The following is a 56,101-nucleotide window of genomic DNA, read 5'->3' as shown; positions in this document are numbered from 1 at the left end:
GTAGCCCGCGGCACGCAGCCAGCGATGCACCATGTCGAACACCACCATCACGCGTGCGTGGCCCACGTGGCAGTAGTCGTACACGGTCATGCCGCACACGTACATGCGGACCTTGCCCGGTTCGATAGGCACGAAAGGCTGCTTCTCACGCGCGAGCGTGTTGTAGATGTTCAGTTGCTGCATGGAGCGATGTGATTGGGTGACGATGCGGTGCGCGCCATGGCGCACGGGCCCCATATCTTACCGGAAGGTTGTCGGGCCGGCCTCAGGCGGGTCTCGGCATTGCGCCGGGTCCTGCACGCCGTGCCGCTTTGCTAGAATGCCGCGGAGTATAACGGACCGCCCTTACATGAGCCTGCTTCTGCCTTCCACCATCCTTGCAACGGCCCGCCGCCGCGCCGGCCTGTCCGCCCTCCGTGCCGCCGGCGGCACGCTGGCGATGGCGGCAGCCCTGGCGGCGGCCCCGGCCCTGGCGCAGAACGGGCCGGTATCCCTGCCCGCCCCGCTGGCGCCGCCCAGCGGCGTGGTGTCCACGGACCCCGGCATGGTCCCGGCGCAGAAGGCCGTCAACGACAAACGCTACGACGACGCCATCAAGGGCTTCGACAAGGTGCTGGCCACCAACCCGCGCAACGCCCAGGCCCGCTTCCAGCGCGCATGGGCCATGGCGCAGGCGGGCCATGACGACCAGGCCATCCAGGCCTTTGCCGAAATGGCACAGGACTTCCCCGAGCTGCCCGAACCGCACAACAACCTGGCCCTGCTCTACGCCAAACGCGGCGACCTGAAGCGTGCCGAGGCCGAACTGCTGCTGGCCATCGACGCCAAGCCCGACTACGCCATCGCCTACAGCAACCTGGGCGATGTCTACCGCCGCCTGGCCGAGAAGGCCTATGGCGACGCCGTACGGCGCAACCCGGCCGACGCGCGCGCCGCTGCGGGCCTGCGCCAACTGGGCGCGACCCCTGCGGCAGCCCCGGCGCCGGCTTCTTCGCCGGCCGCAGCCCCACGTTCGCGCAAGGCACCGGCCAGCGCGCCGGTGGCCCGCTAGACACCCGGGCAATGCCGGCGTCATCGGCGCCGGCACCTGCCCGAACCGCTCACTGCATCGCAAGACGGAGTTCCAGAGATGACCCTTTCCCGCCGCATCGTCCTGGCTGGCCTGGTGGCCGCCACCGCCGCACTGTCCCCGCTGGCCGTCCTGGCCCAGGGTGCCAGCCCGGCCGCCGCCCAGAAGACCGAGCGTGTGCAATTCGTCACCAGCGCCGGCAAGTTCACCGTCGAGGTGTATCCCGACGCGGCCCCGAAGACGGTCGCGAACTTCATGGAATATGTGAAGAGCGGCTTCTACAACGGCACCATCTTCCACCGCGTGATCAACGGCTTCATGGTGCAGGGCGGCGGCTTCGACCGCGACATGAAGGAAAAGCCCACGCGCGCACCGATTCCGCTGGAAGCGCAGAATGGCCTGAAGAACAAGGCCGGCACGGTGGCCATGGCGCGCACGTCGAATCCGAATTCCGCCACCGCGCAGTTCTTCGTCAATGTGGTGGATAATCCGAACCTCGACTACCCGCAGCCCGATGGCAACGGATATGCCGTATTCGGCAAGGTGGTGGAAGGCATGGACACGATCGACAAGATCAAGACCACCCCGACCACGGCTTACGGCGCCATGCGCAACGTGCCGGCCGCGCCGATCACGATCGAGTCCGCCACCGTCGTCACCAAGTAATACCGCGCGCATCGCGCGCGGCCATAACCGTCACCGAACAGAGGTAACCCATGAGCAAGGTACAACTCCAAACGACGCAAGGCGTCATCACGATCGAACTGGACGCCGAAAAGGCCCCCAAGACGGTGGAGAACTTCCTGTCGTACGTGCGCAAGGGCCACTATGACAACACGGTCTTCCATCGCGTGATCAAGAACTTCATGATCCAGGGCGGCGGCTTCGAGCCGGGCATGAAGCAGAAGGACACCGATGCCCCGATCGAGAACGAGGCCGGCAATGGCCTGAAGAACGACCGCTACACGGTTGCCATGGCCCGCACGAACGCGCCGCATTCGGCCACGGCCCAGTTCTTCATCAACGTGGTGGACAACGACTTCCTGAACTTCAGCTCGCCCACGCCGCAAGGCTTCGGCTATGCCGTGTTCGGCAAGGTCGTGGAAGGCACCGACGTCGTGGACGCCATCAAGGGCGTGCGCACGGGCACCTCGGGCTTCCACCAGGACGTGCCGATGGAGGACGTGGTGATCCAGAAGGCCACCATCGTCGAATAATCCGACGGCAACGTTCCTTTCGATGGCGGCATGCCGCTCGCGGTGAACACACCCCTCCGAAACGCATGACCGCATCCCACCGCACGCCGGCGGCCGCACCGATCGAGGTGCAGGCGCCGGCGTGGTTCATTTCCGACCTGCATCTGACACCCGGCATGCCGCGCACGCTGGCCGCCTTCCAGCGGGTGCTGGACCAGGCTGCCCGTCAGGCGGGCACGCTGTTCATCCTGGGTGATTTCTTCGAGTTCTGGGTGGGCGACGAGGAGACCGAGACACCGTTCGCGGGCGAGGTGGCGGCGGCCCTGCGCCGGCTGGCCCACGCCGGCGTGCCGGTCTACCTGATGCACGGTAATCGCGATTTCCTGATTGGCCGGCGCTTTGCCGACGCGGCAGGCGCCACGCTGCTGCCGGACCCTTCAGTTATCCATTGCGCCGGGCAACGCGTGGTGCTGAGCCACGGCGACATGCTCTGCACCGACGATCCGCGCTACATCCGCTTCCGCAACTGGACCCGCAAGGGCTGGGTGCAGCGGCTGTTTCTGGCCCTGCCGATGTCCACGCGGCTGAAGATCGCGCGCCGGCTGCGTGCCGACAGCGAGGCTGGCCGGGCTGGCCAGCCGGAAGGCGCCGCGCCGCCCGACTATGGCGATGCCGCCCCCGCTGCCGTCGATGCGCTGCTGGCTTCCAGCGGCGCCCCTACCCTGATCCACGGCCACACGCACCGGCCGGCCCGCCACGCCCACGCACGGGGCGACCGCTGGGTGCTGACCGACTGGGATCTCGATGGCCGCCACCCACGCGCGGCCGTGCTGCAGCTCGATACCGGCGGCTTCACGTTGCTGCCGCAGGTGGACTGACGATGCCGTCCGCCCCGCGATCCGTGCCGCGCCGCACGGCGTGCCAGTCCGTCGCCCAGACGCCTATTTCATCAGCTTGCGCAGTTCGCTCGCGTCGAAGCGGTCGTTCGGGGTGTTCTCGAGATGCTCGCCGAGCCGGTCTAGCGCGGCCAGCACGGCCTCGATGCGGTCATGTTGCTTGGCCGCGTTGTCGATCAGGCTCTTGAGCGCCAGCGATACCGGATCGTCGGCGTTCGGCGTGATGCCGTAGGCCGAGAATTCCTGCTTCGCGCCCTGCTGCTGCGGTGGCGCGTCGGGCATGATGATGCGGGCCGGAATGCCCACGGCGGTGGCGCCCGGCGGCACCGGCTTGAGCACCACGGCATTCGAGCCCACCCGGGCGCCATCGCCCACCACGAATCCGCCCAGCACCTTGGCCCCGGCACTGACCACCACGCCGGCACCCAGCGTCGGATGGCGCTTCTGGCCCTTGTAAAGCGACGTGCCGCCCAGCGTCACCCCCTGGTAGATCGTGCAGTCGTCGCCAATTTCGGCGGTTTCCCCGATCACCACGCCCATCCCGTGATCGATGAATACGCGGCGGCCCAGCCTGACCGCCGGATGGATCTCGATGCCGGTCAGCCAGCGCGACCAGTGCGAGATCCAGCGCCCGAGCCAGTGGAATCCACTGCCCCAGCACGCATGGGCCACGCGGTGAAAAATCACGGCGTGCAGCCCCGGATAGCAGGTCAGGACCTCCAGGCGGCTGCGTGCGGCGGGGTCGCGCCGCATGATGGCATCGATATCTTCCTTCAGGCGAGTGAACATCTTCGTCGTGTCGTGTTGCCGCGCCGATGCGCCGTTCGCACAACGTGCAAACGGTCGCCGGCGCGGTCAGGAGCCGGTCTTGTGCTTCTTGATTGCTTGGGGGACGGCCTGGGCGCGTGCGAGCAGGGAGTGTAAGAGATTTGTGCGCCTGCCGCCGGGCCCTGAGGCCATCAGGGCTTTTCGGGTCGCGACGGCTTCAACATCGCGCCGGCTGACCCACGCACGCGCGAACGCCGCTCCGGCCGAGGGCGGGGCCGATGGCGTTGCTGCGCATGTCGTATGCCGGGATGGAAATCACGGTTCAGCCTTCCTTGTTGCCGTCTGTCTGCGTGCCTTGCCGGCCGGCACCTTCGTCACCGTCGCGCGCCAGCAGCATGCGCTTGGCGATGCCGCGCAGGATGTTGACCTCTTCGCGCTCAAGCCCGGCGCGGGCGAACATTCGCCGCAGACGCGGCATCAGCTTGCGCGGGTTGTCCGGATCGAGAAATCCGATGGCGACCAGCCCCGCCTGGAGATGGCCGAACATCGATTCGACCTGTTCCGCCGTGGCGGGCTCACCAGCATAGCCGATATTCGGCGTGCCGTCCGACGCGTCGGCCTGCGCCGGCTCGGCTTCCAGCAGCGCCAGCCGCATTTCGTAGGCGATCAGCTGCACCGCCTGCGCCAGGTTCAGCGACGCGTACGCGGGGTTGGCGGGAATATGGGTCACGGCCGAACAGCGCAGTACCGCCTCGTTAGGCAATCCGTAACGCTCGTTGCCGAAGACGAAGGCAATGATGCCCCCGCCATCGGCCGCCAGCATCGCCTGGCCCCGTGCGGCGGCGGCGCGCGGCAACAGCCGCGGCGGGCCGAATTCGCGCTGTCGCGCGGTCATCGCCACCGTGAACGCCGTGCCAGCCAGCGCGCTTTCCACATCGTCGACGATGCGGGCGCCGGCCAGCACGTCATCGGCGCCGCTGGCCATCGCCACCGCATCCGGATGCGTCAGCACGCCGGGCTCGCGTGGCGACACCAGCACTAGGCTGCCGGGCTGCCCGCCAAAGCCCATGGTTTTCATCGCCCGCGCCACCGAGCCCACGTTGCCGGGGTGGCTGGTTTCCACCAGCACCACGCGCACGCGCGAGAAGATGCCTGATGCGCCACTTGCAGAGGTCGCTACGGGAATGGGTTCAGCCTGGGAATTCAATGCTTCAGTCATCTGGGATGCCCCTGCCGCGGCGTTTGCCGCCGTCGGCTCGTACAGCGGGCCGGGTTCCTATACAATGGCGCCTTCCAATTGCGGTGCGGCGCCCCACCAGGCGACGCCCCTTGTTCTTCTACAATCCGTTGTGCTGTTCGGCCACTGCCGGGCGGTTCGCGCGCCAACCGCCCATTGCCGGCGGATGCCGCTGCTGCGAATCATGTCCTGCGCGGCCCCTGGAGAGATTCATGCATCCGATGCTCAATATCGCCGTCAAGGCGGCCCGCAAGGCGGGATCCATCATCAACCGCGCGTCGATCGACGTCGATCTGGTCCGCGTTTCGCGCAAACAGCACAACGATTTCGTGACCGAAGTCGACCGCGCGGCCGAAGCCGCCGTCATCGAGATCATCCGCACCGCGTACCCCGAGCACGCCATTCTAGCGGAAGAGTCCGGCCAATCCTGGGCCGAGGGCGACGACCAGCACGAATTCACCTGGGTGATCGATCCGCTGGACGGCACCACCAACTTCATCCACGGCTTTCCGCAATACGCAGTGTCCATCGGCCTGCTGCACAAGGGCGTGCCGTCGCAGGCGGTGGTCTACGACCCCACGCGCGACGAACTGTTCACGGCCAGCAAGGGCGCCGGCGCATTCCTGAACAACCGCCGCATCCGCGTCACGCGCCGCGACAAGCTGGCCGATTGCCTGATCGGCACGGGCTTCCCGTTCCGTGACCTCGAAGGCATGGACGAATACCTTGAAATCTTCGCGCTGATGACGCGCAGCTGCGCGGGCCTGCGTCGCCCGGGCGCCGCCGCGCTGGACCTGGCCTATGTGGCATGCGGCCGCCTGGACGGTTTCTTCGAGCGCGGCCTGAAGCCGTGGGACATGGCCGCGGGCATGCTGCTGATCACCGAGGCCGGCGGCCTGGTGGGCAACTACAACGGCGAATCGCGCCAGATGGAACAAGGCGAGGTGCTGGCCGGCAACCCGAAGGCCTTCGCCCAGATGGTGCGCCTGCTGTCGCCGTTCTCGCTGGATAACGTCAAGCCGTCGCTGAAGCCGATCGGCGAATAAAAAGCCGGCGCAGCACGATAAAGCTGGCCCCTAGCCGGCGGAATCGAGCGAACACGCGGTTGGCAGGTGCTGCGCCGTCACGGCGCCGCTGCCGACCCGGACCGCGCAGTTCCACGTGCCGTCAGCCAACCGGCCCACCGTCAGCCGGGTGCCCCTGAGCGCCGGATGCACGTCACCATCGAGCGTGACGACAATGCTGCCCGATCCGTCCGCATTGAACGCGAACCGGTTGGGCGTGGCGGTCAGCTGCGATGGCACGTAGCCGAGCGACGCGACCGGGTCCGGAAAGGCGTTCTGGCCGTCGTGCAGGCGTTCTTCCACCGGAATCTTGTACGCCGAAGCCTCCCAGAAGGCGCGGCCGATTTCCGACTTCACCACAAAATCCTGATACGTCGGAATGGCGATCGCGGCAAGAATGCCCACGATCGCCACCACGATCATCAGTTCGATCAGCGCGAATCCACGGCGCAGCGATGGCCGCCAGGCCATGCACCCCACCGGGCCCCCTGCCGCGGCCCTCCCCGGCCATTCTCCCGTCGTTGCTTTTGTCATGTTGCGACCCGTCTTGTTGCCGGCCTCTGCGTGCCGGTACGCCTGATCCATCCACGAACCATGCCAGGCCGGTTTCGCTGGCGAAGTGACAGTTTTCGTCGGAAATGTCCGGTTAGCCGCAGTCGCGACTGACAAGTTTGCAGCGCGTTGGCGATGCGGGTGACAAATCTCGTCGTAGGCGACGCATTTTGAGAATCCGGCCCGAGACTTCCGCGCCGGGGCCGCATAGAGTCTCCTTCCATAAACAAATCGCTTGCGCCCCCTTCATCACCGTGTGTATATTTACACACGGATCGCCTGAAGGAGGCACTTTTGCATTCAATGGCCTTGATCCGCCTGCTGGAACGTGAGGGATGGCGCCTGGTGCGCTGCAAGGGTAGTCATCTCACCTACAAGCACCCGTCGCGCGCGCAGATCGTCACCGTGCCGCATCCGAAGAAGGACCTGCCGACCGGCACCGTCCGCAGCATCATGAGGACGGCGCGGCTGGTATGACTGGCGCACAACGCATGGAGAGCAACGACATGGAATTTCCGATTGCCATTCACAAGGACCCCGAAAGCATCTACGGGGTGACGGTGCCCGACGTGGCGGGCTGCTATTCGTCCGGTGACACGGTCGAGGACGCCATCCGCAATGCGCGCGAGGCCATCATCAGCCACTTCGAGGTGCTGCTGTCTCTGGGCGAGGCGGTCACCCTGACGGCCACGCCGATCGCCGAACTGGCCGAGCGGCCCGAATTCGCCGGCGCCATCTGGGCCCTGGCCGACATCGACCTGGCCATGCTCGACAACCGGCCAGAGCGCATCAACATCAGCCTGCCCCGCTTCGTGCTGCACAAGATCGACACCTTCGTCGGTGCCCGCCACGAGACACGCAGCGGCTTTCTGGCGCGCGCCGCGCTGGAAGCCATGGCCAGTGACGCATGAGCCTGCGCAAAGGCCCGGAATTCCCAAGCAAAAATGAGAATCGGGGACGAGGTTCCGAGAGGGGCTGGCGGTAAAATGCCGCTTTGCGCCGCGAGCCCGAACAGGCTGGTGATGCCGGGGGCGCCCCGCGCGTCCGCCCGACAGCCTGCCTGGCCACCCGCAGCAACCGATATACCGGCGGCCCCACCGTGGCGCCGCCCGAGAGGAATGCATGTCCGCTGAAGCCCTTTCCAACCTGTCCACGACTTCGCCCGACGACACGCCGCGCGATGACGACATCCGCGCCGCCGGCGACGCCGTCCTGTCGGCCGAAGCACTGGCCGCCGCCGAAGGCACCACGCCGCGCGGCGGCAAATCCGGCAAGTCGGACAAGGCTGAAAAGCACACGCCAATGATGCTGCAGTACCTGCGCATCAAGGCGGACCATCCGGACACGCTGCTCTTCTACCGGATGGGCGACTTCTATGAACTGTTCCACGATGACGCCGAGAAGGCTGCCCGCCTGCTCGACATCACGCTGACGTCGCGCGGGCAGTCCGGCGGTGTGCCGATCCGCATGGCGGGCATCCCGTTCCACTCGGTCGATCAATATCTGGCGCGCCTGGTCAAACTTGGCGAATCGGTGGCGATCTGCGAGCAGATTGGCGATCCGGCTACGAGCAAGGGGCCGGTCGAGCGCAAGGTGGTACGGATTGTCACGCCGGGCACGCTGACCGACGCGGCGCTGCTGCCCGACAAGACCGACAGCTATCTGATGGCCGTACACCAGCAGACCACGCGCCGCGGCGTCAGCAAGACAGGCCTGGCGTGGCTGAACCTTGCCAGCGGCGAACTGCGCCTGATGGAATGCGATGCCGCCCAGTTGCCGCGCGAACTCGAACGCATCCGCCCGGCCGAACTGCTGTATGCCGACGGCATGGATCTGCCCGTGCTCGAGTGTGCCCGCACCCGCCTGCCCGAATGGCACTTCGACCAGGACGCCGGCACGCGCCGGCTGCGCGAGCAGATTGGCGTGGCCAGCCTGGAGCCATTCGGCTGCACCGGACTGGGCGCCGCCCTGGGTGCGGCGGGCGCGCTGCTGAACTATGCCGCCACCACGCAGGGGCAATCGCTGCGCCACGTGCAGGGCGTCACCGTCGAGCGGGAATCCGAGTTCGTCGGGCTGGATACCGCGACACGGCGCAATCTGGAACTGACCGAAACGCTGCGTGGCGGCGAATCGCCGACGCTGTTCTCGCTGCTCGACACCTGCTCGACGACGATGGGCAGCCGCGCGCTGCGCCACTGGCTGCATCACCCGCTGCGCGACCCGGCGCTGCCGCGTGCACGTCAGCAGGCCATTGGCGTATTGATCGCGCAAGACCCGGAAACCGTGCGCGCCACGCTGCGCCGCCTGTGCGATGTCGAACGGGTCACGGCCAGGCTGGCGCTGCTGTCGGCGCGGCCGCGAGACCTGTCGTCGCTGCGCGACACGCTCGGCGCGCTGCCCAGCGTCCAGGCCAGCGTCAGCGCCGCGCACGAATCGCCGTTGCTGGCGCAGACGATCGACGAACTCGAAGTGCCGGCCGACTGCCTGTCGCTGCTGACACGCGCGGTGGCCGAGGAGCCATCGACAGTGATCCGCGATGGCGGCGTGATCGCGCGCGGCTACGATGCCGAGCTCGATGAACTGCGCGACATTTCCGAAAACTGCGGCCAGTTCCTGATCGAACTGGAAACGCGTGAACGCACACGCACCGGCATCTCGAACCTGCGCGTCGAGTACAACCGCGTGCATGGCTTCTATATCGAAGTGACGAACGGCCAGGCCGACAAGGTGCCGGACGACTATCGCCGCCGCCAGACGCTGAAGAACGCCGAACGCTACATCACGCCGGAACTCAAGGCCTTCGAGGACAAGGCCCTGTCCGCGCAGGACCGCGCCCTGGCACGCGAAAAGCAGCTTTATGAAGCACTGCTGCAGGCGCTGTTGCCGCACATCGGCAGCCTGCAACGCGTGGCGGGCGCCCTGGCGCGGCTCGACGTGCTGACCACGCTGGCCGAACGCGCCCGCACGCTGGACTGGACCCAGCCGGAGCGGGTCAGCGAAAACGTGGTCGATATTGCACAGGGCCGCCACCCGGTGGTGGAGGGGCAACTGGCAGCGGAATCGATCGCGTTCATCGCCAACGACTGCCAGCTCAACGAGGCGCGCAAGCTGCTGCTGATCACCGGCCCCAACATGGGCGGCAAGTCGACATTCATGCGCCAGACGGCCCTGATCGTGCTGCTGGCCTGCGTGGGCGCGTGGGTGCCGGCGCGGCAAGCCAGGATCGGCCCGATCGACCGCATCTTCACGCGGATCGGGGCAGCCGACGACCTCGCCGGCGGACGTTCCACCTTCATGGTGGAAATGACCGAGGCGGCCGGCATCCTTCATCACGCCACACCGTCCAGCCTGGTGCTGATGGACGAAATCGGCCGTGGCACGTCGACCTTCGACGGCCTGGCGCTGGCGTGGGCGATTGCGCGCCACCTGCTGTCGCACAACCGCAGCCACACGCTGTTCGCCACGCACTATTTCGAGCTGACGCAACTGCCGCAGGAATTTCCGCAGGCGGCGAACGTGCATCTGTCCGCCGTGGAGCACGGCGACGGCATCGTCTTCCTGCATGCCGTGCAGGACGGCCCGGCCAGCCAGAGCTACGGCCTGCAGGTCGCACAACTGGCGGGCGTGCCGCAGCCCGTGATTCGCGCCGCGCGCAAGCACCTGGCATGGCTGGAGCAGCAATCGGCCGACGCCACGCCGACGCCGCAGATGGACCTGTTCGCGGCACCGGCCACGCCTCCCGATGACGACGACACCGTGTCCGGTCTGGTCTCTGCATCGGTCGAGCAGGCGGTCGAACAGGCGGTCGCGCGGGAAGCGCTGGCGGCGCTGACCGCCATCGACCCGGACAACCTGTCGCCGCGCGACGCGCTGGAGGCGCTGTACCGGCTCAAGGCCATTGCGGAATCTGCCGCGCAGGCATGAGCGCCGCGCACGGCTCCGGACGCCTGGCCCTGGCAGCGGCCGTCCTGATTGGCTACGTCTGCCTGACGACACCGGGCGCTGCCCTGGCGGCGCGCACCGGTAAGGTATCGCCGCCACCGGCACCTGCCGTGCAGCCCACGCGGATGGCGCTGATCGCCGACGTGCCGCAATGGCCTGCGGCGGAAGCGGATCTGGCGGCACTGTTCACCCAGATGAACGCGCGACAGGTCGCGCTGATCGTGCATGCCGGCGGCATCAAAGGAGACACGGAATCCTGCGGAGACGCGGTGCTCGGCGCGCGACAGCGCGCGCTCGACGACTCTCCTGCGCCATTGCTCTATGTCCCCGGGGAAACTGACTGGGCAGAATGCCAGAAGCCGGTCAACGGCAGATTCGATGCTGTCGAGCGCCTGAACCGGCTACGCGAGCTGTTTTTTCCGATGGATACCACGCTCGGTCGCCGCACGATCCCCGTGGTGCGGCAGTCGGACCAGGCCATGTTCCGCAGCTTTCGCGAGAACGTGCGACTGGTGGAAGGCAACGTGATGGTGGTTGGACTGAACCTGCCCGGGGACAACAATCACTATCGCAGCGAAGGTGGCCGCAACGGCGAGTTCGAAGACCGCCGCGAGGCCAACCGGCAATGGCTGCACCGGGCATTCTCGGTGGCGACCCAGCGCGATCTGCCTGGCGTTCTGGTGGTGGTCCACGCCGACCCGATGTTCGGCAACGGCTGGGAGAAGCGCGGCAAGCCATCGCTGTTCGACGGATTCCTGCGACGTGGCACGCGCGATGGCTACCTTGAATTCAAGAAACAACTACGCGATTTGACCGTGAAGTTTCCGGGCCAGGTACTGCTTGTCCATGCCAGCGACAGTGGCTTCAGCGTCGACAAGCCGTTGCGCGACACAGCCGGCAAGGTCGTCGGAAACTTCACGCGCGTGGCGTTGCCCATCGGCAATCCGTCGCGCTGGGTCGAATTGACCGTCACACCCGGTACGCGATCGGTGTTCCAGGTGGAGGTGCAGGACCGGCCGAAGCCCAACTAGCGCCAACCAGACGACCTGCGGAATTGACCTGCATCATGCATCGGCCAGCGTCCGTGAATCCAAATGAAAAAAGCCGGCAGATGCCGGCTTTTCCCAATTCGCGATGACCTGTCGCGTATCGCTCGACTGGCAGGGATCCGTATCGAGTCAGTGCAGCGTGCGCGGGCTGTCCGCCTCGCCTCCGTCGTCCTCGTCTTCGTCGACGACTTCGATGCCCGAGGCGCCATGCGCATGGCCGTGTTCCACTTCCTCGGTGGTGGCTTCACGCACCTCGGACACTTTCAGCCAGAAGCGCAGCGCCATGCCGGCCAGCGGGTGGTTGCCGTCCAGCACAACCTTGTCTTCGGCAACGTCGGTCACCGTGTAGATGATCGAATCCTCGTCGTCACCGTCCTCGGGCACGCCCTCGAACTGCATGCCGACTTCCAGCGGCTCGGGAAAGCGGTCGCGCGGTTCGACCTTCACCAGTTCGGCATCGTAGTCGCCGAACGCGTCATCGGGTTCCAGCTGGAGCTGGGTCTCGAAACCGGCATCGTGGCCGTCCAGAGCTTCCTCGATCTTGGGGAACGTGCCATCATACCCGCCGTGCAAATAGACCATGGGCTCATCGGATTCCTCGATGAGATTGCCCTGCGCGTCCGACAGCTTGTACACAACGGACACCACCGTGTTCTTAGCGATTTTCAATTCTTGACTCCATGAGCGATTCCGCATTATACGCGCAGGCCCTGCCTGCGGGCCCCATTGATCCCGACGCACCGCTCACGCTGCTCGGGGGCATGACGCCCGCGGCATTCATGCGTGACATCTGGCACCGCAAACCGTTGCTGATTCGACAGGCCGTGCCCGGAATTGTGCCCCCTGTGTCGCGCGAATCGCTTTTTGAACTGGCCGATCGGGACGATGTGGAATCGCGCCTGGTGTCGTACTTTCGCAACCGCTGGAAGCTCGAACACGGCCCGTTCGCCGAAGACAACCTGCCGTCACGCAAGACCGGCAAGTGGACGCTGCTGGTGCAGGGCGTGAACCTCCACGCCCGGGCGGCCGCCGAACTGATGAGCCAGTTCCGCTTCGTGCCCGACGCCCGGCTCGACGACGTCATGATCAGCTACGCCACCGACGGCGGCGGCGTGGGTCCCCACTTCGATTCTTACGACGTCTTCCTGCTGCAAGTATCGGGCCGACGCCGCTGGCGCATTTCGTCACAGACGAAGCTCGATCTGATTCCTGACATGCCGCTGAAAATCCTCTCGGACTTCAGCGCCGAAGAGGAATGGGTGCTGGAACCTGGCGACATGCTCTATCTGCCGCCGCAGTACGCCCATGACGGCATTGCCGAAGGGGAATGCATGACGGCGTCGATCGGGTTCCGCGCCCCCGCCTACCGCGAACTGGCGGGCCACTTCCTGGCATGGCTGTCTGAAACGGTCGAGGGCAACGAAGCGCTGGACGGCCGCTACGCCGACGCTGGCGAGGCCGCCACGGCCACCCCGGCCCAGTTGCCCCCCGGCCTGGCCCGCGCTGTCGCCGACCGGCTGCAGGCGCTGAAATGGGACAAGGGCATGGTGTCCGAATTCCTCGGGTCGTACCTGTCGGAGCCCAAGCAGTCGGTGCAGTTCGAGGAGATCGCGGAGATCAGCCTGAAGCAATATGCGAAGCTGGCCAAGGCGCATGGCGTGGTCCTTGCTCCCGGCTCCATTGCGCTCTACGACCGCACGAACTTCTTCCTGAACGGCGAAGCGTATGAGCCGCCGCCGGCCTTGGCGAAATGGCTGCGGCGCCTGGCAGACATGCGCCAGCTGACGGCCGACGAAATGGCTGCGTGCGCGGCACTTCCCGATCTGATGGACACATTTCACGATTGGGCGATGGAAGGCTGGTTGCAGATCGCGCCGGCACGTGTGTAATTTTGCGTAACAGAATGAACCGGCATATTTCGCCTATACACAAGGCGGGAAAACGCGGATATAATCGCCCGCTGGCTAGTACTGTGGACCACTGCACTGTCGGCACCCGGGAGAGCCTCATATTTGCAGTACAAGAGCGATAATTACCGGTAATTATTCATCGCCTGTTTTCGTTTTATTAAAAGTTAAAGGACGAACAATGAAGAAGTCTCTCCTGATCGCATCCCTGCTGGCTGCTGTTGCTCTGGCCGCTTGCGGCAAGAAGGAAGAAGCCGCTGCACCCGCCGCTGACACCGCCGCTTCGGCTCCCGCCGCTGCTGCTCCGGCTGCTGACGCTTCGGCTCCCGCAGCTGCTGCTCCGGCTGCTGACGCTTCGGCCCCGGCTGCCGACGCTTCGGCTCCGGCTGCTGACGCTTCGGCTCCGGCTGCCAAGCAGTAATCGGATCTTTCCGAAAAACAAAAAGCCGACCTTCGGGTCGGCTTTTTGTTTTGGCGATTATCTGACGCCTCTCTATTAGCAGGATCGGCGCTCGCCGATTATGCCCGCACGGGCTGCCAGCCCAACCCCTCTTCCTGATCGGCGATCAGAATTTCATCAGGCAGTACGCCCAGCACCGTGGCCAGCGCGCCCGCGGCGAGTTCGCGGGTATTGTTCTGCTTGCTCAGGTGCGCCGCCACCACGCGCGACAAGCCTGCGTGGGTCACCTGCGACAGGATGGCGGCCGCGATATCGTTGGCCAGGTGGCCGAAGTCGCCCCCGATTCGCCGCTTCAGCGACCACGGATACACTGAGTTGGCCAGCATGTCGCGGTCATGGTTGCATTCCAGGACCAACGCATGGACGCCTGCGAGCCGGGCGGTGACGTAGGGCGTTTCCATGCCGGCATCGGTCAGCACACCAAGCCGGGCATCGCCATCGGTCAGCACGAACTGCAGCGGCTCGCGCGCATCGTGCGGCACGGTATAGGGATGGATCTGAAGGGCACCCACCGAAAACACGTGATCGGCGCAACATACCCGCACGTCGGCCTGGTCCGCGCCACGCATATGCGAAGTGGCCAGCCAGGTGCCGTGACTCGTATGGACAGGCAGCTTGTGGCGCGCGGCAAACGCGTAGGCAGAGCCTACATGGTCGCCGTGCTCGTGGGTGACCAGCACCGCGTGGAGTTGCGTGGGGGATACACCCAGGCGCTCAAGACGACGCGCCGTTTCCTTGATGCCGAAGCCACAGTCGAGCAGCACACGCGTCACGGACGCGCCCTCGCCGGCCTCGATCAGCAGCGAATTGCCTTCGCTGCCACTTCCCAAAAAAGCAAAGCGCATCATGGATGCGCTCGCCTGGGGAGATGCCCGACGGCGGGCGCCGTCGGGATCGATGGACGACAGACGACCATCAGTGCAGCTGTTCGTCCAGCAGCGACAGGATACGCTTGCTGATCTCGGTGTTTTCCGGCTGGCCGGCATCGTTCTGCACCGTGACCGTCGTGCCCGTGCCATTGCCCTTCAGCGACACGCGATACTTCTTCGCGGTCTTGCCGTCGTTGGGCTTGGTGAACAGCTTGGAGAAGAAGCCGCGATCGTCCACTGCCTGCTTCGGATCCACGTAGCGCACGTAGTACAGGCCTTGCGCGCGGTCGCGATCTTCCACCGTGAAGTTCACGCGATCCAGCGACAGGCCGACCGAGCGCCATGCGCGATCGAACGGCTCCGGCAGTTGCAGTGCCGGCGCGCCATTGACCTGCGCCAGGAACGACTTGGTTTCGGCTGCGCTGGCCGTCGCCGCACCGGTTGCCGCGGCGGCACCGATACCCGTGGCATCGCCCGACGGTGCGGGGGCTGCGGCGGCCGCAGCATTGCCCACCGGCGTCGGGTTCTTGGCCATCTGGTTGGCCTGCTCCTTCTGCACGCCCAGGCGCTGCGCCAGACGCGACAGGAATTCGGCTTCCAGTTCCGGATCGGCCGGACGCGGCGTCCAGACCGTGGTCGACTTGTCGACGCCGGTCAGCTGTTCCTGCGCGCCACGGTGGCTGATGAACACTTCGAGCTGGCCGTTCTGGGCGCGCTCCACACGCGTACGGAACTTGTCGCGCTCGGACGTCGAGTACAGGCCGTCGAACACCTTGCCGATCGTGTTGCGGATGATGTCCTGCGGAATCTTGGCGCGGTTCTCGGCCCAGTCCGTCTCCATGATGCCGGTCTGCGGCGAGTCCTGCGTCAGCAGGAAGCCGTTTTCCTGCCAGAAGCCGCGCAGCGACTCCCACAGCTGGTCGGCACGCATGCCATTGCTGATGACGAGCCAGCGCTGGTTGCCGTCACGCTCCATGCGGATGCCCTGCGAGGACGGCAGCACGTTGGTCGCCGGTTCGGCTTCGCGCGTCTTGGTGGCCTGCTGGTAGTTCGACAGCGTCGACGTACCGGCGGCGTCGGGCACGGTATAGCGGCGGTCGCCTTCGAGCTTGGTCAGGTCCGGCGGAATGTCCAGCGACGCGGTCTTCTTGCCCTGGGACTTGTAGTCGATCTTGTCGGGCTGCATGGCTTCATTGATGCTGCTGCAGCCGGCAATCAGCGTCAGCGCCAGCACGGGCGCAACCACGGCGACACGGCGGATCTGCGTCGCGCCGCGACGGTTAAGCTTCTGTTTCATTGACACGTAATCCTGGTTTCAAGAATCGGCGAATAGCCGAACGTTCAGCCGGCGAATCTCAGCCCAGCAGGCCGGCCGCTGCCAGCGCGCGGCGCACGGTTTCGTGCTGGCCTTCCGCCAGCGGGGTCAACGGCAGGCGGATGCCGCCTGCCATCTTGCCCATCTGCTGGAGCGCCCACTTGACGGGAATCGGATTGGCCTCGACGAACATCGCACGGTTGAGGTCGATCAGTTCCATGTGCAGACGGCGGGCCGTCACCACATCGCCCTTCAGGGCCGCGACGCACATCTCGTGCATCTTGCGCGGCGCCACGTTGGCGGTGACCGAGATATTGCCCTTGCCACCGAGCAGGATCAGCGCCACCGCGGTGGGATCGTCGCCGCTGTAGATGGCGAAGGTATCGGGGGCGTCCTTGATCAGCTGCGCGGCACGGTCGATATTGCCGGTGGCTTCCTTCACGCCAACGATGCCCGGCACCTGCGCCAGGCGTAGGATCGTCTCGTTGTTCATGTCCGCCACGGTACGGCCGGGCACATTGTAGAGCAGCACCGGCAGGTCAACGGCTTCCGCGATGGTGCGGAAATGGCGGTACATGCCTTCCTGCGTCGGCTTGTTGTAGTACGGCACGACCTGCAGCGACGCATCGGCACCCACCTTCTTCGCGAAGGCGGTCAGTTCGATGGCTTCCTTCGTGGAATTGCCGCCGGTCCCGGCGATGATGGGCACACGGCCAGCCGACTGCTGGACTGCCACGCGGATCAGTTCGCAATGCTCCTCGACGTTGACCGTCGGCGACTCGCCCGTGGTGCCCACGATCACGATGCCATCGGTGCCTTCCGCCGCATGCCAGTCGATGAGGGCGCGCAGGGCCGGGTAATCCAGGCTGCCATCCTCATGCATCGGGGTGACGATGGCCACGATGCTGCCGGTAATCTGTGTCATATCTCAGGGAATTCGGGAAATTCGAACAAACGGGATTGTACCGGAACCGTCAGGGCCTCCGGACCCCCTATCAGTGAGGGAAAACGTTAGCGGGCGTAACGTGTGGCGCGCCGGTCTCGCCAACAGCCTGTGCTGGGCCCCCGGCGCCTCACGGCGGCGGCCGCCCGGTTACGCCACAGGTAACGGATAACGCGGCGGCGGCGCCTCCGGCGCCCTGCCGGACGCCTCGTGGACGGCACAAATCCGCTGCACGAAGGCCTCGCGCGGCGCCGCCAGCGTGCCGTCCTCGTAACCCGTCACGCGCAACACGCCGCGGGTCACTTCCAGCAGTTCGCCGGGCCGCAGCAGGAAATCGGGCCGCGACGGCTTGCCGACCGTCTCGTTGCCGGCCGCGAAAGTCTCGTAGATCAGCACGCCGCCCGGCGCCAGCGCGTCCAGCAGATGCGGCCAGAGCGGCCGGTGCAGATAGTTGGTGACCACCACGGCATCGAACCGCCCGGCGTCCGCCAGGGGCCACGCGCCCTGCTCCAGATCGGCCACCCGCCCCTCGATGCCGGCCGGCAGCCCGGCGACGGCCTCGGCATCGCGGTCCACGGCCAGCACCGCAAACCCCTGCCTTGCCAGCCACGCGGCGTGCCGCCCACTGCCGCAGGCCAGGTCAAGGACGCGGCCGCCGGGCCGGATCAGGTGGGCCCATCGGGTCAGCCAGGTGGAAGGCGCGGCAAGCTGGGAGTGCATGGAGCGGAACGGAAAAAGGAGGGAACCGGCAAGCCGGCACGAGAAGGCACCCGGCGCGCGCTACTGCAGCACCATCAGCACCGGGCGCAGCATCAGTTCGACGATCGACAGCAGCACCGTCATCACCGGCTGCATCCAGATCCGCGTGATGACGCCGGCGGCCACCAGCGCCAGCACGATGAAGATGCCGTAGGGCTCGACACGGCCCACCGCCTCGGCCATGCGGCGCGGCAGAAAGGCCGTCAGCACGCGGCCGCCATCGAGCGGCGGGATGGGGAACAGGTTGAACGCGGCCACCACGGTGTTGACCAGCACGCCGGCGCGGGCCATCTGGCTCCAGAACGGCTCCTGGATCTGCGCCAGCGCCAGGCCAACGGCGATCAGCGCCCACAGGAACGCCTGGACGATATTGCTGCCGGGCCCGGCCAGCGCCACCCACATGCCATGCCAGCGCGGGTTGCGCAGGTGGCTGAACACCACCGGCACGGGCTTGGCAAACCCGAACACGAACTGTCCGGCGGTCAGGAAATACAGCAGCAGCGGCACGGCCACGGTGCCGATCGGATCGATATGGCGGATCGGGTTCAGGCTGACGCGCCCGAGCAGCCAGGCGGTGTCGTCGCCGAAATACCTGGCCACGAAGCCATGCGCGGCCTCATGCAGCGTGATGGCGAACAGCACGGGCAGCGCATATACGGCAAAGGTCTGGACGATCGAGGAATCCATGCGAACTATTCTATTGGGCCGCCGGCGCCCAAGGCTGTCCGGCATGTCCGTGGATGTACGGTATGTATCAGAAACGACAGGTCAAATGACAAGGCGGGCAGGATCAGGCGGCGGCCGTCAGTCCGAATCGCTCCACATCGCCCCGCCCGGCACGAACCAGTTCCGGTTCGCCGCTGGTCAGGTCGATCACCGTGGTCGGCTGGGCCGGCGCCGGGCCGCCACAAATCACCAGGTCGATCTGTTTTTCCAGCCGCGCACGGATTTCGGCCGGTTCGTTCATCGGCGCCTCGTCGCCGGGCAGCTGGAGCGTGGCCGAAATCAGCGGCTGCCCGAGCTCGGCCACCAGCGCCAGCGGAATCAGGTGATCGGGCACGCGCACGCCGATGGTCTTGCGCGCCGGGTGCGACAGCCGCCTGGGCACTTCCTTGGTCGCCTCCAGGATGAACACGTACGGACCCGGCGTGGCGCCCTTGATCCAGCGGTACTGGCGGTTATCGACCCGGGCGAAGTTGCCGAGTTCCGACAGGTCGCTGCACATCAGCGTCAGATGGTGCTTTTCGTCGATGCCGCGCAGCCGGCGCAGGCGTTCCACGGCAGACTTGTCGTCGAGCTGGCAGGCCAGCGCGTAGCTGGAATCGGTGGGCAGCGCGATCAGACCGCCCTTCTGCACGATCTGCGCGGCCTGCTTCACCAGCCGCGCCTGCGGGTTGTCGGGATGGATCTCGAAGTACTGGGACATGAGGGGCGCGGCTTTCGGGGGAAGGGGCGGTTTACCAGTCGTACCAGACCGGTGTGACGTCCGACGGCAGCGGCGGCAGCGTGCCGATTTCCACCCGGCCCTCGCCGGGGCCGTGGAAATCCGATCCGCGCGACGCCAGCAGGCCATAGTGGCGCGCCACATCGGCGTAACGGCGGAACTGGTCGGGCGTATGGCTGCCGGTCACTACCTCCACCGCGCGGCCGCCCAGTTGCGTGAATTCGTCGAACAGCGCGTCGTGTTGCAAATCGGTGTAGTTGTAGCGACCCGGGTGCGCCATCACCGCAATGCCGCCGGCGCCGCGAATCCAGCCCACGGCGTCTTTCAAAGACGACCAGCGGTGCGGCACGAAGCCCGGGCGGCCTTCCGACAGGTATTCGCTGAACACATCACCGATGGTCTTGCAGCGGCCCTCATCCACCAGCCAGCGCGCAAAGTGCGTGCGCGAAATGAGGTCGGGATTGCCGACGTGGCGCAGCGCGCCTTCGTAGGCGCCGGGGATGCCGATTTTTGCCAGTGCCTCGCCGATGTCCTGCGCACGGCGCGCACGGCCGTCGCGGGTGCGGGCCAGGCCATCGATCAGGTCCGCGTTGAACGGATCGATCTGCAGGCCGACGATGTGCACGGTCTGCCCGGCCCAGGTGACCGAAATCTCCACGCCAGGCACATAGCGCATGCCCAGCGATTCGGCGGCGGCACGGGCTTCGGCCTGGCCGCCCACCTCGTCGTGGTCGGTCAGCGCCCAGAACGCCACGCCGCCGGCGTGCGCACGTGCGGCCACCTGGGACGGTGACAACATCCCGTCGGACACGGTGGAATGGCAGTGCAGGTCGGCGTTGATGGCATGGGCGTTTTGCATGGGCATATTCTACTCCCGGCAGGCTTTTTTAGCCCTGCCGTCAAAGGTGGTGTGCCCGGATTGCCGTGGCACGCAAGGTATGATGGGGCCTGTCCACACCGCATTTTTCCGCTTCCCGCCATGTCCTCCACGCCCGCCGCCACGCCCCCGGAAACCATCCAGACCGACGTGCTGATCGTCGGCGCCGGCCCCGTGGGCCTGTTCGCGGCGTTCCAGGCCGGCGTGCTCGGGCTCAAGTGCGAGCTGATCGACGTGCTGGACCGCGCCGGCGGCCAATGCACCGAGCTCTATCCAGAAAAGCCGATCTATGACATTCCCGCCGTGCCGGGCTGCCTGGCGCAGGAACTGGTGGACCGCCTGCTCGAACAGTGCGCGCCGTTCGCGTTTCCGATGCACTTCAGCCAGCGTGCGCAGTCGGTCAGCGACACCCACGGCGCCGATGGCCATCCGCGCCTGCTGATCACGACCGATGGCGGCAAGCGATTCGACGTGGCGGCGGTGCTGATCTGCGCGGGTGCCGGGGCGTTCGCCCCGCAGCGCGTGTCGCTGCCCGAGGCCGCCGCGCTGGAAGACCGGCATGTGCACTACGCCGTGCGCGACGTGTCGCGCTTCGCCGGCAAGCGCGTGATCGTGGCCGGCGGCGGCGATTCCGCGCTGGACTGGGCGCTGGCGCTGCGCAAGGTGGCGGCACGCGTCACGCTGCTGCACCGGCGCGAAGGCTTTCGTGCCGCCGATCACACGGTGGGCGCGATGCGCGCCGCCGTTGACGCGGGCGAGATGGATTTTGTGGTCGGCATGCTCGGCAGCCTGCAAACCGACGACGCCGGCGCCCTCACCCACGCCGGCATCAAGACCCGCGATGGCGACCGCACCATCGAGGCCGACGAACTCGTCGCGCTGTACGGGCTGGTGTCCGAACCGGGGCCGATCGCCCAGTGGGATCTGGACATGCACGCCGGCCGCATCCACATCGAGAACACCACCACGTACGAAACCTCGCGCCGCGGCATCTTTGCGGCCGGAGACATCGCCGTTTATCCAAACAAGCAGAAGCTGATCCTGTCGGGCTTCCACGAAGCCGCGCTGGCGCTGCGCAAGGCGTATCACTACGCCATCCCCGACAAGGCGCTGGTGCATATGCACACCAGCAACAACCCGGCGCTGAAGGAAAAGCTGACGCACGCTTGATCCAGCGCGAGTGGCTGGGTGTTTGCTCCCCTGTCCCACGAGTGGGAGAGGGAAGCAAACCAGGGGTAAATTCCCCAACACTTACCCCAAGAAGTCCTCGATCAACCCCGCCACCACCTTCGGCTGGTCGTGGTGCAGCATGTGCCCGGCGTCATCGACCAGCACTTCCCTGAAATCCGGAAAGGCGCGGAACCGCTCCTTGAACTCGTCGATACTCTGCTTGTGGGCGATGTGCTTGAGCGTTGCCGAATCGCGCGCTTCCACGTGCAGCACCGGCGCGGCCACCTTTTCCCAGATCGCCATGATCTCGTCGATGCGGTACAGCGTCGGGTTGGTCATCTTGTGCGCGCCGTCGCCCAGGATCTCCCAGCGGCCCGCTGCATTGCGGCGTGACCAGTGCGCAGCCAGGAAGGCGGCGCGGTCGTCGGGCAGGCGCGGATTGGTCTTCTGCAGCCGTGCAGCCACGGCGGCCTCGCTGTCGTAGGTCTTCAGTTCGGGCGGCGTGCGCAGTTCGTCGAGCCAGCGCGCCAGGCGGGCTGGCGCCTGGTCTGGCCGCGTGCGCGTCAGGCCGAAACCTTCCAGGTCCACCACGCGGCGCACGCGTTCGGGCCGGACGCCGGCGTAGATGCACACCACGTTGGCACCCATGCTGTGACCCACCAGGTCTACCTGCCCCTCGGGCTGGTAATGGTCGAGCAGCGCCTCCAGGTCTGCCACGTAATCGGGGAACCAGTACGAGCGCGTGCCAGGGTACTGCGTCGGGTAATCGGATTCGCCAAAGCCGCGCCAGTCCATGGCGATCACATGCCAGTCGCGCTGGAACGCATCGACCAGGAACTGGAACGACGCTGCCACATCCATCCAGCCATGCAGCATGAACAGCTTGCGCGCGCCGGGTTGTCCCCAGTGGCGGACGTGCGTGCGCAGGCCGCGCAGCGTGATAAATTCGGAACGCGAAGTTTCCGTGATGGTCATGGTGTCTGCCCTGTTGCCCGGGTCTTCCGATGCGCGCGCAGCCCATGGCCACGCGGCGGCCCGGATAAAAATAGAACGATCGTTCGCTTGCCGGATTATAGCCAAACGGCTATCTGAAGCGAGCGGGAACATTGGAGACAATTGCATGACCGCCTTGCCGGCCACGCGCCGTGACGACTATCACGCGCTGCACGAATCGTTCCACTGGGACGTCCCCGCGTTCTTCAACCTGGCCGAAGTCTGCTGCGGCCGCTGGGCGCGCGACCCGGCCACGGCCAGCCGCGTCGCCGTGCATACCGAACACGAGGACGGCCGGCGCGCGTCATACACGTATGCGCATATCCAGGCCGAGGCCAACCGGCTGTCGCGGGCGCTGCGCGCGCTTGGCGTGCAGCGCGGCGACCGCGTGGCCATCGTGATGCCCCAGCGCATCGAGACGGTCATCGCCGGCATGGCCGTATATCAGCTTGGCGCGATTGCCATGCCGCTGTCGATGCTGTTCGGTCCCGAAGCCCTTTCCTACCGGATCGACCACAGCGAAACGCGCGTGGCCATTGCCGACGAAACCTCGATCGACAACCTGCTGGCCGCCCGCCCCGACTGCCCCACGCTGAAGACCATCATCGGCGCCGGCCAGGCCACCGGCCGCGGCGACCTGGACTGGGACGTCCTGCTGGCCGCCCAACTGCCCGATTTCACGGCCGAACAGACCAAGGCCGACGAAGCCGCGGTGCTGATCTACACCAGCGGCACCACGGGGCCGCCCAAGGGCGCGCTGATTCCGCACCGCGCGCTGATCGGCAACCTGACCGGCTTTGTCTGCTCGCAGAACTGGTATCCGCAGGATGACGACGTGTTCTGGAGCCCCGCCGACTGGGCCTGGACCGGCGGACTGTGGGATGCGCTGATGCCGGCGCTGTATTTCGGCCGTCCGATCGTCGGCTACCAGGGGCGTTTTACGGCCGACCGCGCCTTCGAACTGCTGGAACGCTACGGCGTGACCAACACCTTCCTGTTCCCGACCGCGCTCAAGCAGATGATGAAGGCCTGCCCGACGCCATCGGAAAAATACGATCTGAAGCTGCGCGCCATCATGAGCGCCGGCGAGGCCGTGGGCGAGACGGTATTCACATGGTGCCGCGACGCGCTGGGCGTGATCGTCAACGAGATGTTCGGCCAGACCGAGATCAACTACATCGTCGGCAACTGCACGGCGCAATACGACAACAATCGCCTGGGCTGGCCGGCCCGGCCGGGGTCGATGGGCCGCCCCTATCCGGGCCACCGCGTGGCCGTGATCGACGATGAAGGCCGCCCGTGCGCGCCGGGCGAGGATGGCGAGGTGGCCGTCTGCGCCACCGATGTCCACGGCCATCCCGACCCCGTATTCTTCCTGGGCTACTGGAAGAACGAGGCCGCCACGGATGGCAAGTACTCGGAATCGGACGGGCTGCGGTGGTGCCGCACCGGCGACCTGGCGCGCATGGATGCCGAGGGCTATCTCTGGTATCAGGGCCGCGCCGACGACGTATTCAAGTCATCGGGCTATCGGATCGGGCCGAGCGAGATCGAGAACTGCCTGCTCAAGCATCCGGCGGTGTCGAACTGCGCCGTGGTGCCGTCGCCAGACCCCGAGCGCGGGGCCATCGTCAAGGCGTTCATCGTGCTGACGCCCGCCGTGGCACGCTCGTTCGACAACGATGCGGCGCTGGTGGCCGAGCTGCAGCAGCATGTGCGCGGCCAGCTGGCGCCCTATGAATACCCGAAGGCCATCGAATTCATCGACCAGTTGCCGATGACGACGACGGGCAAGATCCAGCGCCGCGTGCTGCGGCTGATGGAGCAGGAACGCGCGCAGCAGCAGGCCGGGAATCGGGCGAACTAGCCGGCCGAGGCCTCCAGCCACGCCAGTTCATCCTCGTCGAACCCCGCCTCGCGCCGGGCGTCGAGGTTGAACGGCCCGCGCAGCTTCGGCGCCTTGTACTGCTCGGCCAGCTGCGCATAGGTGGCCACTGGCTCCAGCCCGCGCTGGGTACAGAGCCAGCGATACCAGTGGTTTCCGATGGCCACGTGGCCCACCTCGTCGCGCAGGATGATGTCGATGATCGCCGCGGCGGCTGCGTCGCCGGCATCGGCCAGTTTGGCCCGCACCGGCGGCGAGGCATCGAGCCCGCGCGCCTCCAGCGTGCGCGGCACCAGCGCCATGCGGGCCAGCACGTCGCCCGCCGTCTTGTCGGTCATCTCCCACAGGCTGTTGTGCGCCGGGAAATCGCCATAGGTGGCACCCAGCGTCTGCAGGTGATCGGCCAGCAATGTGAAGTGATAGGCCTCTTCGTCGGCCACGCGCAGCCAGTCCCGGTAATAATCGGCCGGCATGCCGGAAAAACGCCAGACGGCGTCGAGTGCCAGGTTGATCGCGTTGAATTCGATATGGCACAGCGCGTGGATCATGTTGGCGCGGCCGGCCGTGGTGTGGATCGACCGGCGCCGCTCCACCCGCATCGGCGGCACCAGTTCGGGCCGCGCCGGGCGGCCAGGCACCGCGCCTGGCGCCGCCACAAGGCTTTCATCGGGGTCCACGACGGTATCCCCACCGGCCAGCAGCGCGGCATACAGGGCGCGGGCCGCCGCGGCCTTGGCCCGGGCATCGGTCATGCATAGCACGTCCAGTGCGCGCTGGCGCGCAGAGGCCGGCAGGGCGGCGGCTGCGGGCAAGGGCTCGACAAGTGGCGTGGACGCGATGTCGGCGGGTGCGATCACTGGCATAGGCGTAAAATTCGGGAAGCCGCCATTGTAGAGCCCCTGCCCGCCCGAAGCTTGTCCCCGGGCCGGCCCTTTCGGCGGGCTCTTTTAATCGGCGCGGCCATCCCCAATTACGCACATTCAGCAGGAGACCCCATGGCGCTTTACCAGCTCGGCGATACCGCCCCGAAAATCCACGAAGACGCCTATGTGGCGGCGGAAGCCACCATCATCGGCAACGTGACGCTCAAGGCGCGTGCCAGCGCCTGGCCGGGTGTGGTGATTCGCGGCGACAACGAGCCGATCGTGGTGGGCGAAGACACCAACATCCAGGAAGGCTCGGTGCTGCACACCGATCCGGGCCGTCCGCTGACGCTGGGCGACAAGGTGTCGGTGGGCCATCAGGCCATGCTGCATGGCTGCACCGTGGGTGAAGGCTCGCTGATCGGCATCCAGGCCGTGGTGCTCAATGGCGCCGTGATTGGCAAGGAATGCCTGGTCGGCGCTGGTGCCGTGATCACCGAGAACAAGGTGTTCCCGGACCGCTCGCTGATTCTGGGCGCGCCCGCCAAGGTGGTGCGCGAACTGACCGACGCCGACGTGGCCAACCTCTATCGCAACGCCGAGACGTATGCGAAGCGGCAGGCCGTATACAAGACCGAACTCAAGCGCATCGGCTGACCGCCCCGGACGCAGCCGATACGCCGACTTAACCGCTAGACAGAACCGTGACCGCCTCCTCGAATCCCGATACGCTTCAGAAATTCCTGTTCGATGCCGCGCCCGTGCGTGGCGAACTGGTACGCATCGAATCCACCTGGCAAGAGGTGCTGAACCGCCATGCCTATCCGGAGCCGGTGCGGCGCGTGCTGGGCGAGATGATCGCGGCCGCGGCGCTGCTGTCCGCCAATCTGAAGTTCAATGGCGCGCTGGTCATGCAGGTACACGGCGACGGGCCGGTGCGCATGCTGGTGGTGGAATGCCTGTCCGACCTGTCGCTGCGTGCCACGGCCAAGATTGCCGAGGGCGCCGAGATTGCCGACGACGCCACGCTCAAGCAGCTCGTGAACGTGCATGGCAAGGGCCGCTTCGCCATCACGCTGGACCCCCAGGACAAGCTGCCGGGCCAGCAGGCCTACCAGGGCATCGTGCCGCTGGCCGACGAACATGGCCCGCTGGCGACCATGACCGAGGTGCTCGAACACTACATGCAGGCGTCCGAACAGCTCGATACGCGCCTGTGGCTGGCGTCCAACGACCAGGTGGCGGCTGGCATGCTGCTGCAGAAGCTGCCGTCGTATGGCGGCACGGCCGGCGCGCAGATCGGCGAGACCGGCAGCGCGCTGACCGACGAAGTACAGGGCCAGGATCTGGACACCTGGGATCGTGCCTGCCAGTTGGGCGCCACGCTGAAGGAAGACGAACTGCTGGCCGAAACGCCGGATACCCTGCTGCGCCGCCTGTTCTGGGAAGAACTGCAGAATGCGGGCCTGCGCGTGTTCGAGCCAATGACACCGCACTTCCAGTGCTCGTGTTCGCGCGAAAAAGTGGCGGGCATGCTGCAGACGCTGGGCCGGGAGGAAATCGAAGGGATCATCGCCGAGCGCGGCGAGGTGGAGATCCACTGCGATTTCTGCGGCCAGCGCTATGCGTTCGATCCCGTGGACGCCGCCCAGCTGTTCACCGCGCCGGTGGCCACGGGCGCCGGCGAGGGTGCCAAGCAACAGCATTGAGTTGCCGCTCGCCCCTTTCAGGTAGATCGGGGCGGGAACCCCGGAAGCGCCCGGGAAACCGGGAAACCGGGGAAAACCATCGAGTCCGCCTACCGTGCGGAACCTCACACACGGGTGGTCGGGTCCAATGGCATGCTTGTTCGTCAGCCGTTCGAACGGAGTCCGATATGACAGCGACCATTCGTTCCAGATCGACCCCTGCCCTGGCCTGCCAGGTGGCCAGCGTACTGGCCCTTGCCGGATTGATCGCCGGCTGTGCGGCGCCGGTGCCGCGCAGCCCCGACGGCGTGCCGGCCACGGCACGATTGCCGGACCATGCCATTCCCCCGGCCCCGCTTAGCGACGCCGAGCGCCAGAGGCTGGGGGTGCTGAACCAGCAGATCCTTCAGGAGCAGGCCACGGTAATGGCCAACCAGCAGTCGGCGGCCGCATGGAGCCGCGCGTCGTACTACCCGAATACGAGCGTCAACATGTTCTACAACGGTTGGGGTGGCGGCGGCGGTGGCTGGGGCGCCGGCGTAGGCTTCGGCTTTCCGGGCTACGGCTACGGCGGTTATCCATACGGCGGCTGGTGGTGATGCGGCGTCCGGAAACGATACCGGCCGCATTGCGCGGCCGGCTGTGATACTGGATGACACCTGCTGGACGACGCCCGCTGGGGCTGATGCCTAGTGACCGCCGCGTCCGGCGACGGAATTGGCAGGCGGTGGCAGTGGCGGCGTGGCGCTGACCTTCGGGGCCGGGGCCACGAACTGGACGAACACCTCGTCGTCCTTGACCATGCCGAGTTCATAGCGGGCGCGTTCTTCGATGGCGCCCGTGCCATCCTGCAGGTCCTTCACTTCGCCTTCCAGCTTGGCGTTGCGCAGTTTCAGCGCCTGGTTGTGCGTGACCTGCTCGCCCACCTGGCGATTCAGATCCCATACGCGCAGCCAGCCGCCCTTGCCCAGCCAGAGCGGGTACTGAATGGCCAGCAACAGCACGAACAACAGCAGGGAAATCAGGCGCATCGGAGCAAAAGGCGCAATGGAATAATGGCGTGGTCGGAGGTTTCCGATGGGCACCAATGATCCATCATGCGGCCGCAGATTGCAAAACAAAAGACGCTACAAAGCGCAACAACAGTGCGTGCGGCACCGGATATCGGCACAATCGCCACACCAGATCGCAAAAAACGCCGCCCCGGCGAACCCGGGAGCGGCGTTTTTCGTTGGCTCGCCGGTGGCACGCACCGACGGCAGGCTCGGGGGATCAGCGCAGGTTGTAGAACGCGCTCTTGCCCGGGTACGTGGCGATATCGCCCAGATCTTCCTCGATGCGGATCAGCTGGTTGTACTTGGCGATACGGTCCGAACGCGACAGCGAGCCGGTCTTGATCTGGCCAGCGTTGGTGCCCACGGCGATGTCGGCAATCGTGCTGTCCTCGGTCTCGCCCGAACGGTGCGAGATCACGGCGGTGTAGCCGGCGCGCTTGGCCATTTCGATGGCGGCGAACGTCTCGGTCAGCGTACCGATCTGGTTGATCTTGATCAGGATCGAGTTGCCGATGCCCTTCTCGATGCCTTCCTTCAGGATCTTGGTGTTGGTCACGAACAGGTCATCACCCACCAGTTGCACGCGCTTGCCGAGCTTTTCGGTCAGCGTCTTCCAGCCTTCCCAGTCGCCTTCTGCCATGCCGTCCTCGATCGACACGATCGGGAACTTGTCGCACAGGTTGGCCAGGTAGTCGGCGAATTGCGTCGACGACAGCTTCAGGCCTTCGCCTTCCAGCGCGTAGACGTCTTCGGCCTCGTGGTAGAACTCGCTGGCGGCGCAGTCCAGCGCCAGCAGCACGTCTTCACCCATCTTGTAGCCGGCCTTTTCCACCGCCTGCACGATGGTGTTCAGGCATTCCTCGTTCGACGAGAAGTTCGGTGCGAATCCGCCTTCGTCGCCCACGGCCGTCGACATGCCCTTGTCGGCCAGGATCTTCTTCAGCGCGTGGAACACTTCGGCGCCGCAACGCAGGGCTTCACGGAAGCTGGTCTGCGACACGGGCATGATCATGAATTCCTGGATGTCCAGGCTGTTGTTGGCGTGCGCGCCACCGTTGACGATGTTCATCATCGGCACCGGCATCTGCATCGCGCCCGAACCGCCGAAGTAGCGGTACAGCGGCAGGCCAGCCTCTTCGGCGGCGGCCTTGGCCACGGCCATCGACACGGCCAGCATGGCGTTGGCGCCCAGGCGGCCCTTGTTCTCGGTGCCGTCCAGTTCGATCAGCGTGCGGTCCAGGAACGCCTGCTCGGAAGCGTCCAGGCCCATGATGGCTTCGGAGATCTCGGTGTTGATGTGCTCGACGGCCTTCAGCACGCCCTTGCCCAGGTAGCGCGACTTGTCGCCGTCGCGCAGTTCGATGGCTTCGCGCGAGCCGGTCGATGCACCCGACGGCACGGCGGCACGGCCCATCACGCCGGATTCCAGCAGCACGTCGCACTCGACAGTGGGATTGCCGCGCGAGTCCAGCACCTCGCGACCGATGATATCTACGATTGCACTCATATTTCCTCTCAGGACTGTTGAATCTTCGTGAATCTTCTACGTGCCAGATGACGGGTGGAAGTCTTAGACGCCTTCCACGACGATCATGTTCATCTTTGCCGCATGCTCGCGGGATTGGCGGGCTGCCAGGTATTCCTCGCTGGCGTAGAAGGCCTTGGCGGCCTCGTAGCTCGGGAATTTCAGCACCACCACGCGCGTCGGCGCCCATTGCCCCTCGAGCGGCTCGGTCTTGCCGCCCCGCACCAGCACCTGCGCGCCGTGCGCCTGCATGGCCCGCGTGGAAAGCACCTTGTACTGCTCGTACTGCTGGGGATCCGTCACGTCGACGTACGCGATGATAAGGCCGGCGGCCATACGCTATCTCCGAATCTTTTGTATTGTCTTTCGATACCAGTGCGTCCGGGGCGATTCACGCGCGCACCCGATCTGACGCATCGGAAGCGACACCGCCCGCGACAGGCGCGGGCGGCGGGTACTGCTGGCTGGATCAGGCGCAGGCCGGCCAGCCGAAGTTGTCTTCCAGGAAGCCGGCGCGCTTGACCAGGGTATCCAGGTCCTTCAGCACGGCCAGCAGTTCCTTCATGCGCGACAGCGGCACCGCGTTGGGGCCGTCGGACATGGCCTTGCTCGGGTCCGGATGGGTTTCCATGAACAGGCCCGCCACGCCGGTGGCCACCGCGGCACGCGACAGCACCGGCACGAACTCGCGCTGGCCGCCCGAGCTGGTGCCCTGGCCGCCCGGCAACTGCACCGAGTGGGTGGCGTCGAACACCACCGGGGCACCGGTCTCGCGCATGATCGCCAGCGAGCGCATGTCCGACACCAGGTTGTTGTAGCCGAAGGAAACGCCACGCTCGCAGGCCATGAACACGTCATCGGGCAGACCGGCCTCGCGGGCCGCGTCACGCGCCTTGTCGATCACGTTTTTCATGTCGTGCGGCGCCAGGAACTGGCCCTTCTTGATGTTCACCGGGCGTCCGCTCTGGGCGCACGCACGGATGAAATCGGTCTGGCGGCACAGGAAGGCCGGCGTCTGCAGCACGTCCACCACGGCGGCGACGGGCTTGATCTCGTCGATCTCGTGGATGTCCGTCAGCACGGGCACGCCGATTTCGCGCTTCACCGTGGCCAGGATATCCAGGCCCTTCTCCATGCCCAGACCACGGAACGACTTGCCCGACGACCGGTTGGCCTTGTCGAACGACGACTTGTAGATGAACGGGATGCCCAGTTCGCCGGTGATCTGCTTGAGCTCGCCGGCGGTGTCCAGCGCCATCTGTTCGGACTCGATGACACACGGGCCGGCGATCAGGAAGAACGGCTTGTCGAGGCCGACGTCGAATCCACACAGTTTCATGGCTTGTCTCCTTCGTCGCGGCGCGTCAGGCGCCCTTGCGCTGCTGCGAGGCCAGCGCGGCTTCCACGTAGGCCTTGAACAGCGGATGGCCGTCACGCGGGGTCGACGTGAATTCCGGGTGGAACTGCACGCCCACGAACCACGGGTGCATCGACTCGGGCAGCTCCATCATTTCCGGCAGGTTTTCGGTCGGGGTACGGGCCGAAATCACCATGCCGGCCTTTTCAAGCTGGGGCACGTAGTGATTGTTGACCTCGTAGCGATGGCGGTGACGCTCGTTGACTTCGGCGCCGTAGATCTGCGCGGCCTTGGTACCAGCCTGGATGGGCACCCGCTGCGCGCCCAGGCGCATCGTGCCGCCCAGGTCGGATTCGGCCGAACGCTGTTCCACCTTGCCCTCGCGGTCCACCCATTCGGTGATCAGTGCCACCACCGGGTGCTCGGTCTCGAGATTGAATTCGGTCGAATTGGCGTCCTTCATGCCTGCCACGTCACGGGCGAATTCGATCACGGCCAGCTGCATGCCCAGGCAGATGCCCAGGTAAGGCACCTTGTTCTCGCGGGCATACTGGATCGCGCGGATCTTGCCTTCGGTGCCGCGCTTGCCGAAACCGCCCGGCACCAGGATGGCGTCCAGCGGCTGCAGCACTTCGAGGTGACCCGATTCCAGTTCCTCGGAATCGATGTACTCGATATTGACGCGCGTGGCGGTATGCATGCCGGCGTGGCGCAGGGCCTCGATCAGCGACTTGTACGACTCGGTCAGGTCGACATACTTGCCGACCATGCCGATCTTGATCTCGTGCTGCGGGTTTTCCTGCGCGTTCACCAGCTTCTGCCACATCGACAGGTCGGCCGGCTTCGGGTCCAGGCGCAGTTCCTCGCAGATCAGGCGGTCCAGGCCCTGTTCGTTGAGCATCTGCGGGATCTTGTAGATGCTGTCGGCATCCCACACCGAAATCACGGCGTCCTGCGGGATATTGGCGAACAGCGAGATCTTGGCGCGCTCGTCGTCCGGAATCGGACGGTCGGCACGGCACAGCAGCGCCGTCGGCGAAATGCCGATTTCGCGCAGCTTCTGCACCGAGTGCTGGGTCGGCTTGGTCTTCAGCTCGCCGGCGCTGGCGATGAACGGCACCAGCGTCAGGTGAACGAAGGCGCAGTGGTTGCGGCCCATGCGCAGGCTCATCTGGCGGGCGGCTTCCAGGAACGGCAGCGATTCGATATCGCCCACCGTACCACCGATTTCCACCAGGGCCACATCGGCCTTGCCGTCATGCGACGCGGCCGCGCCGCGCTCCACGAACGCCTGGATTTCGTTGGTGATATGCGGAATCACCTGCACGGTCTTGCCCAGATACTCGCCGCGGCGCTCCTTGCGGATCACCGACTCATAGATCTGGCCAGTCGTGAAGTTGTTCGACTTGCGCATCTTGGCCGACACGAAGCGCTCGTAGTGACCCAGATCGAGGTCAGTTTCGGCGCCATCCTCGGTCACGAACACCTCGCCATGCTGGAAAGGGCTCATCGTGCCGGGGTCGACATTGATGTAGGGATCGAGCTTGAGGAGGGTGACTTTGAGGCCGCGCGACTCGAGAATGGCCGCGAGCGAAGCAGCAGCGATGCCCTTGCCGAGAGAAGAGACGACGCCACCGGTGACGAAGACGAATTTGGTCATAAACCGAGCTTGCCGGGGAAATCGGGATTATACATGAGACCCCGTCCGCCGCCGACCCGGATTTTGTGACAGGGCAGTGTCCGCGATGCGCTGCCCCGCCGCTGCGGCGCATGCGCCGCTCGGTGCCCTGCCCGTCCTCAGTGGCCGCTGTCGCGCATCTGCCCGATCAGCTCTTGAACGGTGGCGGCGGTTTCCAGTGGCCGCTCCATCGGATAGAGATGCCCGCCTTCCATGAAGCGCAGGCGGTCGCCCACGAGCTTGCGCGTGGCGCCCAGTCCCGCCTGCCTGACCTCGCGCGATTTCGTGCCGGCAATGAAGCCCACCGGCACCGGCGCGCCATGGGCCACGCGCCGGCCCAGGCTGGTGGGCAGCGTGCGATAGATGCGGTATTCCACGTCGCGGTCGAAACGCAGGCGGCGTTCCGCGGCCCGGCCGGTCGGCTCGGTGCCATGCTCCGCGTAGTCGCGCAGCACGTCCGGGTCCCAGACCTGGAAATTGCGCTTGGCCTGGAAGTGGGTCCAGACCGATTCGGTATCGGGCCAGTGCGTGCGGCGGTTCTTGGTCACGGCCGCCGGGCCAGGCTTTTCGTCCAGACCCAGGACCTGCGACGCCCGCAGCAGCGACGCCCGCCAGCCGGCGATGATCGGCGAATCGAGCATCACCACGCCGCGCACGCGCTGCGGTGCGCGCAACGCGGCCATCAGCGACAGGAAACCGCCCAGCGAATGCCCGACCAGCCAGACCTTGCGGGTATCGGCGCCCTCGCGACGCGCGCGTTCGATCTCACGTAGCAATTCGTCCACCAGATTGGGCCATTCGCGCGTGACCGGGTACTTCGGATCGTGGCCGTAGCGTTCGACGGCGCGGATCTCGAAGGCATCTTCCAGCGCCCCGAACAGCTTGCGGTACGTGGACACGGGAAATCCGTTGGCGTGGGAGAACAGCAGGATGTCGCGCATGAGACAAGTGCAATGGGAATGTGGCAGTCGCCGCAGAGTGTACTGCGGCGCCCCGCCGTTCGACGCCCGCGCCGGCGCGAATGGGGTAGACGTTTCCCTCTACCGTTCCCGGCGTGCGCGCACGGGCTGGCCCCAGCGGTCTGCCTCGTCGCGCGCCAGCGGAAATTCGGCCGGCTCGGCGGCATCCCACTCGGGATTGGCGATCTCGCCGAACACCTGACGCAGGCGCTGGCCCCAGGTGTCGCGGATCATGCGGAAGTACGCGTTCTTCTCGTCGATGTTGACAAAGCGCGTCACGCGCAGCGAATCGGCCTCGTACACCAGCAGGTCCAGCGGCAGGCCCACCGAGATATTCGACTTGAGCGTCGAATCCATCGAAATCAGCGCGCACTTGGCGGCCTCGCCCAGCGGCAGCGACGGCGACACCACGCGGTCGACGATCGGCTTGCCATACTTGGCCTCGCCAATCTGGAAGTAGCAGTTCTCGGGCGACGCCTCGACGAAATTGCCCGCCGCATAGATATGGAACAGCCGCGTGCGCTCGCCGCGGATCTGGCCGCCGAAGATCATGCTGACGTTGAAGTCGATGCCGGCCTCGCGCAGCGCGTGGGCATCGCGCTTGTGCACGGCGCGCACGGCGTCGCCGACGATCGTCGCGGCCTCGAACATGTCGCGGGCCGTCCACAGCGAACGCTTTTCGTCGCGCGCCTCGGCCAGCAGTTGCCGCACCGACTGGCTGATCGCCAGGTTGCCGGCCGTCATCAGCACCAGCACGCGGTCGCCCGGCTCTTCGAAGACGGTCATCTTGCGCGAGGTGGAAATGGCATCCACCCCGGCATTGGTTCGGGAATCGGACAGGAATACCAGACCGGCATCCAGCCGCATCGCTACGCAGTACGTCATGAACAGGTGTCTTGTTGGGGCGCCGTACCTCTGATGAGGCGGCAAACCTGCATTTTAGCTGCTCGGCAAAACGCTACGCCGTTTGAATGCCGGCGTAGCCCGGGTCAGGCCGCGGGCGTGATGGCGATATCGACGTCGAGCGTTTCGCCGGCGCCACCTTCCAGGATGCCCCGGATTGGTGCAGCGGAGGCGTAGTCGCGCCCCACCGCGAGCCGTACATGGCGGGCATCTGTCACGCAACGGTGCGTCACGTCGATACTGCACCACAGGCCCCGGCCGGCATCGAGGCAGACATCGGCCCAGGCATGGCTGGCCAGCGCCGTGGCGGCCGGATCGTAGAAGTAGCCACTGACATACCGCGCCGGAATGCCAAGCGCACGGCAAGCGGCCACCATCACCTGCGCCTGGTCCTGGCAGACGCCGCTCCCCAGCGCGAAGGCCTGGGCGGCCGACGTACCGACATCCGTGGTATTGGCCTGGTAGCGCACGCGATCGGCAATGCTGCCCGCCAGGGCCAGCAGCGCCGGCACATCGTGGCCGGCCGCCACATAGGGCGCGGCAAATGCCTGAAGGCTGGCCGGCGCCTGTGTAAGCGGCGTAGTCGCCACAAAATACAACGGCGACACGCGCGCCTCGCCCGCGTCCGGCTGATCGACAAAGGCGTGGTGTCCGCCGTGTTCACCCCCCACCCCGCCCTGCACTTCCACCTCGCCGGTGGCGGTGATGGCGATCGTGCGGGCCGGGCCGGCCATGGTGAAGTTGTGGACGATATTGCCGAAACCGTCGCGCGCCTCGGTCAGGTTGCCAGGCGCCGAAAGCTGCCAGCCCTGCACCGATTGCAGCGGCCCCGAGCGCGGTGCAAGGCGCAGTTCGTGCACGCTGCGACGCACCGGTTCGGTGTATTGGTAGAGGGTCTTGTGGTGGATCCTGTATTTCACGATGCGTATCGCGCGCCCGGCACGGCACCCGCCGGTGCTTCACAGGCCCGGCGCGTGATGCACCGGGCACAGGCATGACGATTCAGGCGGCCAGCAGCGGCACGAGGAAGTCCCGGCTGATGCCATTGCCGAGATCGCCGATGCGCTCCAGGAAGCTGGTCAGGTAGGCGTGCAGGCCGACGGCGAAGATGTCGTCGATGCGCGCGTATTTGAGGTCGGCGTGGAGTTTACCAGCCTGGCGCTCGGTCTCCGACGATTGCTGGTTGGCCACCAGCGCCAGGATCGACACCACCTCGTCCATGCTCGACACCAGCGAGCGCGGCATGTCCGGCCGCAGGATCAGCAGTTCGGCCACGCGCTGCGGCGTGATCACGGCCCGGTAGATCTTGCGGTAGACCTCGAAGCCCGACACCGACCGCAGCACGGCCGCCCAGTGGTAGAAGTCGTTCTGCTCGCGGTTCGGATCGCTGTCGTCGCGGCCCGATGCCTGGAACTTGACGTCCAGGATCCGCGCCGTGTTGTCGGCGCGCTCCAGGAACGTGCCCAGCCGCATGAAGTGGAACGCATCGTCCTTGAGCATGGTGCCGAACTGCACGCCGCGCGCCAGGTGCGAGCGGAACTTGACCCATTCGAAGAAACGCGACGGATCGTCGCGCAACTCGCCCTCGGTGATCATGCGCTGCACGTCCAGCCACGTGGTGTTGATGGTTTCCCAGACCTCGGTGGTCAGCGACCCCCGCACCGCCCGCGCGTTCTCGCGCGCCGCGCGCAGGCAGCTCATGATCGACGAAGGGTTGGTCATGTCGCGCACCATGAAGTCGATCACGTCGTCACGGTGCAGCAGGCCGTACTTGTGGTCGTAGGCCTGGGTCAGCTCGGAGATGTCGAGCATCGCCCACCAGCCCTGCTCGGCCACTTCGGCCGATTGCGGCAGCAGCGAGGTCTGGTAGTTGACGTCGAGCATGCGCGCGGTGTTTTCCGCGCGCTCGGTGTAGCGGGCCATCCAGAACAGGTGGTCGGCGGTACGGCTCAGCATGATGGGGTCTCCCGGCGATCAGTCTTGTTCGGCTTCAGCGTTCCAGCACCCAGGTATCCTTGGTGCCCCCGCCCTGCGAGGAATTCACCACCAGCGACCCCTCGCGCAGCGCCACGCGCGTCAGCCCGCCCGGCACCATGCGCACTTCCTTGCCCGACAGCACGAACGGCCGCAGGTCGATATGGCGCGGCGCGATGCCCGATTCCACATAGGTCGGGCAGGTGGACAGCGCCAGCGTCGGCTGGGCGATGTACTGCTCGGGCCGCGCCTTGACCACCTCGCGGAACTGGTCGATCTCGGCCTTCGTCGCGGCCGGGCCCACCAGCATGCCGTACCCCCCGGCACCGTGGGTTTCCTTCACGACCAGCTCGGCCATGTGGTCGAGCACGTATTGCAGGTCATCGGGCCGGCGGCACATGTAGGTGGGCACGTTCGACAGGATGGCCTCTTCGCCCAGGTAGAAGCGGATCATGTCCGGCACATACGGATAGATCGACTTGTCGTCGGCCACGCCGGTGCCGATGGCATTCGAGATCGTCACGTTGCCGGCGCGATAGACCGACAGCAGCCCCGCCGCACCCAGCGCCGAATCGGGCCGGAACACCAGCGGATCGAGGAAGTCGTCGTCCACGCGGCGGTAGATCACGTCGATCCGTTGCGGCCCCTGGGTGGTGCGCATGTAGAGGTGATCGTCCTCGACGAACAGGTCGCTGCCCTCCACCAGTTCCACGCCCATCTGCTGGGCCAGGAACGCGTGCTCGAAATACGCGGAGTTGTACATGCCCGGCGTGAGCACGACCACGGTAGGGTCGGCGATATTCTGCGGCGACACGCTGCGCAGCATGTCCAGCAGCAGGTCGGGATAGTGGGCCACCGGCGCCACGCGGTTGCGGGCGAACAGGTCGGGGAACAACCGCATCATCATCTTGCGGTTTTCCAGCATGTACGACACGCCCGACGGCACGCGCAGGTTGTCTTCCAGCACGTAGAACTCGCCCTGCCCCGCGCGCACCACGTCGATGCCGGCCACATGGGCATAGATGTCGCGCGGCACGTCGATGCCGAGCATCTCGGGCCGGTACTGGGCGTTGTTATAGATCTGGTCGGGTGGAATCACGCCGGCACGGATGATGTCCTGGCCGTGGTAGATGTCATGGATGAAGCGGTTCAGCGCCGCCACCCGCTGGCGCAGGCCGCGTTCCAGCGTCGCCCATTCGCTGGCCGGGAACACGCGCGGGATCACGTCGAACGGAATGGTCCGCTCGGTGCCGCTGTTGGACTCGTCCTTGTCGCCATAGACGGCGAAGGTAATGCCCACGCGCCGGAAGATCAGATCCGCCTCCGCGCGCTTGTTGTCCATGGTGGACACGGACTGCCGGCCGAGCCAGTCCGCAAAACTTCGGTAGTGAGTCCGGACCGCCCCTGGCGGCAATACCTGTCCGGCCTCGACGGCCGTTACCGTGCCGTCCTCTCGCCCTTCCAGCATCTCGTCGAAAAACCGCGCCGCCATGATGGCCGCTCCTTCGTGGAAATGGGCGCCTGCCGCGGTCCGTGCCGCCTGACTGCTCTTCGGCCCTGCTGCACGGCAATACCGCCGGCCACCCGTTTATCGATGCCTCGTCGAGTCGACGCTTCCAGCATATCCGCACCGGTAAATCCCGCAAGGGGTTGCATGCCCAAGACATGCGCCGGTACGCAAAACGGTTTAGCAAGATGCTTGCCAGCCACGCCTGGCCGGCCTTGGTGCAGGGATCAGTGCGCGGTCTTTGCCTGCCCGGCGCAAGAGACCGATTCCGGCGGGCATTTGGCCAGGATGTCCTCCACCAGGACTTCGGGCGCCCGGCGGATATCAAGCACCAGCGCGTCCCGAGGCTCTTCCAGGGTGTCGAACTGGCTTTGCAGCAGTGCCGGGTTGAAGAAATGGTCGGCGCGGGCCGACAGGCGGCCGCCGATCGTCGAGGCGTCGCCTTTCATGAACACGAAGGTCACGCCGCCGTCGGGCGGGGTCAGGCGGTCGCGGTACGTCTGGCGCAGCGCCGAGCAGGTAAAGACATGGGTGCGGCCTTCGGCGCGGGCGGCATCGATGGCCGCGCGCATGGCAGCCAGCCAGGGCCAGCGGTCTTCGTCGGTGAGCGGCACGCCGGCGTGCATCTTGGCCTTGTTGGCCTCGCTGTGAAAGGTGTCGGCATCATGGAAGCCACAGTGCAGCCGCTCTGCAAGCAGCTGGCCCACGGTGGTCTTGCCGCTGCCGGAAACGCCCATCAGGATATAGATCATGTCTGCTCCATCGAACATGGTGTCGGGTGGTATTGCCACCCTTGTCGGTAGCCGCCGGGCACGCGTCGGCGTGGCCCGGCAGTGCCCCGGGCGCCAGCGCCGCGGGGATAACGGAATGTCTGAAAGATTGGCTGTTGCGGGTCGGTGCCTGGCCGGACGTCCGCCTATTGTGCGACGGCGGACGCGGTTTTGACAGCCGCACCGGCCGTGGCCGACGACGGGGCATCGGCCTCGGACAGGTCGAGCGCGCTGCCACCCTCCTCGGCAATGCGCGCATGGCGCCGGAACAGCCCGAACAGGCCACGGCCCATGCTGAAATTCGCGAAATCGTCGGCCGGCGCCGGCACCGGCGTGCGCGCGGCAAATTCGGCCTGCACGCGGGCGTCGCCCACCAGTTCGAGCGTACCGGCCACGGCGTCGACACGAATGACGTCGCCGTCACGTACCCGCGCCAGCGGGCCGCCCGCAAGTGCCTCAGGGCCGACATGGATCACGGCCGGCACCTTGCCCGAGGCCCCCGACATGCGGCCATCGGTGACCAGCGCCACCTTGTGGCCGGCGTCCTGCAGCGCGCCCAGCGCCGGGGTCAGCCGGTGCAGTTCGGGCATGCCGTTGGCATTCGGGCCCTGGAAGCGCACCACCGCGACCACATCGCGATTGAGTTCGTCGGCCTCGAACGCCGCCTGCAGTGCCTCCTGCGAATCGAACACGCGCGCCGGGGCCTGCACGATGCGATGCGCGTCGGCCACGGCCGAGACCTTGATCACGCCACGCCCGAGGTTGCCCGCCATCAGCCGCAGGCCGCCTTCGGCCGAGAACGGCGCCGATGCCGGGGCCAGCACGGCGGTATCGCCGCTGGTGGCCGGCCCGTCGCGCCAGCGCAGCGCGCCCTCGGTCATGACCGGCTCTTCGGTGTAGCGTGCCAGGCCACGGCCCACCACGGTATTCACATCTTCGTGCAGCAGCCCGGCTTCCAGCAGTTGGCCGATCACGTAGGCCACGCCGCCCGCCGCGTGGAAGTGGTTCACATCGGCCGAGCCGTTCGGATAGACGCGCGCCAGCAGCGGCGTGACGGCCGACAGGCGGTCGAAGTCGTTCCAGTCGATCACGATGCCGGCTGCGCGCGCCATGGCCACCAGGTGGATCGTGTGGTTGGTCGAACCGCCCGTGGCCAGCAGGCCAACCATGGCGTTGACCACGGCCCGCTCGTCGACGATCTGCGCCAGTGGCGTATATTCGCGGCCCCGCGCGATCAGCGCCAGCGCGCGCTGGGCCGCCGCCGTGGTCAGCGCATCGCGCAGGCCGCTGTCCGGATGCACGAACGCCGCGCCCGGCATGTGCAGGCCCATGATTTCCATCAGGAACTGGTTGCTGTTGGCCGTGCCGTAGAACGTGCAGGTGCCGGCGCCATGGTAGGCCGCACATTCGGCTTCGAGCAGCGCGTCGCGCCCGACCTGTCCGGTGGCATAGAGCTGGCGCACGCGCGCCTTTTCCTTGTTCGACAGCCCGGAGGCCATCGGGCCGGCCGGCACGAACACCACCGGCAAATGGCCGAACTGCAGCGCGCCCATCAGCAGGCCAGGCACGATCTTGTCGCAGACGCCCAGCATCAGCGCGGCGTCGAACGTATTGTGCGACAGCGCCACGGCGGTGCTCATGGCGATGGCATCGCGAGAGAACAGCGACAACTCCATGCCTGCATTGCCCTGCGTGATGCCGTCGCACATCGCCGGCACGCCGCCCGCCACCTGCGCCACGGCGCCCACGGCCCGCGCGGCTTCGCGAATGACGGCCGGATAGCGTTCGTAGGGCTGGTGCGCCGACAGCATGTCGTTGTAAGCGGTGACAATACCCAGGTTCGGCGCATGTTCGACGCGCAGCTTGAGCTTGTCGTCGGCCGGCAGTGCCGCGTAACCATGGGCCAGGTTGGCGCACGACATGCCGCGCAGCGGCCCCAGGTCTCGCTGGGCGCGCTCGCAACGCGCCAGGTAGGCGGCGCGGCTGGCGCGGCTGCGTTCGACGATGCGGTCGGTGACGGCCGAAACTTCGGCGCGGACGTGGCCCTTGGCGGCTTGGGTCATGGCGGAATGGATCCTCGTGGGGCGATCCGGACAACCGCGCGACAGGTCTGACATGTCGCCGCAGGCCACCGGATCTGTAGATTTTCTACATTATAGCCACGGCCGACACCTCGCCGGAAGCCTTGCCACCGCGTGGAAATGGCGTTACGCGCGCAAATCCGGGTAAATCCTAGGATGAAAACCGGGCGCCAGGGGCTGCGAATCCGACAGTCGAATGTGTAGAATCTCTACATACCAAAAGACGCGACCACCCAAGGCCCGCCGTCACGACTCCCACGCACCGTTTCCCGCACGACCTTCACCATGCGCGACAGAATCCTTGCCGTCTACGACACGCTACGCCCGTCCGAACGCCGGCTGGCCGACTATGTGGCCCGCCACGGCGCCAGCGTCATCCGGCTGACCATGCCGGAACTGGCTGAACGTGCCGGCGTTTCGCAGCCGACCATCGCGCGCTTTTGCGCCGCGCTCGGCTACGACGGCTTCAAGGAGTTCAAGCTCCAGTTCGCCCAGAACGTGGGCGGCGGCACGCCGTTCGTGCATCAGGACGTGGAGGCCAACGACCGGCCCGCCGACATCGCCGGCAAGGTGTTCGACCGCACCATCGCCACGCTGATGTCCGTGCGCAATGCACTGTCCGCCGACCAGATCGAGCACGCCATCCGCCTGCTGGCCAGCGCGCGGCGCATCGAGTTCTACGGCTGCGGCAATTCGGGCATCGTCGCGCTCGACATCCAGCACAAGTTCTTCCGCCTGGGCATCCCCACCACGGCCTATTCCGATTCGCACGTGTTCAGCATGTCCGCCGCGCTGCTGCGGCCGGGCGACGTGGCCGTACTGGTGTCGAACAGCGGCCGCACCTGGGACATGCTGGCCGCCGCCACGCTGGCGCGCGGCAGCGGCGCCGGCGTCCTGGCGCTGACCCACAGCGGGTCTCCGCTGGCCAAGCTGGCCGACGTCTGCGTGTTCTCCGACGTCGAAGAGGACAGCGAGGTCTACACGCCGATGACGTCGCGCATCTGCCATCTGGTGCTGGGCGATGTGCTGGCCGCCGGCGTGGCACTGGAGCGCGCGGAGTCGGTGGCGGGCGGACTGCAGCGCGCCAAGGCCCATCTTCGCGAGCGTCGCATTGCCGGCGCGGAGCCGGCCGCAGCCAAGCCCGGTGCAAGCGCCAGCGGAAGTGCGAGCGCGAGCCCGAAGACCAGCACGCAGCCTCGCCGCGCTTCCACGGCCAGATCCGCCAAGGCGCCGGCGCGGGCCAACTGACACGCATCAACGCGGCGCGGGCGGCCCATCGCGCCAGTAGCGGCGATATCGCTGCCGATACGGCACGACCTCAAGCGCGTCGCCCGACGTCAAGATTGATACGGCACCAGTCTCGTCCGTGCGATAGCGGGCGACACCGGCCCGCTCGTAGCGCCGCCAGACATCTTCGCGCGGATGGCGGTAGCGGTTCGCAAACCCAAGCTGGAAAATCGCCAATTCCGGCTGGACGGCGCGCAGGAACGCCACATGCGATGACGTGCCACTGCCGTGATGCGGCACCAGCAGCACGTCGGCACGCAAATGGTCCGGCGGCAGGCGCTCGACCAACGCCAGTTCCTCTCGCACACCGATGTCGCCGGTCAGCAGCACGCTGCGCCGCGCCGTGGCCACACGCAGCACACAACTGCGCGCATTGCTCTGGAGCCTGCCGGCGGCCAGTTCCTCCGCCGTTGGATGGACGATGTCGAACCGCACCCCGTCCCATTGCCAGCCGTCGCCGCTCGCGCAAGGCTGCCAGTCGGCACCTTCGGCTCCCGCCATCAGCCGATGCCCGGGCGGTGCCGCCGTCAGGCGAGATCGGACAGGCACCGCCTGCATGACATCGCGCACGCCCCCGGCATGGTCGGCATCTTCGTGGCTGACCATCAGCGCGTCCAGCCGGCGCACCCCCGATGCGCGCAGGAACGGCACGACGACCTGTCCTCCGGCACTGGTGCCCGACACGTAGGCGGGCCCGGCGTCATACAGCAGCGCATGTCGGCGCGTTTCCACCAGCACCGCCGTGCCCTGCCCGACATCGAGCGCCGTTACGCGCATCTCGCCTTCGGCCACGGCTACGCGCCCGGCCATCAGCATCGGCACCATCAGGCCCGCGCCAACCCAGCGTGGAACCGGCCGCGCGATCTGCGGGCAGCCCTTGCGAGACCGCAGCATTTGCGGCCACACGGGCCGTCGCGGCACCAGCAACAGCCAGACCCCGCCGACGGCCAGCGCCGTGCGCCACCAGCCCGGATGCGCGGCCTCCCAGACCGCCCATGCCGGCGCGGCCAGCCACCCCAGACCGCTCACCAGCCACGCCAGCGCAGTGTGCGCCACGGCCAGCAACGGCGCGGCGAACGCGCCCGGCAGCACGGCCCCGGCCAGCGCCAGCGGCGTCACGAGCAGGCTTACCACCGGAATCGCCACCGCATTGGCCACACAGGACACCAGAGACACCTGACCAAACAGCAACAGCGTCAGCGGCACGAGCCCGATGGTCACGGCCCACTGCGTACGCGCGGCATTGACGATGCCGGCCCGCAGCCGGGCCATGCGTCCGCCGGCGCCCTTCTCCGCCGGCGTGGGCCGGCTGTCTTCCGGACCGTCGCGCGCATGGAGAAAAATCACCGCCACCGCACCGAAGGACAGCCAGAATCCCGGTGACATGACCGCCCAGGGGTCAATCGCCACCGCCATGCCGGCGGCCCATGCCAGCACCACCGACAGTGGCGTCGCCCGGCCGCTCCACAACGCCAGGGCAGCCACGACGAGCATCGCCACGGTGCGCAACGCCGGAATCTGCATGCCGGCAATCAGGCCGTAGCCGAGCGCGGCCAGCACGGTCACGGCCAGCGCCGCCTGCTGCGCCGGCCACACCAGCGGCAACGGACGGCGCAGCCGCCGCCCCAGCCCGAACGAATGCCGCCACAGCATGCGCGCCAGGGCGCCCGCCGCGCCAGCAATCATGGTGATATGCAGGCCCGAGATACTGACCAGATGCGAAATGCCGGTGCGCCGGAAGATGTCCCAGTCCGCCTGCGCAATGCCGCGCTGGTCGCCAATCACCAGCGCGATCAGCACGGCACCGTAGCGGGCGTCGGGCGGCAAGGCGGCACGCAGGCGATCGCGCAGGCCGGCGCGCCACATCGCGACGCGCACGGGCCACGGCACCGGCCCATCAGCGCCCAGCGCGGCGGCGCCGCGCACGTAGCCCGTGGCATGCACGCCTTCCCCCAGCAACCAGTACGCATAATCGAAGCCGTGCGGATTCGCCAGCCCGCGCGGACGGCGCAGGCGTACGGTCAGGCGGTACCGTCGGCCCGGCCGTAGCGCATCGATCGGCGGCGATGCGTCGCGCGCAGCGGCGTCGCCGGACGCCTCGTCGCGCCACGTCAGCAGCAGCCGCGCCGGCAGCGACTGCCGCGCCGGGCCGTCCGGCCAGTGCTCGACGCGGAACAGGAAACGTGTGCCATGCGGTACGGCATCGGGCAGCCCCGCAACGATGCCTTCCACCACCAGGTCCTTGCCCGCCATCTCCGATGGCAGCCAGCGTGCGATGCGCACGTCCGCGCGCCATGCGGACCAGCCCACGCCGATCAGCAGCGCCAGCGCGGCGCCCAGTGCCAGACGCCCCTGCGGCGCCCATCGGCCACGCCAGCGTGCCAAGGCCCATGCCGCACCGGCCAGTCCCATGGCAACCCCACCACCGGCCAGCCATTCGGCGCGGCCCGGCAGCATGCCCTGCTGTTGCAGCAGCCAGCCCCCCAACACAAACGCCAGCAACAGCAAGCGCATGAAGCCCCCGGATCGATGTCACGAAGGGGGCTTTGTACCGTGCAAAGGCAGGGGAAAACGTGTCCGAATGATGCGCCGGTGTGTCAAAACGTTAAATCTGCATCGCACCGGGCGGTGTGGCGCCAGAAATGGCGAAACAGCGATGACTATCGCGGCGCCATGAGGTCCGCGAACGCGCCCAGGCGGGGCAATGCGGCGACCGCATTGCGCCACATGATGTGCGCCAGCTCGCGCTCCGGCATGCCGCGTAATTCGGCCATGACGCGTGCCACGCCGGCCACCTCGCCGGGCGTGTTGCGTGCCTTGTGCTGTTCGCCGAACTGGTCGTCGGACAGCCATGCCGGGGCGATATCGGGCGCATCGGTTTCCAGCACGATGGCCTCGATGGGCAGCTCCGTGGCCAGGCGCCGGATCTGCCTGGCGCGCGAGAACGTCACGTTGCCGCCGAATCCAAGTTTCATGCCGTGCTCGACATAGCGGCGCGCCTGCTCGTGGCTGCCGTTGAAGGCATGCGCGATGCCCTGCCGCACGCCCGCGCGGCGCAGGCCGGCATAGACCTGATCCTGCGACTTGCGCACGTGCAGCAGCACCGGCAGGTCGAATTCGCGGGCGATCTTCAGCTGTTCGGTGTAAAGCCAGGTCTGGTGCTGGGCGTCCAGACCCGGCACGAAGAAATCGAGCCCGATCTCGCCGATGGCGACCAGGCGTGGATCATCGATCGATGCCGCCACCTGTTGGCGCAGCGCGTCGAGGTCGGCCTGCCCGGCGCCCGGCGTGCACAGCGGATGGATGCCCAGCGCGTAGACGCAGCGCGATCCCTCGCCGGCCAGCGCACGCACGGCGTCGAAGTTCGACACCGACACGGCCGGCAGCACGATGCCCGAGATGCCGGCCGCCAGCGCCGCTTCGATCACGTGCTCGCGGTCGGCGTCGAACTCGCGGGCGTCCAGATGACAATGGGTGTCGATCCACATAAGGCGGCGCGGGTCAGCGTTCCTGGTGCAGGTGCCCGTCGCGCAGCCTGAACACGCGGTCGCAACGGCCGGCCAGGTCCATGTCGTGCGTCACGATCACGAAGCTCGTGCCCAGCGTGCGCGACAGGTCGAGCATCAGGTCATAGACGCCCCCGGCGGTGTGATCGTCCAGGTTGCCGGTGGGCTCGTCGGCCAGCACGCAGGCCGGCTGCCCCACCAGCGCCCGCGCAATGGCCACGCGCTGGCGCTCGCCTCCCGACAGCTCGCCGGGACGGTGTTTCGAGCGGCCGCCCAGGCCCACGCGCTCCAGCACGGCCTGGGCCGCCTCGCGCGCCTGGCGCTCGGTCTGGCCGCGGATGCGCATCGGCATCGCCACGTTATCCAGTGCCGTGAACTCGGGCAGCAGGTGGTGGAACTGGTAGACAAAGCCCAGCGAGCGGTTGCGCACGATGTTGCGTTCCTTCTCGCGCAGCGACGTGAACGGCTTGCCCAGAAGCGCCACGCGGCCGGCGTCGGGGTTGTCGAGCCCGCCCAGCACATGCAGCAGCGTCGACTTGCCCGACCCCGATGCCCCCACGATGGCCACCTTCTCGCCGGCATTGACGCGCACGTCCACGCCGCGCAGCACCTCCACATCGAGCCCGCCCTGCTGGAACCGCTTCGTCAGCCCCTCGGCCACCAGCACCGGCGAGCCGCCGGTCTGGATCGACGCGGCAGGCACGGCCGCCACGTCCGGAATCAGCGTCGTGTCACTCATAGCGCAGTGCCTCCGCGGGATTCACGCGGGCAGCGCGCCAGCTGGGGTAGAGCGTGGCCAGCGTGGCCAGCACGAAGGAAATGATGCCGATGGTGGCGATGTCGTTCACGCGGGGGTCCGAAGGCAATTCGCTGATGAAATAGATGTCCTTGGGCAGGAACTGCACGTGCAGCACGCGTTCGATGAACGGCACGATCACGTCGATATTGGTTGCGATCAGCGTGCCGCCCAGCACGCCGAGCACCGTGCCGATGAAGCCGATGGCCACGCCCTGCACGATGAAGATCTTCATGATCGAACGCGGCTGGGCCCCCATCGTGCGCAGGATGGCGATGTCGGCCTGCTTGTCGGTCACGGTCATGACCAGCGTGGACACCAGGTTGAAGGCCGCCACGGCGATGATCAGCGTCAGGATGATGAACATCATGCGCTTTTCGGTCTGCACGGCGGCAAACCAGTTGCGGTTCTGGCGCGACCAGTCCCGCAGATACAGATCGCCGGACATGGTGGTGGACAACGCCTGCGCCACCTGCGGGGCGCGCTGCATGTCCTGCAGCTTGAGCCGCACGCCGGTCGGCCCGTTCTGGCGGAACAGCAGTTCGGCGTCTTCCATGTTGACCAGCGCCAGCGCGCTGTCGAATTCATAGTGACCCGACGAGAACACGCCCACCACGGTGAACTGCTTCAGGCGTGGCAGGATGCCCGCCGGCGTGATGGTGCCCTGCGGCGCCACCAGCGTGACCTTGTCGCCCACGCGCACGCCCAGGGCGTTGGCCAGTTCGCTGCCCAGCGCGATATCGAAGCCGCCCGGCACCAGCGCGTTCATGCTGCCGGCCCGGAACTGGCTGCCGATGTCGGATACCTTCGGTTCCTGGCTCGGGTCCACGCCGCGCAGCAGCACGCCGCGCACGGCGTCGTCGCGCGTGAGCATGGCCTGCGCCGCCACATAGGGCGCGGCGCCGATCACTTCCTGGTTGCGCTCGGCCTCGGCGGCGGTCTTCTGCCAGTCCTGCAGCGGCCCCGCCCCGATCACCTCGATGTGCGACAGCACCGACAGCATGCGGTCGCGCACCTCCTTCTGGAAACCGTTCATGACCGACAGCACGACGATCAGGGCGGCCACGCCCAGCGCGATGCCCAGCATCGAGATCATCGAGATGAACGAAATGAACGTGTTGCGGCTGGCGCGCTTGCTTGCGCGGGTGTACCGCCAGCCGATCTGCCACTCGTAAGGAAAGTTCAAGAGGAATCCTGTTGTTCTGGAACGCGTCGGCGCCAATTTTGCCACCCCGGGGTGACGGAAGACTGGCGCCGGCCAGCCGGAAGTTTACAATCTCGGCAACCATGATGACGCACCTGACCCTGATTGTGCCTTTTTCCGTCCCGCCTGGCGCCGGCGACGACGCCACGGACGATGTCGTCCCCGGCGCGCTGCTGCGCCAGTTGGAGTTGCCCGCGCTCGGAAAGTTGCTGACGCGCGCCACCCCGGGACCCCGGGAAACACACGACGACCCCTACCTGCGCACCCTGCCCCAGGAACGCTGGCTAGCCGGCCGCGCCGGCCTGGATACCGTCCAGGTGCCGACTGCGCCCTTTATGCGCCTGGCCGACCGCGCCGCCGCCGGCCTGCCCGCCGATGCCAGCCCTGACGCCGACACGGGCTGGGCCTGCCTGCAGCCGGTGCATATCCATGCCGCTCGCGATCATCTGGTGCTGATGCACCCTGACCAGCTCGACATCCGCGCCGACGAGGCCGACGCGCTGCGCGCGGCCATCGCCGAACTGCTCGATGAAACCGGCATCCGGCTGGAGGCGCCGCAGCCCGCCCGCTGGTACGTGCCGGACGGCATCTTCGGCGAACTGACGGCGACCACGCCGGTGCGCGCCACCGGCCGCAATATCGATATCTGGATGCAGGCCGGCCCGCGCGCGCGCGAATGGCGCCGGCTGCAGAACGAGATCCAGATGACGTGGCACGGCCATCCGGTCAACGATGCCCGCGAGACCACGGGCCGCCTGCCGGTCAATTCGGTCTGGCTGCATGGCGGCGGCAAGGCGGGCACCGCCCGCAAGCTGGCCGACACGGTACTGACCGGCGACCCGTTCATGGCCGGCCTGGCGCTGGCCGCCGGCAGCCGGGTTGGCCCGCCGCCGGCCCGTTTTGCCGAGGTGGCGAACGCGGAAGGCAGCGTCATGTGCCTGCTGGACAGCGCCACCGAAGCCCATATTGCATCCGACTGGGGCCTGTGGCTCGAACGGATGCATGCGCTGGACGCCGAGTGGTTCCAGCCCGTGCTCGATGCGCTGACCGCCGGTCAGATCCAGGCCGTCACGATGGTGCTGGGCGGCGAGAACCACTTTGCCGAATTCACGGTCACGCGGGCCGACCTGCGCAAGTTCTGGCGCGGCCTGGGCGCGCGCGGCGACTGGCGCGCACTGCTGTCGAACCTGGCCATGGCCGCCTAGCCGCCTGGCCGCCCGAACGCCACCGGAACGAAGATCATGACCCGGATTGCCATCCGCTCCTATTCCGACGACCACGCCAGCGTCCTGGCCGCCGCCGGCCTGCACCCCACGCTGGCGCGCATCCTGTCCGCGCGCGGCGTGCTGGACCCGGCCGAACTGGCCACCGAACTGCCCGGACTCGTGCCCCCTTCCGCCATGAAGGGCATCGACCACGCCGCCGCTTACCTGGCCGACGCCATCGCCGCCCAGCGCAAGCTGCTGATCGTGGCCGACTACGACTGCGACGGCGCGACGGCCTGCGCGGTGGGCGTGCGCGGGCTGCGCATGCTGGGCGCGCGCGTGGACTACATCGTGCCGAACCGTTTCGAGTACGGCTATGGCCTGACGCCCGAGATCGTCGAACTGGCCGCGCAGCAGCGGCCAGACGTGATCGTGACGGTCGACAACGGCATCGCCAGCGTCGATGGCGTGGCGGCCGCCAACGCGCGCGGCATCGACGTGGTGGTGACCGATCACCACCTGCCCGGCGCCGTGCTGCCCGACGCTGCCGTGATCGTGAATCCGAACCAGCCCGGCTGCGAATTCCCGAGCAAGAACCTGGCAGGCGTGGGCGTGATGTTCTACGTGCTGCTGGCGCTGCGCGCCGAACTGCGCCAGCGCGGGGTCTATACCAAGGACACCCAGCCGCCGCTGCAGACGCTGCTGGACCTCGTGGCGCTGGGCACCGTGGCCGACGTGGTGAAGCTCGACGCCAACAACCGCATCCTGGTGGCGCAAGGCCTGAAGCGCATGCGCATGGGCCGGATGCATGCCGGCGTGGCTGCCCTGTTCCGCGCCGCCGGCCGCGAAGCCCAGCGCGCCAATACGTTCGACCTGGGCTTCGGGCTGGGGCCGCGCCTGAATGCGGCGGGCCGCCTGGCCGACATGTCGCTGGGCATCGAGTGCCTGCTGACCGACGACGCCAACCGCGCCTGGGAAATCGCCCAGGAACTGGACGGCATGAACCGCGAGCGCCGCGATATCGAGGCCGGCATGCAGCAGGAGGCGCTGCAGATCCTGGAGCAGCCGCTGGCCGGGCTCGATCCGGCGTCACGCTACACGGTGAGCGTGTTCCACGAGACCTGGCACCAGGGCGTGATCGGCATTGTCGCGTCGCGGCTCAAGGAAAAATTCCACCGCCCGACCATCACCTTCGCGCCGGGCGACGAGGAGCACATCAAGGGTTCTGGCCGGTCGATCCCTGGCTTTCACCTGCGCGATGCGCTGGATCTGGTGTCCAAGCGCCATCCCGGCCTGCTGGTGAAGTTCGGCGGCCACGCCATGGCGGCCGGCCTGACCGTGCGCGCGAAGGATTTCGACACCTTCGTGGCGGCCTTCGAGGACGTCGGCCGCGAATGGCTCAACGAAGAGCAGCTGGCCCGGGTGATCGAGACCGACGGCGATATCGACGACGGCTGCTTCAGCCCCGAATTCGTGACCCTGCTCGAAGGCCAAGTGTGGGGCCAGGGGTTTCCGCCGCCCACGTTCTCGGGCGAATTCGAGGTACTGCGCCAGACCGTGCTGAAGGGCAAGCACCTCAAGCTGCAACTGGGGCGCGGCAGCCAGCGTTTCGACGCGATCTGGTTCAACCACGCCGACGCGCTGGACGGCGCCAGCGCACTGGTGGCCTACCGGCTCGACAACAACACCTTCAATGGCGTGACACGCGTGCAGCTGGTGGTGGAGCACGCCCAGTAGGCCGGGGCGACAGTCATCCGGCCCGTCCGAAGGCGGCGGGCCCCGGCCGTTATCCGCGCGGCGGCAGGTAGAGGGCCGGATTCACCGGCTTGCCGTTGCCGCGCACCTCGAAATGCAGTTCGTTGTCGCGGCTCATGGTGCCGATTTCCTGCCCGGCCGAAATCCGGTCGTTTTCCTTGACCAGGGGGCGGTCGAGATTGCCGTACACGGTCAGCCAGTCGTCGTTGTGCTTGATGATGACCAGCTGGCCATAACCGCGCAGCGTACCCACATGGATCGCCCAGCCCGGCGCCGCGGCGCGCACCTTGCCGCCAGCGGGCACTTCGATACGCAAGCCTTTTTCCGCCGGCGGCGCGAAGCTGCCGGCCACGCGCCCATCGGCAGGCCATTGCAGACGGATGGTGCTGGCGGGCGGCTTCGACGGCGTGGTGTCGGGGGCGGCGGCGCGCTGGCCGGAAGTGGCGGCGGGCTTGTCGGTGGCCTTGGCGGCCGAGATCCCGGCACCGGCCGGCGGCTTGACGCGAATCAGCTGGCCCACTTCGATCTGGCTAGAGTCCGAAATGTTGCTCCAGCGCGCCAGATCGGCCACCGAGCGGTTGTGGCGCCGGGCGATCGAATACAGCGTGTCGCCGCGCTCGACGCGGTAATAGCCCTCGGGCGCCGGCTCGCTGGGCGTGGTGCCGCAGGCGGCAAGCATGGCGGCCAGCGAGATCGCGGCCAGGCGCCCAAGTGTGCGCCGGCGCGCACCTTGCGGGCGCGGCACGTCGTGATGGACTGCGTGGATTCCTGTCATGCGTACGGGGAAACTCCTGATCGTGGCCGCTATTGTCGCCGAAGTTGGAACGGAACCTTGCGGCGATAAGCGGGGAAAGTCACGCAATAGACCGTTCGCCATGCGAACGGTTCAGCCGGGCGTAGGGCAGGCACCCAGTCCCGGCTGCAAATCCGGCTCGCACGCCGGCCGGTTTCGCGGCGCCGATCCGCTATAATTCCACGTTTTGCACGCGCAGAATTACCAGGAATATCAATGGAAGCAGAACGCCTCAACGCCATCTCCGGTGCCATCTCCGATCTCCGTTCGCGAACGGAAGATCTACGGGGGTATCTTTGACTACGATGTCAAGGAAAACCGCCTAGACGAAGTCAACGGACTTCTGGAAGACCCGGACGTCTGGAACAACCCCAAGCGTGCCCAGGACCTGGGCAAGGAAAAGAAGGCGCTCGAAGCCGTCGTGCAGACGCTGGGCAAGCTCACCGCCGACCTTACCGGCGCGGAGGAGCTGTTCGAGCTCGCGCGCGAGGAAGGTGACGACGAGACGCTGGAATCGATCGACGCCGACGTGCAGGGATTCGAGGCGATCGTCGCCGACATGGAATTCCGCCGCATGTTCTCAGGCGAGATGGACCAGGCCAACGCCTTTATCGACATCCAGGCCGGCGCCGGCGGTACCGAGGCGTGCGACTGGGCATCGATGCTGCTGCGCCAGTACCTGAAGTACTGCGAGCGCAAGGGTTTCAAGGCCGAGGTGCTGGAAGAGTCCGAGGGCGACGTGGCCGGCATCAAGAGCGCCACGATCAAGATCGAGGGCGAATACGCGTTCGGCTACCTGCGCACCGAGACCGGCGTGCACCGCCTGGTGCGCAAGTCGCCGTTCGATTCGTCGGGCGGCCGCCACACGTCGTTCTCGTCGGTGTTCGTCTACCCCGAGGTGGACGATTCGTTCGAGGTGGAAGTCAACCCGGCCGACCTGCGCGTGGATACCTATCGCGCATCGGGCGCCGGCGGCCAGCACATCAACAAGACCGATTCGGCCGTGCGGATCACGCACATCCCGACCGGCATCGTCGTGCAGTGCCAGAACGACCGTTCGCAGCACCGCAACCGCGCCGAAGCCATGTCGATGCTCAAGTCGCGCCTGTACGAGCATGAAATGCGCAAGCGCCAGGCCGAGGCCGACAAGCTCGAAGCCGGCAAGACCGATGTGGGCTGGGGCCACCAGATCCGCTCGTACGTGCTGGACCAGAGCCGCATCAAGGACCTGCGCACCAACGTTGAAATGTCCAACACGCAGAAGGTGCTCGACGGCGACCTCGCCCCGTTCAGCGCGGCCCGCGTGAACCTGGGCGTGTAACACCGGCAAGACTGCCACCGCAGCCGTGCCGCCATGCCCGCCCCGTGCCGGCATGGCGGCACGGCAAATACCAAGAGTCTCCATCCCGAAGTCGCCGTTTCATCGAACAAGGTCCACGTCATGACCACCGGAACGCCCCGCTCCACCCATCTCTACATCGTCACCGGCGCCTCGCGCGGCCTGGGCGCATCGCTCGTGCGTGCGCTGCTCAAGCCGGGCAACCGCATCATCGGCGTGGCGCGCAGCCGCAACACCGACCTCGAACGCGAAGCCTCGGCCAGCGGCGTGCCGGTGGCGTGGCACCTGCAGGACCTGTCGCAGCCCGGCCCGTCGGCCGGCTGGCTGTCCAGCGTGCTGGAAGCGGTCGACGATGCGCCGGCCAGCGTGACGCTGATCCTGAACGCGGGGGTGGTGGCGCCCATCGGCCCGATCACCGAACTGCACGAAAACTCGCTGGTGCCGCATCTGCAGACCAACCTGGTCACGCCGATGACGATGACCGGCGCGTTCATCGACGCCACCGCGCGCTTCGACTGCCCGCGCAAGGTGCTGGCCATCTCGTCGGGCGCCGCGCGCAACCCGGTGCCGGGCTGGAGCGCCTACTGCGCCGGCAAGGCGGGCCTGGACATGTTCATCCGCTCGGTCAATGCCGAGTACGCGGGCCTGGCCGACGATCGCGCGGTACGCGCCGTGGCGCTGGCGCCGGGCGTGGTGGACACGGGCATGCAGGAAACCATCCGCGGCGCCGATTTTGCCCAGGTGCAGCGTTTCCGCGACCTGAAGGCGAATGACCAGCTGGCGTCGCCCGACGATGTCGCGCAACGCATCGCCGCCTATCTGGAACGCGCCGACTTCGGCAAGACCGAACTCGACGACATCCGCAACTATTGAACTGAACCATCGCGCAAGGCCCCGTGGCCTGCACGACCGAAGCTGACACCATGACCGAACCGACCCGCACGCCTGCCGCCGCACCCGCCGACGCGCCTGCCGTAGACGAGAACAAGATCATTGCCGAACGGCGCGAGAAGCTGCAGGCCCTGCGCGAGCAAGGCGTGGCCTTCCCGAACGATTTCCGCCCGACGCACCAGGCCGGCGCGCTGCACGCGCAGTATGGCGAGACCGACCAGGCCGCGCTGGAAGCCAGCCCCGTGGAAGTGTCGATCGCCGGTCGCATGATGCTCAAGCGCGTGATGGGCAAGGCCAGCTTTGCCACCGTGCAGGACGGCAGCGGCCAGATCCAGTTCTACATCACGCGCGACAAGGTGGGCGAGGACGTCTACGCGGCGTTCAAGCACTGGGACCTGGGCGACATCATCAGCGCGCGCGGCGAGCTGTTCCGCACCAACAAGGGCGAGCTGTCGGTGCAGGTGCGCGAACTGCGCCTGCTGTCAAAGAGCCTGCGCCCGCTGCCGGACAAGTTCCACGGCCTGGCCGACCAGGAAATGAAGTACCGCCAGCGATATGTGGACCTGATCGTCTCGCCGGAAACGCGCGACACGTTCCGCGCCCGCACCAAGGCGATGTCGTCGCTGCGTCGCCATATGTCCGATGCCGGCTTCATGGAAGTCGAAACGCCGATGCTGCACCCGATTCCGGGCGGCGCGGCAGCCAAGCCGTTCATCACGCACCACAACGCGCTGGACATGCAGATGTTCATGCGCATCGCACCCGAGCTGTACCTGAAGCGCCTGATCGTGGGCGGCTTCGAGCGCGTGTTCGAGATCAACCGCAACTTCCGTAACGAAGGGGTGAGCCCGCGCCACAACCCCGAGTTCACGATGATGGAGTTCTACGCGGCCTACACGGACTACCGCTGGCTGATGGACTTCACCGAGAACCTGATCCGCCAGGCCGCCATCGACGCCAGCGGCAGCGCCGTGCTGAACTACCAGGGCCGCGAGCTGGACCTGTCCAAGCCGTTCCATCGCCTGACGATCTGCCAGGCGATCCAGAAATACGCCCCGGAATATACCGATGCCCAACTGGCCGACGCCGACTTCCTGCGTGCCGAGCTGAAGGGCAAATTCAAGATCAACACCAGCGCGCCGCAGTTCCTGAACGCCGGCGTGGGCACGCTGCAACTGGTGCTGTTCGAGGAAACGGCGGAGTCGCAGCTGTGGGAGCCGACCTACATCGTCGACTACCCGGTGGAAGTGTCGCCGCTGGCGCGCGCCTCGGACACGCAGCCGGGCATCACCGAGCGGTTCGAGCTGTTCATCACGGGGCGCGAGATCGCCAACGGCTTCTCGGAACTGAACGATCCGGAAGACCAGGCCGACCGCTTCCGCAAGCAGGTCGAACAGAAGGACGCCGGCGACGAGGAAGCCATGTACTTCGACGCCGACTACATCCGCGCGCTCGAATACGGCATGCCCCCGACCGGCGGCTGCGGCATTGGCATCGACCGCCTGGTCATGCTGCTGACCGACAGCCCGAACATCCGCGACGTGATCCTGTTCCCGCACCTGCGGCGCGAAGACTGATCGGCAGGCGCAGCCAGCCTGCGCCATGTCTGGTTCCCCACGCCTGCCTGGGCGTGGGGCGCTCCCAACACCTCCCGACTTGCCGGCTGTTACAGACGCCCGCGCACCTTCCCCCTACCCTCGCCGTAACCTTTTGATTTTCCGGCAGATTTGTGGCTACAGATCCTTACAAAATCAAACGGAAACAGAATCGTAATTCGGCCAGACTTTAGGTATCCACCCCTTCAGGGTGACTTGGAGAACAAGAAATGTCTGGTCGGGAAACCCTCCCCGCCCTGCCGTCGCAACGCCGCCTGAACCCGCTCGTGGGCGCGGCCGCCGTCGCACTTGTGGTGGCCAGCCTCACGGTGGTCGCAGCCGTAACGGGCGTGCTGCCGATTACCAAGGCCACACAGGCGCCGGCCGAGGCTTCGTACAGTTCGTACAGCAGCGCATCCGGGGGCTCGTACAGCGGCAATCAAACCGGCACCCAGCCCGTCATGAACGAGCCGCCGCCGCTCACGAGCCAGCCGGCACCGGGATCGACGACGCGGCCACCCGCCTATGACGCTCGCCAGGCTCAGAACAACATGGCGCCGCCGCCGGCCCAGCCGATGCAGCAGGCCCAGGCTGAAGAAAAGCCGGCCGCCCGGCCCAGCCATACGGCCGGTCATGTGACAGGCGTGCAGGTCGTGGAAGCCGAAAAGCCGACCAGCGGCCTGGGCGCCGTTGGCGGTGCCGTCGTGGGCGGCCTGCTCGGTAACCAGATCGGCTCGGGCAATGGCCGGATCCTTGGCACCGTGGCCGGCGCGGCTGCGGGCGGCTTCGGCGGTAACTACGCCGAGAAGAAGCTGAACACCAACAAGTCGTACCGCGTCAGCGTGAAGATGGACGACGGCTCGCGCCGTACGTTCACGTACCAGAATCCTCCGGGAGTCGAAGTGGGCCAGCGCGTGCATCTGGAGCGCGGCGTGCTTGTGACTGGCTGACGCCCGTCGGATTCGGTGCCGCCCA

The 56,101-nt window shown here is 66.8% G+C and carries 54 protein-coding genes (1 of these 54 only partly in view); 23 read left to right on the top strand and 31 right to left on the bottom strand.

Going from position 1 to position 56,101, the window contains the following annotated elements; all coding sequences use genetic code 11:
* Positions 1–183 carry the 5' portion of a cysteine--tRNA ligase gene (cysS, locus tag AC3FJ6_RS07620; protein WP_488771341.1) on the bottom strand. Its footprint begins 1,209 nt before the window's first position, so 183 of the gene's 1,392 nt are visible here — the first part of the coding sequence; its start codon is at positions 181–183; the stop codon falls past the left edge of the window.
* 166 nt (positions 184–349) lie between these two features.
* On the opposite strand from cysS, the gene AC3FJ6_RS07615 reads away from it, so the two are divergent.
* The 4 genes from AC3FJ6_RS07615 to AC3FJ6_RS07600 all read left to right on the top strand — a co-directional run bounded on the left by AC3FJ6_RS07615 (position 350) and on the right by AC3FJ6_RS07600 (position 3,143).
* A complete protein-coding gene (locus tag AC3FJ6_RS07615; RefSeq protein ID WP_488771340.1) occupies positions 350–1,051 on the top strand; it encodes a tetratricopeptide repeat protein in 702 nt (233 codons plus the stop codon).
* 78 nt (positions 1,052–1,129) lie between these two features.
* Positions 1,130–1,735, top strand: coding sequence for a peptidylprolyl isomerase (locus tag AC3FJ6_RS07610; protein ID WP_488771339.1), 606 nt, complete (start codon positions 1,130–1,132; stop codon positions 1,733–1,735).
* 50 nt (positions 1,736–1,785) lie between these two features.
* Positions 1,786–2,286 (top strand): peptidylprolyl isomerase, encoded by a 501-nt coding sequence (locus AC3FJ6_RS07605; RefSeq protein WP_153948899.1) that lies wholly within the window; start codon positions 1,786–1,788, stop codon positions 2,284–2,286.
* 65 nt (positions 2,287–2,351) lie between these two features.
* Complete coding sequence (locus tag AC3FJ6_RS07600; RefSeq protein ID WP_488771338.1) at positions 2,352–3,143, top strand: UDP-2,3-diacylglucosamine diphosphatase; 792 nt, start codon at positions 2,352–2,354, stop codon at positions 3,141–3,143.
* 63 nt (positions 3,144–3,206) lie between these two features.
* On the opposite strand, the gene cysE is transcribed toward AC3FJ6_RS07600, so the two are convergent.
* Together cysE and AC3FJ6_RS07590 are read right to left on the bottom strand one after the other, a co-directional pair.
* On the bottom strand, positions 3,207–3,950 hold the full coding sequence (gene cysE / locus AC3FJ6_RS07595) for a serine O-acetyltransferase (RefSeq protein WP_488771337.1): 744 nt from the start codon (positions 3,948–3,950) through the stop codon (positions 3,207–3,209).
* A gap of 301 nt (positions 3,951–4,251) precedes the next feature.
* On the bottom strand, positions 4,252–5,148 hold the full coding sequence (locus AC3FJ6_RS07590; RefSeq protein ID WP_488771335.1) for an RNA methyltransferase: 897 nt from the start codon (positions 5,146–5,148) through the stop codon (positions 4,252–4,254).
* 230 nt (positions 5,149–5,378) lie between these two features.
* Between AC3FJ6_RS07590 and AC3FJ6_RS07585 the strand changes: the two genes are divergently transcribed.
* Positions 5,379–6,212 carry an inositol monophosphatase family protein gene (locus AC3FJ6_RS07585; protein WP_153948903.1) on the top strand — a complete coding sequence of 278 codons (834 nt, stop codon included), beginning with the start codon at positions 5,379–5,381 and terminating at the stop codon, positions 6,210–6,212.
* Positions 6,213–6,242: 30 nt separating this feature from the next.
* On the opposite strand, the gene AC3FJ6_RS07580 is transcribed toward AC3FJ6_RS07585, so the two are convergent.
* Positions 6,243–6,815 (bottom strand): pilin, encoded by a 573-nt coding sequence (locus tag AC3FJ6_RS07580; RefSeq protein WP_488771333.1) that lies wholly within the window; start codon positions 6,813–6,815, stop codon positions 6,243–6,245.
* 261 nt (positions 6,816–7,076) lie between these two features.
* Here AC3FJ6_RS07580 and AC3FJ6_RS07575 point away from each other — a divergent pair, with 261 nt between their 5' ends.
* From AC3FJ6_RS07575 to AC3FJ6_RS07560, 4 genes are all read left to right on the top strand, one after another.
* Complete coding sequence (locus AC3FJ6_RS07575) at positions 7,077–7,259, top strand: type II toxin-antitoxin system HicA family toxin (protein ID WP_153948904.1); 183 nt, start codon at positions 7,077–7,079, stop codon at positions 7,257–7,259.
* A gap of 29 nt (positions 7,260–7,288) precedes the next feature.
* On the top strand, positions 7,289–7,693 hold the full coding sequence (locus tag AC3FJ6_RS07570; RefSeq protein ID WP_488771331.1) for a type II toxin-antitoxin system HicB family antitoxin: 405 nt from the start codon (positions 7,289–7,291) through the stop codon (positions 7,691–7,693).
* 391 nt (positions 7,694–8,084) lie between these two features.
* Positions 8,085–10,706 carry a DNA mismatch repair protein MutS gene (mutS, locus tag AC3FJ6_RS07565; protein WP_488771374.1) on the top strand — a complete coding sequence of 874 codons (2,622 nt, stop codon included), beginning with the start codon at positions 8,085–8,087 and terminating at the stop codon, positions 10,704–10,706.
* Positions 10,703–11,755 carry a hypothetical protein gene (locus AC3FJ6_RS07560; RefSeq protein ID WP_488771330.1) on the top strand — a complete coding sequence of 351 codons (1,053 nt, stop codon included), beginning with the start codon at positions 10,703–10,705 and terminating at the stop codon, positions 11,753–11,755. The genes mutS and AC3FJ6_RS07560 overlap by 4 nt, the downstream gene beginning before the upstream one ends.
* A 147-nt stretch (positions 11,756–11,902) precedes the next feature.
* Here AC3FJ6_RS07560 and AC3FJ6_RS07555 read toward each other — a convergent pair whose 3' ends face one another.
* Positions 11,903–12,442 (bottom strand): FKBP-type peptidyl-prolyl cis-trans isomerase, encoded by a 540-nt coding sequence (locus tag AC3FJ6_RS07555; protein WP_153948906.1) that lies wholly within the window; start codon positions 12,440–12,442, stop codon positions 11,903–11,905.
* Positions 12,443–12,453: 11 nt separating this feature from the next.
* Here AC3FJ6_RS07555 and AC3FJ6_RS07550 point away from each other — a divergent pair, with 11 nt between their 5' ends.
* Complete coding sequence (locus tag AC3FJ6_RS07550; protein WP_488771328.1) at positions 12,454–13,662, top strand: ribosomal protein uL16 3-hydroxylase; 1,209 nt, start codon at positions 12,454–12,456, stop codon at positions 13,660–13,662.
* Positions 13,663–13,861: 199 nt separating this feature from the next.
* The gene (locus AC3FJ6_RS07545) at positions 13,862–14,101 is read left to right on the top strand and encodes a hypothetical protein (RefSeq protein WP_082926518.1); all 240 of its coding nucleotides are present in this window, start codon (positions 13,862–13,864) and stop codon (positions 14,099–14,101) included.
* Between the two features lie 98 nt (positions 14,102–14,199).
* On the opposite strand, the gene AC3FJ6_RS07540 is transcribed toward AC3FJ6_RS07545, so the two are convergent.
* The 7 genes from AC3FJ6_RS07540 to AC3FJ6_RS07510 form a co-directional block, all read right to left on the bottom strand.
* Positions 14,200–14,988, bottom strand: a complete 789-nt coding sequence (locus tag AC3FJ6_RS07540) for an MBL fold metallo-hydrolase (protein WP_488771327.1) — start codon at positions 14,986–14,988, stop codon at positions 14,200–14,202.
* Between the two features lie 67 nt (positions 14,989–15,055).
* The gene (bamC, locus tag AC3FJ6_RS07535; protein ID WP_488771326.1) at positions 15,056–16,306 is read right to left on the bottom strand and encodes an NlpB/DapX family lipoprotein; all 1,251 of its coding nucleotides are present in this window, start codon (positions 16,304–16,306) and stop codon (positions 15,056–15,058) included.
* A 58-nt stretch (positions 16,307–16,364) separates the two neighbouring features.
* A complete protein-coding gene (gene dapA, locus AC3FJ6_RS07530; protein ID WP_488771325.1) occupies positions 16,365–17,249 on the bottom strand; it encodes a 4-hydroxy-tetrahydrodipicolinate synthase in 885 nt (294 codons plus the stop codon).
* Positions 17,250–17,417: 168 nt separating this feature from the next.
* Complete coding sequence (locus AC3FJ6_RS07525; RefSeq protein ID WP_488771324.1) at positions 17,418–17,987, bottom strand: class I SAM-dependent methyltransferase; 570 nt, start codon at positions 17,985–17,987, stop codon at positions 17,418–17,420.
* Between the two features lie 60 nt (positions 17,988–18,047).
* On the bottom strand, positions 18,048–18,713 hold the full coding sequence (locus tag AC3FJ6_RS07520) for a site-2 protease family protein (protein ID WP_092596242.1): 666 nt from the start codon (positions 18,711–18,713) through the stop codon (positions 18,048–18,050).
* Positions 18,714–18,816: 103 nt separating this feature from the next.
* On the bottom strand, positions 18,817–19,452 hold the full coding sequence (locus tag AC3FJ6_RS07515) for an L-threonylcarbamoyladenylate synthase (RefSeq protein WP_153948910.1): 636 nt from the start codon (positions 19,450–19,452) through the stop codon (positions 18,817–18,819).
* A 31-nt stretch (positions 19,453–19,483) separates the two neighbouring features.
* Entirely contained in the window at positions 19,484–20,329 is an 846-nt protein-coding gene (locus AC3FJ6_RS07510) for a 3',5'-nucleoside bisphosphate phosphatase (RefSeq protein WP_488771323.1), read from the bottom strand.
* 120 nt (positions 20,330–20,449) lie between these two features.
* On the opposite strand from AC3FJ6_RS07510, the gene AC3FJ6_RS07505 reads away from it, so the two are divergent.
* On the top strand, positions 20,450–21,517 hold the full coding sequence (locus AC3FJ6_RS07505) for an NAD(P)/FAD-dependent oxidoreductase (protein ID WP_488771322.1): 1,068 nt from the start codon (positions 20,450–20,452) through the stop codon (positions 21,515–21,517).
* 81 nt (positions 21,518–21,598) lie between these two features.
* On the opposite strand, the gene AC3FJ6_RS07500 is transcribed toward AC3FJ6_RS07505, so the two are convergent.
* Positions 21,599–22,492: an alpha/beta fold hydrolase gene (locus AC3FJ6_RS07500; protein WP_488771321.1), complete on the bottom strand. Its 894-nt coding sequence runs from the start codon at positions 22,490–22,492 to the stop codon at positions 21,599–21,601.
* Positions 22,493–22,637: 145 nt separating this feature from the next.
* Here AC3FJ6_RS07500 and AC3FJ6_RS07495 point away from each other — a divergent pair, with 145 nt between their 5' ends.
* Positions 22,638–24,377: an acetate--CoA ligase gene (locus AC3FJ6_RS07495; RefSeq protein ID WP_488771319.1), complete on the top strand. Its 1,740-nt coding sequence runs from the start codon at positions 22,638–22,640 to the stop codon at positions 24,375–24,377.
* Here the strand turns inward: AC3FJ6_RS07495 and AC3FJ6_RS07490 are convergent.
* A complete protein-coding gene (locus AC3FJ6_RS07490; RefSeq protein WP_488771318.1) occupies positions 24,374–25,258 on the bottom strand; it encodes a ferritin-like domain-containing protein in 885 nt (294 codons plus the stop codon). The genes AC3FJ6_RS07495 and AC3FJ6_RS07490 overlap by 4 nt on opposite strands.
* Before the next feature lie 132 nt (positions 25,259–25,390).
* Between AC3FJ6_RS07490 and AC3FJ6_RS07485 the strand changes: the two genes are divergently transcribed.
* The 3 genes from AC3FJ6_RS07485 (at position 25,391) to AC3FJ6_RS07475 (ending at position 27,545) form a co-directional block, all read left to right on the top strand.
* Complete coding sequence (locus AC3FJ6_RS07485) at positions 25,391–25,915, top strand: gamma carbonic anhydrase family protein (protein WP_066738778.1); 525 nt, start codon at positions 25,391–25,393, stop codon at positions 25,913–25,915.
* Between the two features lie 47 nt (positions 25,916–25,962).
* Positions 25,963–26,967, top strand: coding sequence for an Hsp33 family molecular chaperone HslO (gene hslO / locus AC3FJ6_RS07480; protein WP_488771317.1), 1,005 nt, complete (start codon positions 25,963–25,965; stop codon positions 26,965–26,967).
* Positions 26,968–27,134: 167 nt separating this feature from the next.
* Positions 27,135–27,545 (top strand): hypothetical protein, encoded by a 411-nt coding sequence (locus AC3FJ6_RS07475; protein ID WP_488771315.1) that lies wholly within the window; start codon positions 27,135–27,137, stop codon positions 27,543–27,545.
* 90 nt (positions 27,546–27,635) lie between these two features.
* Here AC3FJ6_RS07475 and ftsB read toward each other — a convergent pair whose 3' ends face one another.
* From ftsB to edd, 12 genes are all read right to left on the bottom strand, one after another.
* Entirely contained in the window at positions 27,636–27,977 is a 342-nt protein-coding gene (gene ftsB / locus AC3FJ6_RS07470; protein WP_153948917.1) for a cell division protein FtsB, read from the bottom strand.
* A gap of 241 nt (positions 27,978–28,218) precedes the next feature.
* Positions 28,219–29,508 carry a phosphopyruvate hydratase gene (gene eno / locus AC3FJ6_RS07465; RefSeq protein ID WP_153948918.1) on the bottom strand — a complete coding sequence of 430 codons (1,290 nt, stop codon included), beginning with the start codon at positions 29,506–29,508 and terminating at the stop codon, positions 28,219–28,221.
* A 63-nt stretch (positions 29,509–29,571) separates the two neighbouring features.
* Positions 29,572–29,862, bottom strand: a complete 291-nt coding sequence (locus AC3FJ6_RS07460) for a DUF1330 domain-containing protein (protein WP_153948919.1) — start codon at positions 29,860–29,862, stop codon at positions 29,572–29,574.
* A gap of 133 nt (positions 29,863–29,995) precedes the next feature.
* Positions 29,996–30,865: a 3-deoxy-8-phosphooctulonate synthase gene (kdsA, locus tag AC3FJ6_RS07455; protein WP_488771313.1), complete on the bottom strand. Its 870-nt coding sequence runs from the start codon at positions 30,863–30,865 to the stop codon at positions 29,996–29,998.
* Positions 30,866–30,890: 25 nt separating this feature from the next.
* Positions 30,891–32,543: a CTP synthase gene (gene pyrG, locus AC3FJ6_RS07450; protein WP_092596280.1), complete on the bottom strand. Its 1,653-nt coding sequence runs from the start codon at positions 32,541–32,543 to the stop codon at positions 30,891–30,893.
* 137 nt (positions 32,544–32,680) lie between these two features.
* Positions 32,681–33,502, bottom strand: coding sequence for an alpha/beta fold hydrolase (locus AC3FJ6_RS07445; RefSeq protein ID WP_488771312.1), 822 nt, complete (start codon positions 33,500–33,502; stop codon positions 32,681–32,683).
* A gap of 99 nt (positions 33,503–33,601) precedes the next feature.
* Positions 33,602–34,405 (bottom strand): proteasome-type protease, encoded by an 804-nt coding sequence (locus tag AC3FJ6_RS07440; RefSeq protein ID WP_092596288.1) that lies wholly within the window; start codon positions 34,403–34,405, stop codon positions 33,602–33,604.
* Positions 34,406–34,509: 104 nt separating this feature from the next.
* The gene (locus tag AC3FJ6_RS07435) at positions 34,510–35,343 is read right to left on the bottom strand and encodes a transglutaminase family protein (RefSeq protein ID WP_488771310.1); all 834 of its coding nucleotides are present in this window, start codon (positions 35,341–35,343) and stop codon (positions 34,510–34,512) included.
* Positions 35,344–35,425: 82 nt separating this feature from the next.
* Positions 35,426–36,379 (bottom strand): alpha-E domain-containing protein, encoded by a 954-nt coding sequence (locus AC3FJ6_RS07430; RefSeq protein ID WP_153948922.1) that lies wholly within the window; start codon positions 36,377–36,379, stop codon positions 35,426–35,428.
* A 34-nt stretch (positions 36,380–36,413) separates the two neighbouring features.
* Positions 36,414–37,889 carry a circularly permuted type 2 ATP-grasp protein gene (locus AC3FJ6_RS07425; RefSeq protein WP_092596291.1) on the bottom strand — a complete coding sequence of 492 codons (1,476 nt, stop codon included), beginning with the start codon at positions 37,887–37,889 and terminating at the stop codon, positions 36,414–36,416.
* Positions 37,890–38,131: 242 nt separating this feature from the next.
* Positions 38,132–38,656: a gluconokinase gene (locus AC3FJ6_RS07420; protein ID WP_153948924.1), complete on the bottom strand. Its 525-nt coding sequence runs from the start codon at positions 38,654–38,656 to the stop codon at positions 38,132–38,134.
* A gap of 164 nt (positions 38,657–38,820) precedes the next feature.
* Complete coding sequence (gene edd / locus AC3FJ6_RS07415) at positions 38,821–40,737, bottom strand: phosphogluconate dehydratase (protein ID WP_488771307.1); 1,917 nt, start codon at positions 40,735–40,737, stop codon at positions 38,821–38,823.
* A gap of 303 nt (positions 40,738–41,040) precedes the next feature.
* On the opposite strand from edd, the gene AC3FJ6_RS07410 reads away from it, so the two are divergent.
* Positions 41,041–42,003 (top strand): MurR/RpiR family transcriptional regulator, encoded by a 963-nt coding sequence (locus AC3FJ6_RS07410; protein WP_488771305.1) that lies wholly within the window; start codon positions 41,041–41,043, stop codon positions 42,001–42,003.
* Positions 42,004–42,009: 6 nt separating this feature from the next.
* Here AC3FJ6_RS07410 and AC3FJ6_RS07405 read toward each other — a convergent pair whose 3' ends face one another.
* The 4 genes from AC3FJ6_RS07405 to AC3FJ6_RS07390 form a co-directional block, all read right to left on the bottom strand.
* Positions 42,010–44,556, bottom strand: a complete 2,547-nt coding sequence (locus AC3FJ6_RS07405) for a DNA internalization-related competence protein ComEC/Rec2 (RefSeq protein WP_488771303.1) — start codon at positions 44,554–44,556, stop codon at positions 42,010–42,012.
* Positions 44,557–44,702: 146 nt separating this feature from the next.
* Positions 44,703–45,530 (bottom strand): TatD family hydrolase, encoded by an 828-nt coding sequence (locus AC3FJ6_RS07400; protein WP_488771301.1) that lies wholly within the window; start codon positions 45,528–45,530, stop codon positions 44,703–44,705.
* Positions 45,531–45,543: 13 nt separating this feature from the next.
* Positions 45,544–46,287, bottom strand: a complete 744-nt coding sequence (gene lolD / locus AC3FJ6_RS07395; protein WP_254775841.1) for a lipoprotein-releasing ABC transporter ATP-binding protein LolD — start codon at positions 46,285–46,287, stop codon at positions 45,544–45,546.
* Positions 46,280–47,530, bottom strand: coding sequence for a lipoprotein-releasing ABC transporter permease subunit (locus AC3FJ6_RS07390; RefSeq protein ID WP_400393403.1), 1,251 nt, complete (start codon positions 47,528–47,530; stop codon positions 46,280–46,282). Before AC3FJ6_RS07390 ends, lolD begins: the two co-directional genes overlap by 8 nt.
* Before the next feature lie 101 nt (positions 47,531–47,631).
* On the opposite strand from AC3FJ6_RS07390, the gene AC3FJ6_RS07385 reads away from it, so the two are divergent.
* Both AC3FJ6_RS07385 and recJ read left to right on the top strand, forming a co-directional pair.
* Positions 47,632–48,753: a hypothetical protein gene (locus AC3FJ6_RS07385; RefSeq protein ID WP_488771299.1), complete on the top strand. Its 1,122-nt coding sequence runs from the start codon at positions 47,632–47,634 to the stop codon at positions 48,751–48,753.
* A gap of 36 nt (positions 48,754–48,789) precedes the next feature.
* Positions 48,790–50,490 carry a single-stranded-DNA-specific exonuclease RecJ gene (recJ, locus tag AC3FJ6_RS07380; protein ID WP_092596318.1) on the top strand — a complete coding sequence of 567 codons (1,701 nt, stop codon included), beginning with the start codon at positions 48,790–48,792 and terminating at the stop codon, positions 50,488–50,490.
* 49 nt (positions 50,491–50,539) lie between these two features.
* Here recJ and AC3FJ6_RS07375 read toward each other — a convergent pair whose 3' ends face one another.
* The gene (locus AC3FJ6_RS07375; protein ID WP_488771373.1) at positions 50,540–51,274 is read right to left on the bottom strand and encodes a peptidoglycan DD-metalloendopeptidase family protein; all 735 of its coding nucleotides are present in this window, start codon (positions 51,272–51,274) and stop codon (positions 50,540–50,542) included.
* A 243-nt stretch (positions 51,275–51,517) separates the two neighbouring features.
* On the opposite strand from AC3FJ6_RS07375, the gene prfB reads away from it, so the two are divergent.
* From prfB to AC3FJ6_RS07355, 4 genes are all read left to right on the top strand, one after another.
* Positions 51,518–52,622 (top strand): peptide chain release factor 2 gene (prfB, locus tag AC3FJ6_RS07370; protein WP_488771298.1). Its coding sequence is split into 2 segments (ribosomal slippage): positions 51,518–51,598 and positions 51,600–52,622, totalling 1,104 coding nucleotides; the frame shifts between segments, so codons are not numbered across the junction.
* Positions 52,623–52,742: 120 nt separating this feature from the next.
* Entirely contained in the window at positions 52,743–53,513 is a 771-nt protein-coding gene (locus AC3FJ6_RS07365) for an SDR family oxidoreductase (protein ID WP_400393411.1), read from the top strand.
* A 50-nt stretch (positions 53,514–53,563) separates the two neighbouring features.
* The gene (lysS, locus tag AC3FJ6_RS07360) at positions 53,564–55,108 is read left to right on the top strand and encodes a lysine--tRNA ligase (protein WP_153948935.1); all 1,545 of its coding nucleotides are present in this window, start codon (positions 53,564–53,566) and stop codon (positions 55,106–55,108) included.
* A gap of 248 nt (positions 55,109–55,356) precedes the next feature.
* Entirely contained in the window at positions 55,357–56,076 is a 720-nt protein-coding gene (locus tag AC3FJ6_RS07355) for a glycine zipper 2TM domain-containing protein (protein WP_488771296.1), read from the top strand.
* Positions 56,077–56,101 lie beyond the last annotated feature (25 nt).

Source organism: Cupriavidus sp. 94F1 (assembly GCF_057798875.1).
Note: the sequence above shows the minus strand (reverse complement) of the source record. Positions and strands in the feature narration are given on the sequence as shown.

What these genes read in the sequence shown, in the direction of transcription:
- AC3FJ6_RS07615 (WP_488771340.1), top strand. Translation starts at nt 350, where the DNA reads ATGAGCCTGCTTCTGCCTTCCACCATCCTTGCAACGGCCCGCCGCCGC.
- AC3FJ6_RS07610 (WP_488771339.1), top strand. Translation starts at nt 1,130, where the DNA reads ATGACCCTTTCCCGCCGCATCGTCCTGGCTGGCCTGGTGGCCGCCACC.
- AC3FJ6_RS07605 (WP_153948899.1), top strand. Translation starts at nt 1,786, where the DNA reads ATGAGCAAGGTACAACTCCAAACGACGCAAGGCGTCATCACGATCGAA.
- AC3FJ6_RS07600 (WP_488771338.1), top strand. Translation starts at nt 2,352, where the DNA reads ATGACCGCATCCCACCGCACGCCGGCGGCCGCACCGATCGAGGTGCAG.
- cysE (WP_488771337.1), bottom strand. Translation starts at nt 3,950, where the DNA reads ATGTTCACTCGCCTGAAGGAAGATATCGATGCCATCATGCGGCGCGAC.
- AC3FJ6_RS07590 (WP_488771335.1), bottom strand. Translation starts at nt 5,148, where the DNA reads ATGACTGAAGCATTGAATTCCCAGGCTGAACCCATTCCCGTAGCGACC.
- AC3FJ6_RS07585 (WP_153948903.1), top strand. Translation starts at nt 5,379, where the DNA reads ATGCATCCGATGCTCAATATCGCCGTCAAGGCGGCCCGCAAGGCGGGA.
- AC3FJ6_RS07580 (WP_488771333.1), bottom strand. Translation starts at nt 6,815, where the DNA reads ATGGATCAGGCGTACCGGCACGCAGAGGCCGGCAACAAGACGGGTCGC.
- AC3FJ6_RS07570 (WP_488771331.1), top strand. Translation starts at nt 7,289, where the DNA reads ATGGAATTTCCGATTGCCATTCACAAGGACCCCGAAAGCATCTACGGG.
- mutS (WP_488771374.1), top strand. Translation starts at nt 8,085, where the DNA reads ATGATGCTGCAGTACCTGCGCATCAAGGCGGACCATCCGGACACGCTG.
- AC3FJ6_RS07560 (WP_488771330.1), top strand. Translation starts at nt 10,703, where the DNA reads ATGAGCGCCGCGCACGGCTCCGGACGCCTGGCCCTGGCAGCGGCCGTC.
- AC3FJ6_RS07550 (WP_488771328.1), top strand. Translation starts at nt 12,454, where the DNA reads ATGAGCGATTCCGCATTATACGCGCAGGCCCTGCCTGCGGGCCCCATT.
- AC3FJ6_RS07545 (WP_082926518.1), top strand. Translation starts at nt 13,862, where the DNA reads ATGAAGAAGTCTCTCCTGATCGCATCCCTGCTGGCTGCTGTTGCTCTG.
- AC3FJ6_RS07540 (WP_488771327.1), bottom strand. Translation starts at nt 14,988, where the DNA reads ATGATGCGCTTTGCTTTTTTGGGAAGTGGCAGCGAAGGCAATTCGCTG.
- bamC (WP_488771326.1), bottom strand. Translation starts at nt 16,306, where the DNA reads ATGAAACAGAAGCTTAACCGTCGCGGCGCGACGCAGATCCGCCGTGTC.
- dapA (WP_488771325.1), bottom strand. Translation starts at nt 17,249, where the DNA reads ATGACACAGATTACCGGCAGCATCGTGGCCATCGTCACCCCGATGCAT.
- AC3FJ6_RS07525 (WP_488771324.1), bottom strand. Translation starts at nt 17,987, where the DNA reads ATGCACTCCCAGCTTGCCGCGCCTTCCACCTGGCTGACCCGATGGGCC.
- AC3FJ6_RS07520 (WP_092596242.1), bottom strand. Translation starts at nt 18,713, where the DNA reads ATGGATTCCTCGATCGTCCAGACCTTTGCCGTATATGCGCTGCCCGTG.
- AC3FJ6_RS07515 (WP_153948910.1), bottom strand. Translation starts at nt 19,452, where the DNA reads ATGTCCCAGTACTTCGAGATCCATCCCGACAACCCGCAGGCGCGGCTG.
- AC3FJ6_RS07510 (WP_488771323.1), bottom strand. Translation starts at nt 20,329, where the DNA reads ATGCAAAACGCCCATGCCATCAACGCCGACCTGCACTGCCATTCCACC.
- AC3FJ6_RS07505 (WP_488771322.1), top strand. Translation starts at nt 20,450, where the DNA reads ATGTCCTCCACGCCCGCCGCCACGCCCCCGGAAACCATCCAGACCGAC.
- AC3FJ6_RS07500 (WP_488771321.1), bottom strand. Translation starts at nt 22,492, where the DNA reads ATGACCATCACGGAAACTTCGCGTTCCGAATTTATCACGCTGCGCGGC.
- AC3FJ6_RS07495 (WP_488771319.1), top strand. Translation starts at nt 22,638, where the DNA reads ATGACCGCCTTGCCGGCCACGCGCCGTGACGACTATCACGCGCTGCAC.
- AC3FJ6_RS07490 (WP_488771318.1), bottom strand. Translation starts at nt 25,258, where the DNA reads ATGCCAGTGATCGCACCCGCCGACATCGCGTCCACGCCACTTGTCGAG.
- AC3FJ6_RS07485 (WP_066738778.1), top strand. Translation starts at nt 25,391, where the DNA reads ATGGCGCTTTACCAGCTCGGCGATACCGCCCCGAAAATCCACGAAGAC.
- AC3FJ6_RS07475 (WP_488771315.1), top strand. Translation starts at nt 27,135, where the DNA reads ATGACAGCGACCATTCGTTCCAGATCGACCCCTGCCCTGGCCTGCCAG.
- ftsB (WP_153948917.1), bottom strand. Translation starts at nt 27,977, where the DNA reads ATGCGCCTGATTTCCCTGCTGTTGTTCGTGCTGTTGCTGGCCATTCAG.
- eno (WP_153948918.1), bottom strand. Translation starts at nt 29,508, where the DNA reads ATGAGTGCAATCGTAGATATCATCGGTCGCGAGGTGCTGGACTCGCGC.
- AC3FJ6_RS07460 (WP_153948919.1), bottom strand. Translation starts at nt 29,862, where the DNA reads ATGGCCGCCGGCCTTATCATCGCGTACGTCGACGTGACGGATCCCCAG.
- kdsA (WP_488771313.1), bottom strand. Translation starts at nt 30,865, where the DNA reads ATGAAACTGTGTGGATTCGACGTCGGCCTCGACAAGCCGTTCTTCCTG.
- pyrG (WP_092596280.1), bottom strand. Translation starts at nt 32,543, where the DNA reads ATGACCAAATTCGTCTTCGTCACCGGTGGCGTCGTCTCTTCTCTCGGC.
- AC3FJ6_RS07445 (WP_488771312.1), bottom strand. Translation starts at nt 33,502, where the DNA reads ATGCGCGACATCCTGCTGTTCTCCCACGCCAACGGATTTCCCGTGTCC.
- AC3FJ6_RS07440 (WP_092596288.1), bottom strand. Translation starts at nt 34,405, where the DNA reads ATGACGTACTGCGTAGCGATGCGGCTGGATGCCGGTCTGGTATTCCTG.
- AC3FJ6_RS07430 (WP_153948922.1), bottom strand. Translation starts at nt 36,379, where the DNA reads ATGCTGAGCCGTACCGCCGACCACCTGTTCTGGATGGCCCGCTACACC.
- AC3FJ6_RS07425 (WP_092596291.1), bottom strand. Translation starts at nt 37,889, where the DNA reads ATGGCGGCGCGGTTTTTCGACGAGATGCTGGAAGGGCGAGAGGACGGC.
- AC3FJ6_RS07420 (WP_153948924.1), bottom strand. Translation starts at nt 38,656, where the DNA reads ATGATCTATATCCTGATGGGCGTTTCCGGCAGCGGCAAGACCACCGTG.
- edd (WP_488771307.1), bottom strand. Translation starts at nt 40,737, where the DNA reads ATGACCCAAGCCGCCAAGGGCCACGTCCGCGCCGAAGTTTCGGCCGTC.
- AC3FJ6_RS07410 (WP_488771305.1), top strand. Translation starts at nt 41,041, where the DNA reads ATGCGCGACAGAATCCTTGCCGTCTACGACACGCTACGCCCGTCCGAA.
- AC3FJ6_RS07405 (WP_488771303.1), bottom strand. Translation starts at nt 44,556, where the DNA reads ATGCGCTTGCTGTTGCTGGCGTTTGTGTTGGGGGGCTGGCTGCTGCAA.
- AC3FJ6_RS07400 (WP_488771301.1), bottom strand. Translation starts at nt 45,530, where the DNA reads ATGTGGATCGACACCCATTGTCATCTGGACGCCCGCGAGTTCGACGCC.
- lolD (WP_254775841.1), bottom strand. Translation starts at nt 46,287, where the DNA reads ATGAGTGACACGACGCTGATTCCGGACGTGGCGGCCGTGCCTGCCGCG.
- AC3FJ6_RS07385 (WP_488771299.1), top strand. Translation starts at nt 47,632, where the DNA reads ATGATGACGCACCTGACCCTGATTGTGCCTTTTTCCGTCCCGCCTGGC.
- recJ (WP_092596318.1), top strand. Translation starts at nt 48,790, where the DNA reads ATGACCCGGATTGCCATCCGCTCCTATTCCGACGACCACGCCAGCGTC.
- AC3FJ6_RS07365 (WP_400393411.1), top strand. Translation starts at nt 52,743, where the DNA reads ATGACCACCGGAACGCCCCGCTCCACCCATCTCTACATCGTCACCGGC.
- lysS (WP_153948935.1), top strand. Translation starts at nt 53,564, where the DNA reads ATGACCGAACCGACCCGCACGCCTGCCGCCGCACCCGCCGACGCGCCT.
- AC3FJ6_RS07355 (WP_488771296.1), top strand. Translation starts at nt 55,357, where the DNA reads ATGTCTGGTCGGGAAACCCTCCCCGCCCTGCCGTCGCAACGCCGCCTG.